The organism is Virgibacillus sp. 7505 (assembly GCF_002272135.1).
In the GTDB taxonomy this organism is placed as follows: domain Bacteria; phylum Bacillota; class Bacilli; order Bacillales; family Amphibacillaceae; genus Terribacillus.
Window position 1 is genome coordinate 1 of record NZ_NPBF01000035.1, and the last position, 56,462, is coordinate 56,462.

The following is a 56,462-nucleotide window of genomic DNA, read 5'->3' on the forward strand; positions in this document are numbered from 1 at the left end:
TTCTGACACTCATTCTACTACTAACATTTTTATAATGGAATCATTTTGCTCAAAAAATATAATTAAATTTTTTCCATGATATCAAGGTTTTTAAGTATATAACATATAAGATTAGTATGTCATTTTTGTTATCCAATTCTCTCCTACCGCAAAAACCAATCTATAAATTTTAGCTAAATCCGCACCTTTTTTTAACTAAAAAAAGAGGAGTATCAATTACTCCCCTTTCTCTTCCCGGCACAAATCATCTACATATTCAGTTAGGAGTTCTGCGGCATATTCACCAGAAAAATGCTCAGGATCAATAAAACGGTGGAAAGCCAATCCATCAATTAACGCATATAACTTTTCCGTTTCCTTTTGCAGATCTCTCCCCTCTTTCATATATCCACTTTCTGAAAGGAATACCAACACACGCAGCACAGTTTCCCGGATACCATCTGTCTGACGAAAAGCATCTCCTTGCTTGTATTTGAAATGCAGCGTGAACATAAACCATACTTGCATTTCCGCCATTGTTTCCTTATCAATTGGGATAAGCTCCAACAATACCTTTGTCACAAGCTGTTTTGGCTGCAATACTTGTTGAATCACTTGCATGATCCGAGCTTCACAACGGGATTTCACAAGCTCCATCGCATAATGAAGCAGTTCTTCCTGTGTCGTGAAATAATGACGCAAAGCACCTAGTGACAGATTGGCTTCTTTGGCAATGTTCCGGACAGAGGCTGCCTCCATCCCGCCATCCATGATGACCTTCCAAGTTGCTTTGGCTATATCTTGCTTTCTTGCTTCATGATCTATTTTTTTTGGCATAGCTTAACTTTAGCAAAAAACATATATGAAATCAATTTATTTAATACACTTGTATCACAAAGATTCCCGTGTTAGCATAATAATACAACTGTATTATAAAAAGGAGATGGAAAATGAACAGTATTATTGTTTTAATCATTCTGTGTGAAGTCGGTTTTTGGGTTTTTATTGCTGCTGGACTAATTGCCCGCTATGTGTTCAAGCTTCCAAAATTCGGTATGATCCTGCTCGGTGCGACCCCTCTGATTGACTTGATATTGTTACTAGCTACCGGCTTTGATCTTGCACGCGGTGCAACAGCTACTGTTGCCCATGCCATTGCTGCCATCTATATCGGCGTCAGCCTGGCATATGGAAAATCGATGATACGCTGGGCCGATCAGCGCTTTGCCTATTACATTACAAAACAAGGTGAGAAACCGAAAAAACTTTACGGCAAAGAACATGCTAAGAAAGAAGTGAAGGGTTGGCTGCAGCACTTGCTTGCATATATCATCGGCGCTGGTCTCCTGCTTGCTGTGATTTATTGGATCAACGACGCGGAGCGAACAGAGGCACTCGGCGGCGTCCTCAGGATCTGGTCGATTATTCTTGGTATTGATTTTCTCATCAGCTTCAGCTATACCCTGTTTCCGAAAAAAGAGAAGCATGCCAGCTCATGAAGCAGCATGCTCCTCTCTTTTAGAAGTCTTCTTTCTTTGATCTTTCATTCGCTCTATTCATGATGAAATAACAAATAACAAGCAAAAGAATCGCACCACAGAAAAACAATGTATTAAGCGCACTGTCATGGTAGACGACGATCAAACGAATCAATGCTGTGATACCGATATAAAGGAAATACCGGATCGGGAAATGATAATCCTCTTGAAAATACTTTACGATCATGGCAATAAACTCAAAATACAGGAAAAACACGAGAATCTTATTTAAGAATTCCAGTCGGGAAGTATTGCCTTCATTGAATAAGGAATTGGTGATAATATCAATCAATTCCTTCACTAGCAATATGGAAATGGCGATAGCCAAAAGAATCAAGGCTACATTCAAAACGTACTGCAGGACGGTTGCAATCGTTGCCTTCGTCCGTTTTTTCTTTGTATGTGTTTCTATCCGCATAACTTCACCTCTAAAATTCCTATTTCTCTATCTTTTTACTAGATAAGCTGCATCAATTTCCTTCGTGCATGATATACCTGACAGAGCATAGGTCAATTGAAGCTCCGTACGCATATCCTCGATTACACGGCTCACCCCAGCTTGTCCACCTGCAGCGAGTCCGTATACATAAGGGCGGCCGATCAGGACGCTATCCGCTCCCAAGGCAATTGCCTTAAATACATCTGATCCGCTCCGCACACCGCCATCCATCAATATCGGCACTGCTCCATTTACTATTTCCGCGATTGCAGGCAGTGCCCGTAAAGAAGCAATGGCACTATCAAGCTGCCTTCCCCCATGGTTGGACACAACGATAGCATCCATTCCTAATTCAATTGCCTGCTTGGCATCTGCTGGGTGCAAGATGCCTTTCACCACAATCGGCAAGTTTGTCTGTTCCCGCAAGAATAGTAAATCATCCCATGTAAGATTCGGGTGATGGATATTCTCCAGTATAGCCTCTCTTATATGTTCCTCTGTAAGCTGTGGCACCAATTCCTGAAAAACAGGATCATTTATGTAATTTGCTGTTCCTTTTAACAGCTTCAACGGCGAATAGCCATTCCGGTAATCTCGTTTTCGCCACCCAAGCAGACCTGTATCGACCGTCACTACAATTGCCTTATAGCCCGCTATTTCAGCCCGTTTTGCCATACTGGCAGTTAAAGCACGATTCCTAGACCAATACAATTGGAACCATTTCACTGCTTTCGGTGCTGCTGCTGCAATCTCTTCCAAGGAAGCCGATGTAACCGTACTTGCAACAAACGGAATACCGGCAGCTGCTGCAGCTTTCACACTGCCAAGCTCCTTCTCCGGATGGAAGATCCCTTGGAAACCTACCGGCGCCAGCATCACAGGCATACTTTGCGCCTGCCCGAACAGCTGGACGGAAGTATCTACATTGGAGACATCCCGCAGTACTCGCGGCAGGATGTCGTACTCGCTGAATGCTTCTCTATTCTGCCCGAGCGTCTCTTCATCTCCGGCCCCGCTTTGCAAAAATCCAAAAGGACCGGCCGGCAGAATTTCCCGAGCCCGCTCTTCCCACTCCGCTGCAAATAACGGATAATCACTTATCTTTTCTCCAATTCTCGTAAAAACATTTCTCATTGACTTAACCCCCATTCCTTTCTTTGTAATATTAATAGAATAATTCGAACACGTTAGGAATTCCACTCTTTTCGTGTTAAGATAATCATTGAAAAATAAGCAACGGAGGCGGCAACCATGGCTAATTATCAAGATCTTTCGAATGAAGCGTTACAACAGAAATACAATACGCTGCAGGATGCATATGAGGCAATCGCCAGTCAGCAGCTGCAGCTGGATATGTCGCGCGGGAAACCATGCACTGAGCAGCTTGATCTCTCCCAGCCGATGCTCGATATCATTACGTCTAGCAGCACTGTTAAAACGGAAAATGGAACAGATGCACGGAATTACGGTGTATTGGACGGTATTCCAGAAGCAAAGGCATTTTTTGCTTCCATCCTAGATGTTGAACCGAAGCAAGTAATCGTTGGAGGAAACAGCAGTCTGACATTGATGCATGATTCCATCGTTCAATTTTTGCTGCATGGTGTATCAGAAGACGCGACACCATGGATCAAGCAGGATAACGTGAAATTCCTCTGCCCTAGCCCTGGCTATGACCGTCATTTCACAATTTGCGAAGCATTGGGAATCGAGATGATCCCTGTTGCGATGACTCCAGAAGGTCCTGACATGGATGAAGTAGAAAAGCTCGTCGCAGCTGATCCACAAATCAAAGGAATCTGGTGTGTACCTAAATACAGCAATCCGGATGGTTTTACATACACCGATGCTGTTGTTGATCGTCTTGCTGGAATGAAAACAGCTGCAGATGATTTCCGGATTTTCTGGGACAATGCTTATATCGTCCATCATCTTACAGAAGAACCAGATGAACTTAAAAATATCATGACGGCAGTTGCGGTTGCGGGGAATCCGGATCGTGTCATGGAATTCACTTCTACTTCTAAAGTAACTTTCCCTGGCTCTGGTGTTGCTGCTCTGGCTTCCAGCGAAAAGAATATTACTTTCTATAAAAAGCATCTATCCGTTCAATCCATTGGGTCGGATAAGCTGAATCAAATGCGTCACGTAGCATTTTTAAAAGATAAAGACACCCTTGCTGTCCATATGAAAAAGCACGCCGCAATCATTGCGCCAAAATTCAAGACCGTCCTGACAATCCTGGAGGAGAAATTGGGTGGTAAAGGAATCGCCGATTGGACGAATCCGAACGGCGGCTACTTCATCAGCTTGAACACGATGGAAGGCTGCGCGAAGGATGTCGTGGAGCTTGCCAAAAAAGCTGGTGTAACCTTGACTGGCGCTGGTGCAACCTACCCTTACGGTAAGGATCCATATGACAGGAACATCCGTATCGCACCAACACTTCCGCCAACTGAAGAACTGAAAAAAGCCATCGAGGTACTATGCTTGTGCGTCGAGATGGTAAGCATCAATCGTTTATTACAGAAATAAAGTAAGGCCGCCTTTAAGGCGGCCTATTTATATGGAATAAAGATAATAATCCTGCTGGCTTTCTTTCTTGAATCCGGTCGACGTATATAAAGACAGCGCCTTTTCATTCTCTGGCTGGACATCCAGATAAACCGTTTGTCCCCGCTGTGCCTCCATCCGCACAGCTTTCTGCAAAGCCCTTCTCCCATATCCCTTTCCTTGGAATTCGGGAAGGATTGCAAAACCATATATCTCACTTCGTTCTTTCTCACGATGAATACGAATCTTCCCGACTATCTTATCTTCTGCCTCAATCATGAAAAACTCCTGTTGAAATCCATCCCTCTCCAATCTATCATTGTAAACCTTCGCTTCATCCGGCTTAAACTCAAAACAGACGATATCCAATTTCATCTTCATTTCGATATCTTCTTTACGTGAAGGTCGCAAACGAATGGATTCATCCAATTCCCAAAGTAAGTTTCCATCCCATCTCATCATGTACTCTGATTCTTCATATGTACAAGCTATTGAGTCCAACCATTGTTTTCCTGATTGACTATCCGCCGGAACGTTTAATAAGATTTTCCGAGCTTTTTCCAGGGCAGGCTGGCTGTTATGAAATAGTCTGCTAAAGATGCCTTTCCTTCGGTAATCTGGATGCACCATACCGCATACTTCTATTTTGCTCCCGAAACTATATAAGCCAAGAAAACCGACAAGCCGGCCCGAATCATATGACAAAAAATCAGTCTGATCCTCATCACTTCTATTCTCGAGCATATCCCAATTCAGCTTCAGATCTATACTGTCATATTGCTCCACAGCTTGCTGAAGTTTTTTTATTTCTTTTAATTGTTCTATTGTAAGCAAACATATCCCCCCAATCTCTGTTTACTCACTTATCATACCTTAATTTTCCACACAAAAAAATCCTGCCGATTATACGGCAGGATTTTAATTAATTTGCTTGATGATCCACTTTCACTCGCCGGATGAAGAAACTGATGACCACACCAATAATAGCAACAATGATACCAAAGATAAACGAACCTTGGACACCTTCTGTGAATGCTTGAATCATTGTAGCTGGATCTTGCGGATTGGCCGCATCTTCCATGAAGCTCTTCTGTCCAGCAGTCATAATAGAGATTGCTACAGCAGTACCAATTGCACCAGCAACCTGCTGTAATGTGTTCATGATAGCTGTTCCATCTGGGTACAGACTAGGAGGCAGCTGGTTCAAGCCATTTGTCTGTGCCGGCATCATAATCATGGAGATACCAATCATCAAAGCGATATGCAATCCAATGATGAAGCCAGTGGACGTGTCCAGGGAAATGGTAGAGAACCCGAACATAACCAAAGTGACAATGATAAGACCAGGAGTAACAAGGAATCTTGGTCCGAATTTATCAAATAGTCCTCCCATGACAGGAGAAAGCAAACCATTGATAACACCGCCAGGAAGCATTGTAAGACCGGCAACAAGCGGAGTAAGCGCTAAGGATGTTTGCAGGTACAATGGCAGCAAGATCATAGAGGAAAGCATAACCATCATGCTTACTAAGATCAGCACCAATCCTAATACGAACATCGGGTACTTGAACGCGTTCAAGTTCATCATCGGCTGTTCCATCTTAACCTGACGAACAGAGAATAAAATAAGGCTCAAAACGCCGACTGCAATGGTAACGATAACGATTGGATCGCCCCAACCGCCGCCTTCACCAGCATGGCTGAATCCGTAAACCACACCACCAAAACCGATAGTCGATAAGACGATAGATAGAATATCGATTTTAGGCTTTGTCAATTGTGTAACATTTTGCATGAAGAATGAACCGAATACAAGTGCCACTACTAGTAATGGCAAGGAGAACCAGAAAATCCAATGCCAAGTAAGTTTATCGATGATCAGACCTGAGACCGTCGGACCTACTGCAGGTGCGAACATAATAACTAGACCGATTAATCCCATCGCTTTACCGCGTCGATGCGGCGGGATGATGTTAAGAATGGTATTGAACATTAACGGAAGCAATAGAGCAGTACCTATCGCCTGCACAACACGCGCTATTAACAGCACACTGAATGACGGTGCAACAGCAGCTATGATAGTACCGATGATTGAGAACACCAAAGATGTCAAAAATAGCTGACGTGTCGTGAACCACTGCATGATTAAACCGGATACCGGCACAAGCACACCAAGTGTCAAAAGGTAACCTGTAGTCAGCCATTGAGCTGAGGAGGCTGAAATACCGAATCCATTAATGATATTCTGCAGCGCAATATTCAGCGCTGTCTCACTGAAAAGACCAACAAAACCAGCAATCAAAAATGAGATGATGATTGGCATAGCTTTGATATTACTGTTGTTCACAGCTGTTGTAGCTGTATTATTACTATCCATTTGCAAAGCTTTCTCCTCCAATATGGAATTATTGTTTAAGTAATGACGGAAGCTGTCTTGCCACACTATACAACGGGCTTCCCGATGCACTTGTCAGAGCCAGGGTCACTGCACCTTCTATCAAGGCATTTATCGTAACGGCCAGATCCTTCGCCATTTCCTTTTCATAGCCAAAAGCAATCAATCGATTTGCGTATAATGCCTGCCAGTCCGCATAGGCATGCTGGCAGCTGTTTCGCAGCACTTCATGAGTTGACGCAGTTTCTGACGCAATCAGTCCGATTTGAACACCTTCCATTTGATGTTTTTTTTCAAAATCTTGGGCAATTTTACGGATGTGATATTGAAAAGCCTCTGATGCAGTGTCCTTCTCGTTTAAATCCTGTGCTGCTCCTTCTAATACATGCTTCTTCATGAGCGTAATTGCTTCTACTGCAATCTCTTCCTTCCCATTCGGGAAATGATAGTACAGCGAACCTTTAGGAGCACCGCTTTCCTCTATAATCTGATTCAAGCCTGTGCCATGATAGCCTTGTCGCTGGAACAGCTCTGAAGCGGTACGTAAGATGAGTTCTTTTGTGCTTTCCTTCTTTTTCACTGTCCCATACAACCTTACACTCCTTAAATTATAACGATTGGTCTAGATAATAATAATTTTTTTCGTTTAACCTGTCAAGAATGTGATCTGCAATTTAGTTTGTAAAGTTAATGTAAATGCTTGTGTGTAAAAGGTAAAGAAATGTTATAGTACAAATGAATTTTAATAGCACGTTTCCCCCTGTTCCAACGATTAATATATGGAAAGGAGATTTTAATATGACGAATGACAAAAAAAAAATATCAGCTCTTCTTGAAATTTTTATTGTTTCCCTTCGCCTAGGCTGCACATCATTCGGTGGTCCGATTGCCCATCTTGGTTACTTTCAAGAGACTTATGTACGTAATAAAAGGTGGCTAGATGAACAGGCTTATGCGAATCTAGTTGCTCTTAGCCAATTCCTCCCGGGCCCAGCCAGCAGTCAAGTCGGCATTGGTATTGGCATAATAAGAGGCGGCATGATTGGCGGAATCATCTCATTTATCGGTTTTACCCTGCCTTCCGTCCTGATACTTATCTTATTTGCCCTATTTATTGGACAAACGAATCTTTCAGACGCAGGCTGGATTCAGGGCTTGAAGCTCGTCGCTGTTGCTGTCGTTGCTCATGCCATACTTGGAATGAGCCAAAAACTCACAGCAAATCGAATGACAAAGGGAATTGCCTTAGGGGCACTTGTTCTAACCCTCTTATGGCCTCATCAATTTTCGCAGCTGCTGGCATTATTGCTTGCAGCTGGTACTGGGTACTTCCTGCTTCATCCGAATCAAAACGATAAGGCATCCAGTCAGATAAACTTTTATATCAGCAAGAAAACTGGAGCAATCTGCCTTGGTTTGTTTTTCCTTTTATTAGCTGGTCTGCCAGTGTTGCGCGCTTTAACAGATGCTCCACTTCTTGCTATGGCTGACAGCTTCTATCGTGCAGGTTCCCTCGTATTCGGAGGCGGTCATGTAGTCCTTCCGCTTTTAGAGCGGGAATTCGTTCCAACTGGCTGGATCAGCCAGCAAGACTTTTTGGCAGGGTATGGAGCTGCTCAAGCAGTCCCCGGACCTCTCTTTACATTTGCGGCTTATCTTGGGACTGTGCTTTATGGCTGGCAAGGCGGACTGCTAGCTACCGCAGCTATTTTCCTGCCAGCATTCCTGCTATTAATCGGAGCTCTGCCATTCTGGACAAGTCTCCAGAAAAACAGCAGCTTCCGCAAGGCCTTCACTGGAGTAAACGCTGCAGTTGTAGGGATATTGATCAGCGCGTTTTTCATCCCGATATGGTCAACTACTATCCACAACGCTGCTGATATTGCACTTGCTGCCACCTTCTACAGCCTGCTGACTTTCTGGAAAGTTCCGGCTTGGGTTATTGTCCTGTTAGGCGCTGGGTGCGGGTTGATTCTATAGTATTATCAGATACTTCAAAAACAATCAGTTTTATTGCTGGCTGTCAGTGCAGACTAGCTGCCATAATGAAAAAGCCTGGTATCCGGAAGGATATCAGGCTTTTCCACTCACTAATGCTCTTTTGCTGATTATGAATAATAGTACTGTCAGTGACAACATGATCAGGCAGCCTATTTGTACCGCGGCAGCTACACCTGTAAGCCGGTTGATACCAGCCAAAATTGATGTCATCCCGATAATCAGAATGGCTTCTACCGTTTGATACATACTCATCATACGGCCCATTTGCTCGACTGGAATATGTTCTTGCATATAAGTGACATATCCAGCATTCGCAAAAGCCAGTGCACCGGATAGAAGGAATACACCCACACTTGCTGGGAGAAAGCTTTGAGAAAAAGCAAACAGCACATACCCCAATGCTCCTCCCGCCGCTCCATAAGTGAGCAGCTGAATGGAACAGAAATGGCGACTTACGATAGTCAACAATACAGAACCCGAAATAAAACCGATTCCAGCAATACTTACAAGCAGTCCATAAGCAGATTCTGATAATCCGATCGCTTCTGCAGAAAAAGCAACTTCCATAGAATCAACAGCTGCAGTCATGACAGTGATGCAGCTGAACACCAGAAGCAGAAGAGTCAGCATGACAAACTTTTTACTGAAAGCTGTAACAAGACGCCAGTCTTCTCTCCAGATTTTCAGCCATTTTGCCTCCGAACCTTCTTCCAAGACAACTTTTACAGATGGCAAAGCTATGCATATACTAACTGCTGCCAGTAACAATATTATATTAGTGCCTAATGCAGCCTCAACTGATCCTGCGCCAACTAAAATCCCTGCAGCTGCCGGACCTAATACAAAGCCGCTGCCATCTGCAATAGCACGATAGGAATTGAATTTCTGCCAGTGCCGCTTATGGATTAACCCAGTGATATACGGCAAACTTGCAGGTTCAAAGATGGTCCCTGCAGCTGCTACGAAGAAAACAAGCACATAAATTTGCCATAGGGAAGTGGCGATGATCATCCCGGCTATACCGAAAATCCTTATAGCGTACAACAGAATCATCAGCTTCCGATTATCCAGCCGATCTATGATACTGCCCGCCCAGCTGTTCATCAGCAATCCAGCTGCTGGCTTGATCATATAGAGGATTGCAACAGCTGCTGCAGCCTGATCTGCTTGCTCGTATACCATTAAATTCAAAGCAATCAAATAAAGCCAATCACCGCAGGATGCACATGTAATTGCTGTAAGCATTGCGATAGCGCGTAAACGGTAGTTCTTCATCTTCATTTCCCTCTCTCTGTTTGAAGTGAAGCCAATAAAAAAATCCCACCCCCAAGATTGTCATCTTAGGGGCGAGATACCGTCGCGGTGCCACCCTAGTTTCCCCGGCAGGTCACCCAGCCAGGCTCAGAAAGTACACGCATTGCTGCGTAGACCCTTGTGCGTTAACGGGCACTTCCCGGACTGCCATCATCTTCATCCGGCAGACAGCTCCACGGTTTGTTCCAGCTGAACTCCTTCACCCTTTTCAGCATTACAGGGATTCTCTGTAAAAGGAGCGTCATGCAGTACTATTCCGCATCATCACTTGTAAATTTTTTCTATAATATCATGTAACGAGCTACTGTACAACACGTTGTGAGAACTTTTCATAAGTTTCATCGCTCGCCAGGATATACAGCCTGTCTTCAGATTGAAGGGAGGTTTCTCTTTTATTTAGGTAGTTCATATCCTGATTGATACATAGCAGGACCATCCCTTCTCTCGTCAGCGCTTCCTGCGCATCTTGATATGTTTTCCAAACAGAGGCAGGGTGTATCTCAAAAATATTCGTCCCGTACTGTTTGCTCAATAGCTGACGGAAGAGATTTGATGTTCCCGGCGCCATCACAGCCTTGGCCATCAAAAGGGAAACGGAGTCATTGGATAGAATAAAATCGTCAATGGATATATGCTCAAACTTAGGAATATGTGTTTCATTATTGATTTCTACAACAGTATGTATATTCGTATTTTCTTTTTTGGAAAGCCCTTCGACCGCTGAAGCTATCAGAAGTGTTTTAGCATCTGCTAATAGTGTAGATTCCAGTTCGGGATCTGAGAACACAGCAACGCGTGCAGCTTCCAGGAGATTTGCTTGTATCAAAGTCGTTTCATCAGATGGATCTCCCTGTACAAAAGCAACTTGTTCATGATCGAATGGATGCTCTTTCCTATCATCAACAACAACAATAAAGGCATTTTCTTCACTTGCCAGCACTTCCTCAATTGATCTCTTCACCTTTTTTGACCAACCGATATAAATATAATGCCCTTTCCTTTTGATCATCAATTTCCCCTCCCTTTGCATGCGATTATAAGCTGAGGCACCGTCTACAATCTTTCCGATCAATACACCAATTACGCCGATTCCGAATAAGAACAAAAAGATTCCAAGCAGTCTTCCGGGTACCGTCTCTGGATAAAAATCTCCATATCCGACTGTGGTTACAGTTGTCATCGTCCACCAGAATCCATCGAACAAAGATGGGAAATTATCTTTTTCGATTACATGAATACCGACGGTTCCTATCAGCACGACAAGGACAGACGCCAAAGCTATTGCCAGAAAATTGAACCCAGTGATGCTCTTCCATAAACGAATGAAAATTAGCATAGTCTCTCCTCCTAGACTTCCATTATAACTGGAAAAATAAGAAAAATGACCGATATCTTACATTTCGCAACATACAAAAAAGCACCTCCGATGGAGGTGCTTTCGATATGTTTATGTTTAGTAAGCTAGGCTGAATAGTCCTTTTACGTGAGTCAAGTAGCGGATGTTACTTGCTTCTTTCATCATTGTAGCAGGAAGACCCTTCAATGGTGTTTGGTTCGCACCGATGAATGCTACAGCGTCCCTGCGGCCAAGGCTCGCAAGTGTACCGGAGTTGATCGGGCTGAAGTTTTCCATTGTTTTGCCTTCAAGGTAAGCAAATAGGTTATATCCTACTAGCTCGCCCATTTGCCAAGCGATCTGTGCTGTTGGAGGCCAAGGGCGACCGTCTTCACCGAAGTATACAGCACTGTCACCGACAACGAATACATCTTGGTGGCTCTTAGACTGAAGGAAGTTGTTCACAGTCGCACGGCCGCGATCTGTTTCCAATCCAGATTCAGCTACCATTGGAAGCGCTTGTACGCCGCCTGTCCATACAAATGTATTTGTTTCGATTTTCTGACCATCTTTCAATTCCACGACATTGCCTACTACGTTCGTTACAGGCAAGCCAAGCAAGAATTCTACGCCGCGTTTTTCCAAGCTGGACTGCGCACGATCGATTAGATGCTGTGGAAGCATTGGAAGGATCTTCGGACCGGCTTCAACAAGCTGAAGCTTGATTTCTTTAGGATCCACACCGTGAGGCAAGCAGAAAGAAGCTAGCTTGTCCGCGATTTCGCCGACTAGCTCAACACCAGTCAGACCGCCGCCACCGATAAGGATAGTCGCGTCTGCAGGATTTTTAGATGCTGCATATGCTTTAATTTTATCTTGGATTTGGTTATACACTTTGTTTGCATCATCTGCTGATTTCAAAACAAGGCTGTTTTCTTCCAATCCAGGGATACCGAAGTAAGCAGTCTTACTTCCAAGACCTACTACCAAAGCATCGTAAGAAAGTGTATTTCCGCCAGCAAGAACTACTTCCTTCTTGTCGACATTGAAGCTTTCCACTGTTGCTACTTTGAAGTCTACATCCAAACCTTTCAAAAGCTTCTCAACTGGCATTGCCACTGCTTGCTCGGAGATGCTGCCCGCTGCAAGACGGTGAAGCTCAGTGATGATTTGGTGTGTAGGTGTTTTATTGATAAGCGTTACATTTGCTTGCGCTTTGCTGTAATACTTACGTACGGTTTGAGCGGCTAAGACTCCGCCGTAACCGGCGCCTAAAATAACGATATTCTTTGCCATACTTAATCCTCCGTCCTTACCTTATAAGCTCTTATTTTTGTTTTTGTCTTTCTTTTTCGTTCGCTACTTCAAGATAGCTCTGAACAAAACGGAACATCTTTTGTGCTTGTGGATCCTTCATCAGACGAAGCAGACCAAAAAGGCCGATTGTTTCGTTGCTTGTTTCTGCACGGTCTTTAGCTTCAATCGCAGTTTGGGCAACTGTTTTCACAGAATCTGTCACTGGATGAAGTACTTCTGTAATTGCATTAACTGTATCGGATTTCAACACATCATCTGTTGCTACAGCTTGTGCGAAGTCGTAAGAAGCAGTCAAAGCGTTCACAAGTTCATTGATTTTTGGAAGCTGTTCAATCAAAGAAGTCAATGATTCTTGCACTTCAGGTTTTAGCAATTGCGCAGCTAGGTCCTGTTGGCTCTGGCTAACACTTTCGTTTGTTTCTGACATAACGTATTCTCCTTTGCTATGGTAATGCATTATATTTATACGTAAACATTATACTTTGTTGTGAATTTGTTCACAACTGTACGTTCACAAATTGCTCAAAATATCCACCTACAACTTTACTCCTACTTGGAGATCTTGTCAAAAGTTATTTCACACACGTTAATGATTTTTTTCATTTCCTATTATATATTCGAAAAAAAGACATAATAAAAGCCCTTACACTCTTTTGCTTACGTAGCTTTCCCCTATTCCAGAAAAATATTAAAATTATTATGCATTCTTCCCGAAGCTCATGCTCTCATACCGGCCTCGAATGATACTATACACCCCGAACAAAATGAACCCAACTGATACAATCGCAAGGAGCCAGCGTCCGTATGGCTGCTGTGAAACTTCCGCCAGCGCTCCATCCAGTCCTTTCGCTTCATCTGGATCAGACTGAATAGCTGTAAGGACGAAGAAGAATCCAACTACGCCGAAAACAATGCCTCTGCTTACCAAACCGATGCGGCCTGCTTGGCGGGCAGCACGTTTTTCGTGCTTATTCATTTCAGCTGTCTTGAATCGATTCATAAAGCTTCCAGACACGCCACTGAAAAATTCATAGACGCCGTATCCGATGATAATAAGTCCGACTGCTGCAACCAGCCACTGTCCGAAGGGATATGAAAGTAGCTTTGCTGTCAGGGATTGCTCGCTCCCTCCGCCGCTCCCTTGATTCGTGGCAGCAAAACGAAGCGCATTAAATGCAATACTGGCATATATGACCGTGCTGACGCCATAGCCTATGCGAATAATGATCCCTTTTGTACGGTTTCCGTTTCCTTCTTTGTTCGGATCCTTGATGGCTAGTATCGCATCCCAGCATACATACCCGATTAATCCTATTCCAATCAGCCATAACAAAACATTTCCAAAGGGCATACCCGCCAGTTTTTGCAGCATACCACCTGTGTCAGTCGTATCTCCTCCCACGTGAAGCGCAGCTAAGAGTGCAAGAACACCGATGAGGGCATAGACTATCCCCTGAGACATATAACCGATTCGTCCAAACCTCCGAATCCATGGCTTTGTTTCTTCCTTTGTATCCTTTGCCTTCTGTTTAGCTTCTTGTTTATCGGCCATAGTCGTCTTCCTCCCCTGTTTTAAAAAGCTATACCCATGCCGCGCAGAAGAGAAACCGGTAAAAATAGGTTAGGCAAGCTACCCTTGCACAGGTGCCTACATACGATGAAGAAGAAGCAAGAAGGGAGAATGATGATGTATTACGAAAATGATGACAAACAAGAGCAGCAACGACAAATACAATTTCCAGGCGGACCTGGTTTTGGCGGTCCCGGCGGCCCTGGATCAGGCGGATCTGGATTCGGTGGTCCTGGGTTCGGCGGCGGGCAAGGCGGATTTCCATTCGTCCCCCCTCCGGGAGCTGGCGGGCAAGGCGGAGGACAGCAGGGGCAGTTTGGACCTCCTGGACCTCCTCCATCTCAAATTCCGCAGCTGCAGCCAGTAGGCGGAAGTGGTGGTCCTTCTGCCTTTGCTATAGATCCGGGCGGAATCCGTTTCTGTCTCTTCCGTTACACGTATATGCAGCTTGAGAACGGCCAGCGCTTCTGGTACTACCCAGTATTTGTCGGCCGTACTTCGATTGCTGGCTTCCGCTGGCGTCCGCAGCAGTTCCGTTGGCAGTACTTTGGCATTGACCTCAGACGAGTTGCAGCATTTAGTTGCTTTTAAGCAAAAGAACAGGCCTTCCTGCGAGAAGGCCTGTTCTTATTTATTGAGTACACCCATAAGCTCAGGCAGCCATAGACTCAGTGCCGGAATATAGGCTACTGCAAGGAAAGCAACGAACACAGGAATGTAGAACAGCAGTAATGGTTTTGTCATTTGTTCCACTGTAACATTGCCAACCTTGGATCCAATAAAGAGTACCGTTCCAACCGGTGGTGTAATCGTACCGATAGCAAGTCCCATCGACATAATTGTCCCAAAATGGACTGGATCCACACCGAATTCCAGAGCAACAGGCAGCAGGATTGGTGTAAAAATCAGCAATGCAGGAGCGATATCCATGAAAGTGCCGACAAGCAATAGAATCAGAACAATAATCAGCATCAGCACGGCTGCATTACCACTGAAATCAAGTATCCCAGATGAAAGCATCTGCGGCAGCTTGGAATATGACAGAATCCAAGACATAGCCCCTGATGCTCCAATTAACAGAAGGATGACGCCGGAGAACATGACTGTATCACGAAGAATCACCGGGATATCCTTCCATTTCAAGCTGCGATAGATCATGCTAAGCACCAGAGCGTACAGGATTGCTACAGCCGCTCCCTCTGTTGCCGTAAAGACCCCAAAAGAAATTCCTCCGATGACGACCACAATCAGCATCAAACTCGGAATAGCATCCAGGATAACTTTGGCAGCCTGAGAAAAGCGGATTGGTTCAGATACCGTATATCCCTGTCTTTTTGCAACTATGTAAGCCGTCATCATAATCAAGACAGACATCAAAATACCAGGCAAATAACCCGCAATGAACAATGCGCCAATCGACGTACCGCCACTTAGAACAGAGTATAAAATCGGCGTACCGCTTGGCGGTATGATCAAACCAGCCGGTGCAGAAGCTACGTTGACTGCTGCAGAATAAGATGGATCATAGCCTTCTTTCTTCTGCATAGGCGCCATGATTTTCCCCATCGTTGCAGCTGATGCAATAGCAGAACCAGATAAGGCTCCGAAAAGAGTGTTTCCGATGACGTTTGTGTGAGCCAAGGAACCTGGAAGGCGCCCCGCCAAAAGCTTGGCCAAATTGATCAAACGCAAAGCGATTCCGCCCGTATTCATGATACTTCCAGCCAATGTAAAGAAGACAAGGGATAACAGGACAAAGCTATCGATGCCAGCGACAAACTGCTGTGAAACGACCATTAAAATCTCATCAAATGGCAGCAGCATAGCTCCAGCTGCCAACGACGACAAGCCAATGCTGATTGCAATCGGAACACCGAAGAAAATCAAGAGAAAAAACAACCCGAATAAGACGATACCTGCAAGAACGACACTCGTCATGCTGCGTCCCTCCCTCTAGCGGCTTCCCTGCGTGCCATTAATCGATTCGTGACTATATAATAAACACTCAGCAAGCCAGACAGCGGCAGTGCGGCATATACGTAGCCCATAGGGAGCCCAAGGACTGGTGAAGTCTGTGTCATCGAGGCAAGCATCAGCTGTGTCCCGCCGATAATAAAGACAACTACCATAAACACCAGCACCGTCACTTCTATGATCAACTCGGCAGCTTTTTTGTCCTTTGCATGTTTCCATTTGGACATTAGGAACGTCAGCGCGATATGTTCTTTTACTCCGAAAGCATAACTGGCTCCAAGCAATCCGACCCAGATGAAGGAAAACCGAAGCACCTCTTCTGTGAACACGCTCGGATTTTGCAGGACAAATCGAGTGAATACCTGCCATATTGCACCCGCGACTAAGAAGACAGTCAGCGTACACGTCACGAGCAAAATACATCTATCAACCCAATTCCGTACTTTTTCCACCTCGTTCAGCTCCTTTTCGTTTACTGTAACGCCGCGATGTCATCCAGCACTTTCGCTATTTCCGGATTTTCCCGCCTTTCTTCGATCAGCGGCTGCACCAGTTCCTTGAATGGCTCCTGATCAAGCTCATTGAAGGTAACACCCATCTCATCCTCTGCTTTCTTGATGCTTTCTTCGATCAGCTGGTCCCAGCGCGCATTATGATTTTCCGAAGAAATCGCTGCTGATTCCTCGACAGCCTGCTGCTGCTCCGGGCTCAGACTATTCCACGTCTTCTCACTCATAATGAGGAAATCAGGAATTCGCGTATGTTCGTCGTAAGAAAAGTATTTGGCTACCTCGCCATGGTTCGCATCCGTAAGGGCAATCGGACTGCTCTCCGCTCCGTCTATGACACCTTGCTGCAGCCCTGTATAGACTTCCGGCGCAGGAAGCGGTGTAGGGGACGCTCCCAGCAGCTCCATCGTCCGGATTGATGTTGTATTCGTCATCGTACGTATTTTCAGTCCATGCAGGTCTTCCGGCTTCTGAATTGGCGTGTCTGCTGTATAGAAACTCCTTGCCCCTGCATCGTAATAAGCGATACCATGCAGACCAATGGATTCCAGTTCTTCATAAAGGTCTTTTACAATATCGGATGCCATAACTCGTTTAAAATGCTCTTCATCCTCAAATACATATGGCAAACTGAATACGGAGAAATCGGAATAGAAGCTCTCCAGTACACCGCCATTTACTTTAGCCATGTCGACTACTCCATTCTGGACAAGCTCCAGCATTACCCTCTCGTCACCAAGACCGCCTTCGGTATAAATATCCGTTGTCAGCACACCGTCAGTGCGCTTCTCCAGCTCCCCGCTGAATTCCTCCAGACTCGCATAAACCGGACTATTCGGGTTATGGATGTGCCCCATCGTCAGCTTCCTCGTCTCCTGGCCCGCAGCATCTGTAGCAGGAGCGACAACCATCAGCACACCTATTCCAAGCAGCAAAACAGCAAGAATTAGCCACGTCGTTTTCGCTCGATTCATGTTTCACCCTCCACAAGGTATTATAAAGCGCTTACAAATATCAGCATTCGACTGGGTGTGATCAGACGCTCCCTTTCTGGAGTGTCAGGATCACATCAGCCTTTTTAGCCGGCTTGCTCCAAGGTATCTGTAATTCATAAGGCAGTTTACCACTCATAAAACATGCATTCATCGTCTGCTCTAAATCGATAACGGTTTTAAGATTTCCGGCTGTCTGTTTGATTGTTTCTTTAGGGAAAGGCTGCCCAGCCGCAATATTCTGGTGCAGTGCCTCAATAATCGATGCGTGGCCAAGCGCTGTTTCATATGTGCATGGAATATCCCGTCCATCTGTAAGTGCAGCGATGCAATAATCCAATTTATCCAGATGATTGGTCTGCGGATTTCCATAGATTCTTTCCTGACCATCCTCTGTATACGCTGTGATGATGCCTTGATTGAGATTGCAATCATATACGATATAGCCTTTTTCAAAAGTGTACAAGAATTGGGGTCCTTGCTCTGTTGCTGTTGCATGCGATCCATAAAAGAGCAGCTCACACCCAGATTCCGTATGCATGCGAATTGCACATGTATCAAAGGTTTCGATATCATTGGCTCGATACAACTCAGCTTCCAGACGTTTGATATGCACCGTTTCCTGGAGCTCATGCCCGAGCATGTAAAGCATATTATGGATGAAGTGAGCAGCGGCATTATTGGCTACACTATCCCGAATTTGCCGTCCATCCGGCGCCATCAGTTTGCCCGACCAAGCCGAACGGGAAAAATATGCTTCATTCCGCGGCCACAGCACCAATGTTTTCAGCTGCTTCGGCTTTCCATAGAGTCCCTTCCGGATATCTTCCTTAAGCTCCAAGATTGGAGCAGTGAACGACCAGTTGAAGCCAATAGCAGCCCACTTTCCGGATTCAGAGATTGCATACTCCCATTTCACTTGATCCCGCATATCGGCAAAAATCGGCTTTTCACAAAGCACATTTGAGCCATGTCGAAGCGCGGATAGTGCTTGCTCTGTGTGCAGATGAATAGGGGTGGCAATGATGGCTAAATCCGCTCGGTTGTATTGATAGAAAGCGTCCACCGCAGAAAATATCGGAATCCCGCGCTGCTTTACTTTTTCCAGCAGACTGCTTCTTTCTGGATGGATTTCCACGATTCCGGCGAATGTGATGTCCTCCCGCTCCAGCAATGCATCCAAGTAATGCTCCCCATATCCATTCATTCCGATTAAAACGACTGCTTGCTTCATTGCTTTTCCCCCACCTTTGTCAGGCTGATTGCCTGCTCCTGTGCTTGGATAGCCAGAGCCGCTGCCTGGAAAGTATGCTCCTGACTCATCGCTGTTTCCGTTCCCTGCTGACAATCAGTAATCAATTGTCTGAAATACGGAACTCCTACCCTTCCCTTAGCCGAGAAATACACTTCCTCCCGATCCGTCACCACATACAGATGTTCTCCTTCTGCCGAGCGAGCCACATCCGTGTATTTTCGCAGTTCCACATACCCGTTTGTGCCGTGCAGCACCGTTCTTCCGTCTCCCCAGACCCGAAGTCCATCGGGCGTGAACCAATCGACACGGAAATATTGGCTGACTCCTGTATTGGTAACAAGTGTTGCGTCACCGAAATCCTGCCAGGAACCATATTGCGGATGAGCATAATTCGCCACCTTGCTATGCAGTACCTCTGCTTCTTTACTTCTCGTATAATGAAGCAGCTGCTCAATTTGATGGCTGCCGATATCACATAAAATACCGCCATTTTTCTGCGGATCGAAAAACCAATCCGGCCTTGTGTCTGCCTGGAGTCGGTGAGGCCCCGAACCAGTAAGCTGGAATAAATCTCCGATCAGCCCCTCTTGTATAATGTTATCTGCCAGCAGGGCTGCCTCCACAGCCAATCGCTCACTATAAAACACCGCCCATTTTTTTCCTGTACGGCGCACCGCTTCCTCTGCCGCATGCAATTGAGCCATTGTCGTAAAAGGCGCCTTTGCGGAAAGGAAATGCTTGTTGTGCTCCAATACTTGAATGCCTAAAGCCCCGCGCTCGGATGGCACAATGCTGGTTACAATCAAATCAACCTCGCTATGCAGGATTTGGGACAGCTCTGAGACAACTTCTCCTGTTTGAAATCTATGTTGAAGGGCATTTGCCTGATTTGGATTTCGATCATAGATGTGCATAAGCTTTGCCCCTGCATCCAAGAGACCTTGCACCATACTGTAAATATGCGGATGATCCAGACCCGCAGCAGAAAAAATGAAAGGTGCTGTTATCTGAGTGTCAGCAACTGTTGCAGCTTCTTGAGCTAGCTCCTCCAATTGATTCAGCAGTGCCATTTATCAGCTCTCCTTTTATACATGTTCCTGGTAGCAGCGCTTCATTTGATGAAGCACCTCATCGCCTGGCTGATCCCAAATCTCCTGATTGATGATTTCTACTTCGATCGGGCCCTGATAGCCTGCTTCCTCCACCATGCTGCGCATCTCGCGCAAATTGATGACGCCTTCGCCCATCATGGCTCGCCCTTTGAACATATCCTTCATCGGCACCTTCCAATCTGATACATGGAAGCCGAGTATCTTACCCTTAGCCCGATCAATCTGGGGACGGAGCTCTGGATCCCACCATACGTGGAAGGCATCTACCACAACTCCAAGATGCTCGGATTGCAGCTTCTCTGCCAGAGTGTTGGCCTGCCCCAATGTATTGATGACAGAACGATCTGCTGCATACATCGGGTGAAGCGGCTCAATGCCAAGCTTTACACCTAGATCCTCCGCATATGGAAGGATAGCTTCTATCCCTGCCTCCACCCAATGACGAGCCTTGGCGATATCTTTATCCGAAGCCGGACCACATACAAGCACCAGCACATCTGTCCCCAATGCCTTCGCATCTTCTATTGCCCGTTTGTTATCATCTATTCGCAGCTGCCTCTCCCGCTCTGTAGCTGCCGGAAACATTCCGCCGCGGCAAAGACTTGACACTCGAAGGCCGTATTCCGTTAACAATTTTTTCGCTTCTTTTACACCTATTTCTTCCAGCTTATGCCTCCATATGGATATCCAATGAATATCATGACGGGCACAGCCTTGGATTGCTTCGGTCAGCGACCAGTTTTCTGTCGTAATCTGATTGAGACTGAGAAACTGCAGATCCGCTTTTGTCATGACATCACCTTCTGTTCGATACCAGCCAGCTTCAATACGAGCTGCATCCGTTCTGCTGCAAGTTCCGGGTCCACGAGGACTCCCGCTTGATCAGCCAGTCTGAATAGCTCACTCAAATGAAGAACCGACCTTGCTCCTTCTGCACCGCCAATCATCCGGAAATGTGATTGATACCCATTCAAATATGCCAGGAAAACAACGCCTGTTTTGTAGGCGTACGTTGGTGTCTCAAAGATGTGCCTGGAAAGCGGCACTGTCTTATCGAAGATTTCCCGGTATCGGTCAAGATCTTCTGCATCAAGTGCCCGCAGCGCCTCGGAAGCAGCTGGTGCAATTGCATCAAAGATACCGAGCAACGCATGGCTATACCGCTCTCCATCACCTTGGATCAGCTCTGGGTAATTAAAATCATCTCCTGTATACATCCGAACCGAAGCAGGAAGCTTCGCTCTCATTTCGATTTCCTTGTCCTTATCGAGTAAAGAGATTTTAATTCCGTCAATCTTCCCTTCATACTGATGGATCAGTTCCAGACAGTCGTCCATCGCACGGCTGATCGTTTCCGATCCCCAGTAACCTGTCAATTTCGGGTCAAACATTGGCCCGAGCCAATGGAGGATCACCGGCTTTTTCACTCCGCTAAGCACATGCCCGTAAACATCCTTGTAATCCGCTGCCGATCGTGCACTGGCAGCCAGCGCGCGGCTTGCCATCAGGATGATCCGGCTTCCGGTACCCTCGACGAATGCGCACTGCTCTTCGTAAGCCTGCTTAATCTCTGACGTCGTAAACGAACTGTCAGCCGGCAAATGATCCGTCCCTGCACCAGAAGCGAGCAACACATTCTCTTTTTTCGCTTCCTCTGCACTTATGGAAATCAGTTCCTTCGCCATCTCATATGTGAGTCCCATGCCTCGCTGTGCCGTATCCATAGCCTCTGCCACACCGAAACCAAGCTTCCACAATGCTTTCCGATAATTCAATGTTGCTTCCCAATCAATTGCCCCTCCTAAGATAGGATGTGCTTCAGATTGTGCATCCGCAACAACGTGAGCAGCAGAATAGGCTGTCCTTGTCCGGAAAGTTCCTTCTATCGGATAGGTTGAAGCTGAATGGACTAGTGTGTACGCCTCCAATGAACGACCTTGCGTTGGTAAAAGAATCGTTGTCATACTGCTTCCCCCTTTATACTTCCAGACTCGGAACAGAGACCCACTTTTTCTCACGCCATGCTTCCAGTCCCAGATCTGACAGCTGGGTCCCTTTCGCGCCCTCCAGCAAGTCCCACGGAAACGCAGCATCTTCTTCCACATGCTTCAAAAATAGTTCCCATTGAATTTTGAATCCATTGTCATACGAACGATTCTCCGGCAATGTCTCCCACTGGGAACGGAAATCAATTGCATTAGGGATATCCGGATTCCACACAGGCTTCGGTGTGGTGACACGATGCTGTACCTTGCAATCCCTAAGACCAGCCACCGCGCTTCCCAACGTCCCATCCACTTGGAAGGTAACCAGATCATCCCGGTCGACTCTAGTCGTCCAAGAGGAGTTTGCCTGTACCACTATCCCGTTTTTAAGGGCAAAAATGGCATATGCCGCATCATCAGCTGTCGCTTTGTAGCGATTGCCTGCTTCATCCACCCGGTACGGGATATGAGTTGCTCCAAGACAAGTCAGGCTGTCAATTTCCCCAAAAAGATGATCGATGACATAACGCCAGTGTGCAAACATATCAACAATGATGCCGCCACCGTCTTCAGCTCGGTAATTCCAGCTCGGGCGCTGCGCTTCCTGCCAATCGCCTTCGAATACCCAATAGCCAAAATCCAGTTTTACGGATAGAATTTCCCCGAAGAAATCGCTGTCGATCAAATGCTTCAGCTTCAGCAATCCCGGCAAGAAAAGCTTATCTTGCACGACCCCGTTTTTCACACCAGCCTCCCGTGCCAATCTAGCCAGTTCCAAGGAACCCTCTAAGCTTGTAGCAGTCGGCTTCTCGCAATAAATATGCTTACCTGCTTCAATTGCCTGATTGATACTTGCTTCCCTTCGATTCGTCGTTTGCGAATCAAAATAAATCAGGTTATAATCATCGGCCAAAGCCGCTTCCAAATCAGTACTGTATCGCTCTACACTATTTTCCCGGGCAAGCTTCGCAAGCTTTTCTTCATTCCGTCCAACAAGAATCGGATCCGGCAGCAGACGGTCTCCATTCGAAAGCAGCACACCGCCTTCTGCGCGGATTGCCGCAATGGACCGGATTAGATGCTGATTTGTTCCCATTCTGCCTGTTACACCGTTCATGATTATCCCAATTTTCTTCGTCGCCATACTTACGCCTCCCATTATCCATATTAAGGATAGTATAAGTAAAGCGTTTACATTTTTCTTATCATTCTTTTCTGATATTCTCAATTTCAGAAATCATCCGTTGTGCGCCGATAGACATTCGGCGTTACACCGACATATTTTTTAAAGACACGATAAAATGTCGAGACAGCTTCAAACCCAACTTCAAAGCAGATGGAAACAATTTCCCTATCGGACTCACGCAGCATTTTCTTCACCTTAAGCAGCCTTACCTCCGTCAGGAACTGATAAGGAGTCGTATCATACATTTCTTTGAATATCTGATTCATATAACGGCTGCTTACACCAGCTTTGGCTGCAACTTCTTCCATACTGGCAATCTCAAAATATCGTGTTTCCAGGTGATGCTTGAGCCACCTTGCACGTCTCGTATTTGTATCCTGTGTCGTATCTTCCTGCTGCATGATTGCAAGCTGATAAAGTACTTGAGCAAGCAAGAGCTTCAGCCCCATCGCATGAATCGGATGGTTCTGTGATTGTTCGAATAGCATCTTCCGCAGCAGCTGACGGATCTCACTGCTTTCGAACAGAGATAGGTTCAAGGTGCGCGATACTGCGAATACTGGTTCAACGAGATAAGAAACGACATCGTCCGTTAATTGACGGATATCGAATTCCAATACGAGCACCGTCATCTTCGAATGAGCTTGGATCGCATGCTCTGTATGAGGAGAGATTAGCACGATGCTGTCACGATGCAGTTTCTGGCTCCTGGTATCCAATTCACATTTCCCTTCGCCATCCAGGAAATAAAGCAGCTGATGGGTGTCATGCTGATGCCTGGCAACCTCATTCTTTTCCTGATGCTTATTTTCATAAAGTCTGATCATCTTGATTTGTTTACCTCCAATAAAAAAAGACCGGGATGCATAAGAGGCATCCCGGCCTTTCTTTTTTTATTCACGATTCTTAAGCTTCCAGCCTCGGAAGCTGTTCTTGTTCCAGGATGCGCAGTTCAATCTTAAGGATCTGATGGTTATCCATTTCGATAACCTCCCACTCATTTCCTGCTACATCCACAACAGTGGTTTGAGAATCTACGTCGTCATTTTTGACGAAAATCCAGCCGCCGATCGTATCAACGTCTTCTCGATTGTCAAACACAGAGCCGAATTGATCCTCTAAATCATCCAGCAGTACACGACCATTGATATGATACGTACGATCAGACACTTCCTGGATATCCGGCACTTCATCTTCATCGAATTCGTCATGGATCTCCCCGACGATCTCTTCCAGAATGTCCTCCATCGTCAGAATACCTGCGGTTCCACCGTATTCATCCACTACGAGTGCAATATGCACGCGTTCTGTCTGCATCTTCAAAAGAGCATCCTGCAGGGAGGTTCCTTCATGGATAAGCGGCAGCTCATGGATGAAGTTAGGCAGGCTTTGTCTTCTGCCCGCTGCAAAATCCGTAAGCATTTCCTTCACATTGACGAAACCGATGATATGGTCTTTATCTCCATCCTCTGTCACAAGGTAACGTGTGAACTGATGTTCATCGATGATCTCGATCACTTCTGCAGCTGTCATGGATTTCTCCAAGGTGACCACTTGTGTCCGCGGCACCATGATATCCTTCGCCACACGTTCGTCGAATGTAAAAATATTTTCCATATAACTAAGTTCTGTTTTGTTGATTTCACCACTTTGATAACTTTGCGTCATGATGATGCGCAATTCCTCTTCCGAGTGTGCTGATTCATGCGCAGCCGGCTTCACGCCGAACAACTTCAGAAATACACGCGCAGAACCATTCAGTAAATAAATGAACGGAGCCATCAGCTTACCAAACCAATACAGAGGCGGACCTAGAATTAAAGTCAATTGCTCTGTGTACTGGATTGCCAGTGTTTTTGGCGCCAATTCCCCAATCACAACATGCAAGAAAGTGACCGACGCAAAAGCAATGGCGTAGGAAAGCAAGGTGGAAACAGATTCAGACAATCCTAAATCATTGAACAGCGGGTGTAGTATTTTCTCTACTGTAGGCTCACCTAACGCACCTAATACAAGCGCCGTTACAGTGATACCCAGCTGACAGGCTGACAAGTAATAATCAAGATTATTCACTAGCTTACTGACAATGATTGCCCGTTTATTCCCTTCCGCAACAAGCTGGTCGATCCGGGACATACGTACCTTCACGACTGAAAACTCTGCACCTACGAAAAAGGCCGTAAAAATGATGAATAACACTACTAAACTTAAATTAATGACTATTGATGGGTCCAATTAATTCCCTTCTTTGAATGAAGGGACTCACCTCGCTTATTTGTTTGATAGTTTACAAGCAGATTAATAAAATAGCTGCGACACCTCGACGAGGAGCAGCGTCAGCAAAACTTCTGTTATATAAAGTTGTTATTTTCAGCAAAGCCTTCCCAATGCAATCTCCTCCTTCTCTTAGCGCCTACGCTATTATCTGTACTTGCCTATCATCCTTCGCGCATTTTTCATTGGCGAACACAAGCTTCGTCTGCAGTTCATAGACCAATGTTCCAGAGCTTGGTTCCAGTTCCTCCGGCAAACGGAATGTGAACGGCTTCTTCATTTGCTCATTCGATTTCAATTGCTTGGACATAAAAATGCTTAATACATTCTTTATATTCACTATTTTATCGTTTGCGCTGTTTTTTATAACTAAATCACAATCTAATCTGTTCAAATTTTGGTCCTTCCAGCCTCCAAGAAGCTGAAAATGTCCCTCGATTTTTTCTCCTGCATGATAGCTTGCCTGATTAAGTTCGAGCCTTATCGATGGTGCCCGCAGCTGCATCAGTTCTAAGCATTTCTTCAACACGGAAATTATTCCTCCATTTGTGTGTACTAAACGAAAAGGACCCCCACAGAGTGAAGGTCCCGTCTGTAATCAGCCTTCACCAAATTGGCAAAGGTCTGGCAAACAACTTGACGTTGTCAGTTAAACCGGCGATAGCAAGCTATCACGTATTGTCGACTTAACTGGAAGCTACTCCCCTTTGGAGCAATCACAATCCTATTCTATTAATCTGCAATATAGCATACACGAGTTAAGTAATTCTGTCAATATACCCCAACTCACATACGGTTCAGCGGATACGTAGCAGAAGCAAAGTAACGATCATGAAGGATATTGTGGTGATGACGTTCATGGCCAAGCATTATATACGCTAGCGCCCGAACCGACGTTACATGACCGTTTGCCATTCCCTGCCTGATCCAATCCTGATCATTCAGTGACTCCAGCAAAGCGATCGTGGAGGAACGCACTGCCTTATATTGCGCCAGAAGGCTCGCTACAGTCATCTCCGTGAACTTCGCTTGCAGCACATAGGAATCTTCATGGAATCCTGGCAGCGGTGTCACATCCCCTCGCGCAATGGTAAGCAAGCGATAAGACATAATTCTTTCTGTGTCTGTCAGGTGGCCAATCACTTCCTTGATCGTCCATTTCTCCGTATCGTAAGCGAAGCAGGCTTGTTCATCCGTCAGTCCTTGCAGTAAATTGGATGTTTGTCTTTCCTGTTCCTTGAACAAAGCTACTATGTTTCCCTCAGGCACAAGTTTCATGTAATCTTGGAAATAAGCAGGATATTCCGTTGTACTAGGTCTCTCTTGCATGTAATCACCTTTTTTCTTTATATGATTTCGATTTGGTCGAAAAAAAGAGGAGCTTTATAGATTGACGATATAGTTATTTTCCCGAAAGGTAAAGAAAACAGTCCCTGTAACGATGAAAATAGCCAGAAAGCAGGAAAATCCAAGATTCGGAACACGGAGGATGGACTAGCTTTTTTACTATTTTTATGCACCTACTCCCGAGTTCGTGCGTATGATAACTGTACAAGCCCTTGTTCCAAAGAAAAGGAGTGCTGGAAATGGCTGATTTTGAACAGATTGCTGAGCAGATCCACATGTCTGGTTCTGATACGATGCCCCATTTAACAGCGTACCCTTCCTCTCTCGTACTAATCGGGACTGGCAGAAGCGCATTCGCATTCCGCCTTACGGAATCTTCTAAAGTGATGAAGGTATTTTTCCCTGCCTTCCGTCACATTGCAGCGGAAGAAGCGGAAATCTATAAAACACTTGAGAGCAACCATTTCTTTCCTGCTCTTCACGCAGCCGGTAACGGTTATTTAGTAATGGATTACATTCCCGGCCATACATTGTACGATTGCCTACGTGAGGGAATCCCCATAACAGATCATCATATAGCCGATATTGACAAGGCCCTGGCCGCAGCAGCAGCAGAAGGATTGAATCCATCCGACATTCATCTGCGTAACATCCTGATCACACCTGATGGGAACATCCGCTTAATCGATCCTGCCCGATTCCGCCAGCAAAAGCATTGCACGCAATGGGAGGACCTTCACCGGGCTTATGAAAGATTCTACAAGAAAAAATTATTTCCGAAAAAGGTGCCCGGCTTTTTGCTGGAGCTGATTGCCTATTTGTACAAAAGACGGAAATCCTACACCATCCAAGCACCATCGAATAAAGCCATTCACTAAAGGAGGCATAAACATGACAATCACAATATCTCAAGCAGAAGCCTATCAAATCGAACGTATCGCCCATAGCGGCCTGGGAAGAGAGCAAACCGCTAAACTAATTGAAGCAGGCGAATGGCGTGCAATTCAGGACAGCTATCCAAAAGCCGATCCAGAAATGCTCCGGTCACAGCAAAACAAGCTAACATCTGCTTTAAAAGAGGGCTACAGCATTTCCTTCCCTACCTTTAACGGCGTACGGAATCTTCTGCATCTGCGTTTCGGTTTAGAGGAAGGTAAAGATTATACGGTAGAGGACAAGACGGTCCAAGGTCTAAAGACAGATGAAGATACAGCCGCCACCTTACGTACAATGTTCGAACCGTTATGGAAAATCGAAGCAAACAACGGACAACTGTCGATCATCCATATTAGCAAGCTATAAAAAAATACCGACGCACTAGTGCGTCGGCATTTTTTATTTCCATAAAGGAATCCTTCTTATTTTACAGCTTCTTTGAAATCTTTACCCGCTTTGAAAGCTGGAGCTTTAGATGCAGGGATTGTGATTTCTTCGCCTGTCTGCGGATTACGGCCAGTACGTGCTGCACGCTCTCTCACTTCGAAAGTACCGAAGCCTACAAGCTGTACTTTTTCTTCTTTTGCAAGTGTTTCAGAGATTGTTTCAAGTAGTGCATCAACTGCTTTGCTTGCATCTTTTTTAGATAGTTCTGCTTGTTGCGCTACTGCTTCTACTAATTCTGCTTTGTTCATGAAAAACACCTCATTTGATAAATTTATACATAACCTTCACCTGATGTAAAAGCTGTATGTTTTAGATTGATATGCAGGAACATGGCTGTTCCCGTATTTCCTTATTATAGCATGCATCCCGGTGTTCATGGCTATTAATCTGCATTCTTAACATTGCTGCAACAGCATTTTCACAGGATTTCCATTTAGAAGATAAGAACTGGATGATACAGTTATTCCCAATAAAATGAATTGTAACCCTATCAAGTTGTTGTGTGCAAAGATTTTACATGCTCTTTCACTTTTTGGATATTCGCCATCTTATTATCCCAGCACTTCTGACTGAGGTCGACAGGATATTCCTCCGGCGCTTTTGGACGTTTATATTCATCCCATAGCAGAGAAAGATTGTCTTTCGCATAAGCCTTGATATCCTCAATAGCAGGCAGCTCGTAGACAAGCTTGCCGTCTTTGAATATCGTCTGATGCAGATCAACTGCATCGTAATTTGTCACGAACTTGCTCACATACGTATGGACTGGGTGGAACATCTTCAGATGATCCTCTTCCTGTGGATTTTCATCCTCCATCGCGATGTAGTCGCCTTCGGATTTTTTACTGATTCGATTGACGATGCGGTAAACCTTCTTCAAGCCTGGCGTCGATACCTTCTCCGGATTGGCACTGATCTTGATTGTATCCTGCATCGCGCCTTCATCCTCGATGCTTACCATCTTGTACACCGCACCTAAAGCCGGCTGATCATAAGCAGTAATCAGCTTTGTACCTATACCCCAGATATCGATTTTCGCTCCTTGGGATTTCAAGCTCTGAATCGTTTCTTCGTCCAAATCATTCGATGCGGAAATCTTCGTCTCCGTAAATCCAGCCTCGTCCAATGCTTTCCGAGCCTTCTTGGATAAGTAAGCCAAGTCCCCGCTATCAAGTCTGATTGCAGTGAACTTGATTTTATCACCCTGTTCCTTCGCAACACGGATAGCGTTCGGTACACCAGAACGAAGCGTATCATATGTGTCGACAAGGAATGTACAATTCGTATGCCGCTCCGCATACTTCGTGAATGCAGTGTATTCGTCGCGGTAAGCCTGAATCATCGAGTGTGCCAATGTCCCAGCTACCGGAATGCCGAATTTCTTGCCTGCACGGACATTCGAAGTTGCCTCGAACCCGCCGATATAAGCTGCTCTCGTCCCCCAAACTGCTGCATCCAGCTCATGCGCGCGACGGCTGCCCATCTCCAGTGCAATCTCATCGCCAAGCAGGAGCTTGATTCTGGATGCCTTTGTCGCAATCAGCGTCTGGTAATTTACGATATTCAAAATTGCCGTCTCTACCAGCTGCGCCTCAGCCAGCGGTGCTTCGATCCGCATAAGCGGTTCATTGCTGAAGACAAGCTCTCCTTCAACAACCGAGTAAACAGTCCCTGTAAAACGCAAATCCTTCAGATAAGCAAGGAAGTCTTCCCCATAACCAAGCTCATCCTTTAAGTACGCCAGATCACTCTCTGTGAAACGAAATTGCTGTAAATATTCTATAACACGTTCCAATCCTGCAAATATGGCAAAGCCATTACCGAACGGCAGCTTGCGGAACGAAACCTCGAACACTGCCTTCCTTTCGTGGACCCCATCACTCCAATACGTCTCCGCCATATTGATTTGATAAAGATCTGTATGTAAAGTCAGTCCATCATCTGGATATTGCGAACTCATGCTTGAAACCTCCACTAATCAGCCCGTTCTTCTGACAGCTGTTTTCCCGTATCCGTTTACATAAGGAAACGGGTATCTTATTTGTTCCATCTATTGTACCGCAAAAATGGTAAAAAACATAAAAAAAACGCCGAAAAACATCAAGAGATGCTTTCGGCTGTTTGTTAATGTATATGCTGAATACCCGCGATATGGATTATCATTCGTTTCTTTTCGTCATTTTCCAGGCAAAGCGTTTGGTCCAAGAGATTCAGATTATGATATCTTCCGGTAAAGGTATGCAGCATGCCGTTCTCATAATAAGAGATCGTCATATCACCCGTTTCCTTAAGCGCTTTCAAGATCATTCTCAGCCTCTCCTTTCTGTATACCCTCCACTTTATACTGTTAGTATACGCTATAAAGTAACCGCTTACACATATCAGTGTGACCAATTTGTGAAGTTTTATACATAAAGAAAGGTATCTTTCATATCTCGTTTTCCAAGGAAAGATTTCTTTTAGAATGACCGGGAAATTTGCATCGTTTTACAGATATTGTAGACAGTCTGCTCAATATTTGTTTCCCCGTTGGAAAGTGCATCTGACAAGTTCATTACACCTGGCATGATACTGAACACAGCATCTATACCATGTGCATAGACTGCTTCGCTTCCTTCCCCTACATTTCCGGCGATGGCGATGACTGGCACTCCGAATTGTTTCGCTGATTTGGCTACCCCGATCGGTGTCTTTCCGTAAATCGTCTGGCCATCGATTTTCCCTTCGCCAGTAATGACCAAATCTGCACCCTTGATATGATCTGCCAGCCCTGCTGCTTCCTTCACAATAGTGATACCACTTTTCAGTTCTGCTGGCAGAAAAGCCACTAATCCTGCTCCTAATCCACCTGCAGCTCCTGCACCTGGCAGCTGGTCAATCCTCTTACCGACAGTCTGTTCCACTTTTGCAGCGTAATGTGTGAGTATGTCATCCAGTTGAATGACCATTTCGTCGTTTGCACCTTTTTGTGGTCCGAACACAAAGGATGCGCCATTTACACCTGTCAGCGGGTTTTCCACATCACAGGCTACTTCCACTTGAACATGCTGCCAGCGTGGATCTAGTCCTTCTGCTTTCACTTCGGAGAGCTCTCTCAACGCAAGTGCACCATCTTCCAGCTGCTGACCCTCTTCATCAAGGAATTTCACTCCTAGAGCAGCAGCCATCCCTGCGCCGCCATCATTCGTTGCACTGCCGCCAAGACCGATAATCAAATGCTCTGCTCCTGCATCCAATGCTTTCATCATCAATTCGCCTGTTCCGCGCGTTGTAGCACGAAGCGGATCCCGCTTGTCACGCGGGACAAGATGGAGACCCGATGCCTCAGCCATTTCGATAACAGCCGTTTTTCCATCACCAAGCATACCAAATACCGCACTTACCTTATTTCCAAGCGGTCCTGTGACTTCACAGGTATGCAGCCTCCCGCCCGTCGCATCCACCAATGATTGCACAGTCCCTTCACCGCCGTCAGCCATCGGAACCTTTACGACTTCTGCATCCGGAATTGCCCGGCGGATTCCCCGCTCGCAAGCAGACGCTGCTTCCAATGCTGTCATGCTCTCCTTAAAGGAGTCAGGAGCTACGACAATCTTCATAGCGCAGCTCCTGCCTTCTCCTCCAGCACGAGGGAATATTCGCCTACCTGTTCTTTCTCATACAGATTCGTGATACTTGTGCTGTACTGTTTGATTGCTGCTTCGAAAGCAATGTTTTCTTCCGGAACTTCCACTTGGAAATCATCTTTATACAGCATAACAGCCACATCATGGTAAGCCTTACTTGTCACTGGGAACTTGAAGCTGATTTCGTTCAATTCCTTCCCGTTTTTCGTGACATAACTATGTTCATAATCATAAGCAGCCAATTCCATACCGTTCACTACAATTTTTCTGTTCATGTCATCTCTCCTTTTCCAATTAGTGTATCACCTCTTCGCTTTGGAATACAAAAGCTGCGCATGACGTCAAAGCTTTGTATAATAACGGATGCTATCCCGTAGAAATTGAGCTGCTCCTTCCATGATATTATTTTCGTAATAAGCCGCGAACCGCTCATCCTGGACATACATCTCTGCTAAACCTGCATGTGCTTCTTTGGAATAAGCATGCCAAGTGAATTCCAGCCATTCCCTATGCAGCTCAGCTGCGTGCAATGCTTCTGATGCTGTTGGATCTCCTGCCTGCATTGCAGTCTTCAGCTTTTCGAATAAACGCTGCTCTACTTCATTCATTTTCTTGTACTGTTCCTCTGTCAAACCACGGAATTTTTGATTGGAAGCTTCCACTGCTTCTTTGCCATATGCTTCTCTGATTTCTTCTCCATAATTGGCTTCATTTTCAGCAATTTTCTGTTCCTTGAAGCCTTTAAATTTCTCACTATCGGACATCGTTACCTTCCTTTCCATTGCTTCAATGCTTTTCCCCACGTTTCCAAGAAGCATCTGGATATGCTCCTGCTTTTCCAGTAAACGGTCGCGGTGCTCTTCTAAAGCTTTCTTCCTATCGAAATCCGGAGAATAAATAATGGATTTGATTGTATCCAGATCCACATCCAACTCCCTAAAAAAAAGAATTTGCTGCAGCAGATCCACCTCTTTTTCCGTATAAATCCGATAGCCGCTCACATTGATTTCAGCCGGATGCAGCAAACCGATTTGATCGTAATAGCGCAATGTACGCTTGCTCACCCCAGCAAGCTCTGCCAGCTTTTGAACAGTGTATGTCATCATGCTTCCCTCCTTATGCTTATAACGATAAACGCTGACGCAACGTCAACCGCAAGTATTTTTTAAAGAAAAAAGACAAACCGATAAAATCAGTTTGTCTCCAATGTGCTCCGCCACACAGACGGAGGAAGCTGGCCTTCTCGCAACGCATTGATAAGTGGATAAGGCTGCAGATCCAGCTCTTCGAATTCTTCTGGGGTTGCCCAGAAGAACCGCAAATGCGGCTCCTGGCTCTCGATCTGCTCCTCATCAATCACCGTCTCAAACACATGTGTCAATTCGAAATGTACTATATCTTCATACTGCCAGCTGTGCTCGAAGTCTCCGAGAAAGCTATTAATCTTTCCCTTTACGCCAAGCTCCTCCTGCAGTTCACGCAGCAAGGCAGCTTCAGCACCTTCTCCAATTTCCACATGACCGCCTGGCAGGAAGCTGTTTTGCCATCCTTCCGCCTTAGCCAGCAGGATGCTGTCTCCTTTACGGATCACAGCACGGGCAAGCCGGTGGAACTCTTTCGTTTTCATATAATGGTAATCTCCTTAGAAGAAATCATAGATGTACGGTTCACGCCTCGGGATACTTTGCTCGAATTTCCGAATCATTTCCTCTGGTCCGTCTATCAACCCTGCCTGCCAAAGGACAAGCGGTCGCTTGTAACCAAACGCAATGGCAGAAAGCATGTTGATAGATAGCTTGATGCCTTTCGTCTCTGATGAAATCACTGTGTTTGCATCCTTGAAAGTAAACGTATCATTATTTTCCTGAATGATTGTATCCTCTACGTGCAGCACAACACCCGCAGGACTTCCTTGCCAATCATATTTCTCAAAGAAGGCAGGCACATCTAAAATACGCGCCATAAAGTACGGATAATGCTTCACCTCAAGCTGCGGATCTGGCAGCATGAAGCTGAGCGGATCATGCTGCGGAAGATCAAGTGTTACTTCCTCAAACATGGAGTCATGCTGCGCAAGGAAATTCCACAACCCGATACGAGAATCAGCCGTAAGGGCAACGAATTCCGACACATCCAGCTTATCACGTGAAGAAATCTCATAAATGATATACCCTTGCGCCTTACCTTCAGCGTCACGATAAAGGGCAATAAAATCATGGTCGCGGTATACGCGATGCTTCCACCAAAAACCCTCCCGTGCAAGCATGCCGCTGTATGTAGAGGAGTAAGCATTGTAGATATCTTCAATTTCCTGCGTATGTTCCTCTTTCTTTATACGCTCAATTGTGCCGTCCACCGGTGTCAGGCGTACGAGATCTTTCTTCTTCAATGTGTAAACCGTGCGGTCCGTAAACAACTCATATCCGAAACGGCGATAGAAATCGACATAGAATGGATGCAGCATGGAAACAGGCATCCCTTGTTCGCGCATGTGATAAAGCGTATCAGTTAATAGTCGCTTTATATATCCATTCCGGCGATATTCCGGATAAGTAGCCACCCCGGCAATCCCGCCCATCAGCATTGTCTGCTCACCAAGTTTGATCGAAAGCGGCAGCAGCTGCAGCTTGGCAGCCAGCTTCCCATTTTCCTTGATACCAAAAAGCTGCTGGTGCTGATCCATCTGCTCCAGTCTTGTGTCACGCTTATCTTCCGGTATGCGATACCGGAAAGCATACTCTGACATCTGCATTGCCGCTTCCAAATCCTGCTTCTGTAACCGTTCTGTCTGCATCCTGATCCCTCCTGTCATTTTCCCTTTTACTATAGCATAGACATGCGCAGACCTTACCATCAACCCGCACTCTTTTTAGATGAATGATATTTTTTCTTTTTATTCGAGGTAAGAAGAAAAATCGAAAGCAGCATCACACTCGCTCCTGCGATTTTTTGCCAAGTTACCTCAACCGGAAAGAACGGAAAAGAGATAACAGCGAGAAGTATTGGGCTAAATGCGCGTATCGTGTTGGCAATTGAAAATCTCAAATATTTTAACGCTTCATATAGGAACAACGTGCCAATGAAGCCCGTCAGTAAAGAAGATAATGCAATCAATCCTACACCCACAAACGATAAATTCCTTTCCCAAAGCTGTCCAGTAACAACTGCGTAAAGCGTCACAAAAACGAGCGCAATACAGTTATTGGTGAACAAGATTGTATTGGAGTCCTTATCGGTCGCCATAGTCCTTTTAATATAGATATTGGAAAGAGCAAAGAAGAATGTCTGGAAGAGTGCACATATGCTGCCTATCAAGCTGGCACCATATACGTTCGTCGTATCAATGAATAGAAAAATCCCTAACAGGGCCGCCAGGATAAAGAATGTCTCTTTTATTTTCAGTCTCTCTTTCAGAATGAGAAGAGACAATAAGATGGCGAATACCGTATAGAAGCGGCCAATAAATCCTATCTCAACGGGAGATAACAAACTGGTGCTTATGTACAGGAGAATGACACCGAATGAATTCAGCACCCCTAGTAGAATCATCTCTTTGTCTGCATAGAAGGTTACTTTTTTACCCTTCATCCATCCGAAAAGGTAGCTTGCCAGTAAAATAACCAGCACATTGATGATTGCAGCTTGTGCCGGACTTATCTCCTGCACACCGAACTTCGCTAACAGAGGCCCAATCGCCATCATTAGAATAGATATAAGGTTGTAGATATGTCCTTTTTTCTCCATATACATCTCCTTTCCTTCATCATCTTCTCTTATGCAGATAGATTCTTTCATTTCCTCTTTGATTACTACAATTAAACTCCTAAAATGTAATTTAAACTATATTTTTCCACCTAAATCCACAAATATAGTATATAATCCTCATGAAAAGCAAAATTCTCCTCTATACATACTCTTGTTTTTCAAAATATAAATAAGGAGTGTTTTGTTTAATGTTAGCACTTGCACTAATCTTTCTGGTTTTATTTTTAGCAGCTCTTATATTTCTTATTTTAGGATTGATTAACCCGAGGCATGCTTTCTTCCAAAGACGGCGTCATATTCTGTATATCTATCCTGGTGCCATTATTCTCTTCTTTATCTTCACGATTACTTTCATGTCCATGACAAGTGAAACTAATGCAACTTTAGCAACGCAAAACACCACTGACTTACAACAGAAACTAGACACTCTAACAGAAGAGAAGGATGAACTTCAGAAAAAATTAGACGCATCAGCTCAGGAAGTGAAAGACCTGACAGCTACAGTATCGGATCTTACGAAGAAAAACGATCAATTGACTGCGGATGCCGAGGAAAGCGGCTCAAATAAAGAATCATTAGAAGCTAAGATTGAAACATTAGAAAAAGAGAAAGACGGATTGCAAAGTGATTTAGACTCTGAGAAAGAAAAAAACAGCACGTTAACGACTCAGCTCTCAAATGCTGAAGACGAAATAGATAACCTAGAATCCAAGTCAACAGCATCAGTACAAACAGCTTCTAGTAGTAGTGACAAAACTACTGAAGAGGCGTCGAGTAACACAGCGACAACCAGTGTTTATTTCGACAACTGTACTGCTGCCAAAGAAGCTGGAGCTGCACCGGTTCGCGATGGAGATCCTGGATATGGCAGACATCTTGATCGTGATGGAGATGGAGTAGGCTGCGAATGGTAAGATGAAGACTGTCTGATGTTCAGACAGTCTTCTTTTTATTCCACGCCCATACACTCCCCCAATATCTATAAACGACAAAAAAAGAGCACCATATGGCGCTCTTTCTCTCTTATCGTTTATTCATTTCATTCGGATGTGCACCTTTACGGCGGCCTGAATCCAATTTATTGATTGCATCCATATCCTCTGCAGAAAGCTCGAAGTCGAATACTTGGAAGTTCTCTTCGATACGGGATGGTGTCACAGATTTCGGAATGACGATTGTGTCATTCTGAAGGTGCCAGCGAAGTACGACTTGTGCAGCTGTTTTACCAAGCTTTTCAGCAATTGCTGTCACAACTTCATCCTTCAGAACATCGCCGCCCTGATCAAGCGGGCTCCATGCTTCTACAAAGATATCATGCTTTTTACAGAAGTCTTTTAGTTCGTTTTGCGCCAAGTACGGGTGGCACTCCACTTGGTTCAAGACTGGCACGATCTCTGTTTCTTTCAATAGGCGCTCCAAATGCTCGATTTCGAAGTTACATACGCCGATTGCTTTTACGCGGCCGTCTTTGTAAAGTTTTTCTAATGCTTTGAATGTATCCACGTACTCATCGTACTGCGGTGTCGGCCAGTGGATAAGATAAAGATCCACGTATTCAAGACCAAGACGTTCAAGACTCGCTTCAAAAGCTGCAATTGTGTTGTCGAAACCTTGATCGGAGTTCCAGACTTTTGTTGTGATGAACAAATCTTCTCTGTTCACGTTTGCTTCTTTGATTGCTTTGCCGACGCCGGCTTCATTTTTGTAAATCATTGCTGTGTCGATGCTTGTATAACCAACTTCAAGTGCTTTCGCTACTGCTGCAGTTGCTTCTTCATCTCCAACCTGCCAAACTCCAAAGCCAAGCTGTGGCATTTTCACGCCATTGTTCAGTGTTACATAGTTCATTTAAAAGCACTCCTTTAGCGGTTTTTCTCGTTTAGTATAGCGTTGTCTGAATAAACTGTCATGCAAAATGCCTATGCATTCACACGATCTCCAACGGTACTTTCGACGTTGGTGGCGGGAATTCCTTGTCTATTTTTGCAAGATCTTCTTTATTTAATACAAGATTTGCAGCTTCCGCATTTTCCATCACATGAGGAGCCTGTCCCGCCTTTGGAATACTGATCACATGCCCTGACTGAATCGTCCACGCTAAAGCAATTTGGGAAACAGACACATCATATGTTTTTGCCAGTTCACGAACTGCAGCATTGTGCAGAATCTCCTTACGATCACCTTGCGCTAACGGGCAATACGCCATAATTGGAATACCTTTTTCCTTCTGCCATGGAATCAGGTCATATTCAATTCCTCGAGCAGTAAGATTATAGAGCACTTGATTGATGGCACAATTCTGTCCGTCTTCTACATTCCACAGCTCTTCCATATCATCTGTATCGAAATTCGATACACCCCAACGCTTAATCTTTCCTTCTCCCTTCAACTGTTCAAAAGCCGCCACTGTTTCTGCCAGCGGCACTCTTCCTCGCCAATGAAGCAGATACAAGTCCAGATAGTCAGTTCCTAACCGCTCCAAGGAACGGTCGCAGGCTGCTAGCACATCATCGTACGATGCATTGGATGGCAGCACCTTCGAAACAAGGAGTACATTCCTCCGGCGGTTAGCTATCGCCTCCCGTACCAGGCGTTCCGAACGGCCGTTTCCATACATTTCTGCTGTATCTATTACCTGCAATTCCTGATCAATGCCTGTTCGCAAAGCCTGAATTTCATCATGACGCCTTGACTCGTCATCCCCCATATTCCAAGTTCCTTGTCCGATTGCGGCGAGTTCCGTTCCATCCGGAAGGGTAACAGTTTTCATTGTATTCTCCTCCTTCATCATTTACTTTTTCCCGGTCAGCGATCTTTATCAAACGTTTGATCAATACATAGATGGCAGCTTAACTGCTCTTATTGGCAGGATACACCATCTGGTATTGTTTTTCCTCTGCTGACCGTTACACTGGAAATACGAATAAATAAAGAACAGGAGGCGCTCAATGAAAATCACAATTCAAGAGGACGATAATTGCCTCGAACCCGAAGTGCAAATCACTTGCCGTCAAACTGACTCTCGCATTTTGGAGCTCGTCAAAATCTTATCCGCCTCCAGTAAGGAAAGATTGTGTGGAGAGAGGAATGGAGAAGTGCATCTTCTGCAGCCTGACTCTATCTACTATATCGAGTCAGTGGATAATTCTGTATTTCTTTATGATAAGAACGCTGTATATCAATCCTCATTAAAGCTGTATCAAATTGAGGAGTCCCATTTCAGTCCCGATCTTATACGTATATCCAAATCTGTTATCGTCAATCTCTCCAAAGTGGAAAAACTAAAGCCCGCACTAGGCCGGAAACTTACAGCCACCCTCACGAACGGGGAAAAAGTAATGATTTCCAGACAGTACGTACCGCAGCTCAAACATAAACTCGGAATTGGCAAGGAGGAATGAACGTTGAAGACTTTTGTAAGTTTCATCCAATCATGGGGCATCATGTTTATGTTCTCTATCTTAGCGACAAGCATATACATTTATCTCTTTATCGGAAATAGCACAATGGATATTGCACTTGTACCTCAAAACCTGCTTATTACCTTTGTGCTTACGTGGATACAGATTTTGATTCTGGGTCGAGCAAATGAGTCTAACATCTTTACACGCTCACTTCTGTTCCTCTTTGTTGTGTTAGGTACTTTCACAGGTTCCGCTGCCCTCTTCGGCTGGTTTGATACAAGTAACTGGAAGCTGCTCGCGTTATTATTTGCTCTTGTTATCTTCATTTATATTGTCCTGTGGGTCATCTACCGCCTTATTCATAGTGTTGAAGCGAAGCAACTGAATGAAGAACTGGCTAATTATAAAAGGAAGAAGGCTGGAGCGAATGAAAATAATTGAAATTAAAAATCTAACGAAGAACTATGGCAAGTTTAAAGCGGTGGAGGACATATCCTTTAATGTGGAGAAAGGGCATCTTTTCGCATTTCTAGGCGTAAATGGTGCGGGAAAATCGACGACCATCCATATGATCGCCACCCGCCTCCAGCAGTCAAAGGGATCTATCTTCGTCGATGGCTTCCAAGCAGGCAAGAATGATGCAGAAATTCGCAAGCGGATCGGCTTGGTTTTTCAAGATAACGTACTGGATGATGTTTTGACCGTAAAGGAGAATCTCGACATGTGGGGGAGGTTCTATGGGTTGTCAAAAAACGAGACTCAGAAGAGTATCTCCTGGGTAACCGAAACCCTGCAGCTGGAACCGATCCTTATAAAGCAATTCCGGCAGCTGTCAGGCGGACAGAAACGGCGTGCTGAAATCGCCCGGGCTCTCCTTCACCGGCCAGCAATTCTATTTTTAGATGAACCGACAACGGGTCTGGATCCACAAACCAGAGTCGATGTATGGAAGACCATTGCAAGTCTGCAGCAGCAACTCCAGATGACTGTCTTTCTGACAACGCATTACATGGAAGAAGCAGCAGAAGCCGATCAAATTGTGGTCATCGATAAAGGCAGAATCAAAGCACAAGGGACACCTGCAGAGTTAAAACGGCTTTACGCTTCAGATACATTGCGCTTACAAGTGAACGATAACGAATTAACAGTAAGGTATATAGATGAACATCGTTACAGCTATAGCCTAAAGAACGAAATTTTCCAGATTCTAGTTTCAAATAGCTTGCAAGCATACCATATCCTCCGAGATTTAGAAGGTATTGTCACAGATTTTGAATTAATCAAAGGCAGTCTGGACGATGTATTCATTAACTTAGTAAAGGAGAATATACATGCACACAATCTGGCAGCTGACTAAGCGCTCTAACCGACTATATTTTCGTGACAAAACTGCTGTCTTCATGTCTTTACTCACGACTGGTATCATCATCGTTCTTTATCTGCTTTTTCTCGCTGATGTGACAACTGATAGTGCCCAGCAAGCAGCGCAGGGAGCCGTCGGCATGAAAGAACTCATGCAAAGCTGGCTTCTAGCCGGGATCATCGTTGTTATTTCACTGACAGTCACACTTTCCGTATTGGGCACAATGATCGAGGATGCTGCGAGCAATCAGCTGCACGCACTGCTGATTACACCTATCACCCGGACCCAATTGGTTATCGGATATTTATTATCCGCTTGGCTTATAGCTGTTCTATTTTCTGTAGGCGCATTATTGCTGGCCCAAAGCTACTTTTGGCTGACTGACAAACCTACCGTCAGTTGGAATAGCTTGCTATTGGCAATCGGTTTAATCATGCTAATTACTTTTTCTTCAGCCGCCTTCCTATTTGCCATTACAGTTTTAATCCGATCACGGAAATCATTCTCCTCCATGGGTACTCTGGTTGGCACCCTATCCGGATTCCTGCTTGGAATCTATATTCCTATCGGTCAGCTGCCAGTATTCGTACAGGAAATAACCAAGTTCTTTCCCCCGACTTATGGAGTTGCAGCACTGCGTGACGTTCTGATGCAGCCTGCTATAGACATTACTTTCGCAGATGCTCCGGCCTTCATTTTAGATGAGTTTAAAGAAACATTCGGTCTGCAGATTAATTTATTTGATGCTGCTGCCCAGTTTCCCGTCATACTCGGTATTCTTCTTTTGACGGGGGTTATATTTTTAAGTCTTGGTGTATGGTTGCGATCTGTACGGATGTAGATTGACAAGAGTAATGGATACTAAAATAAGCACCTTCTTCGAAATTCGATGAAGGTGCTTTTATTAGCTAAACAAACGATTGATCATAAAACAAATTCCAACAAATTTCTATTCTTGAAGATACCGATACAACGTTGTCTTACTGATACCTGTTTCAATTGTTATATCCGCTATCGAGTACTTCTTGCTACGATACATATCGATAGCTTTTTGGACATTTCTATCTGGCTTGCGCGGTCTCCCGCCCGCTCGGTTCTTTGCTTTTGCTTCAGAAAGTCCTGCTTTGGTCCTTTCTCCTACTACTTCTTTCCGGAATACAGCAATCTGCTCCAAATGCTGAAAGAATGAATCCTCTCTTGTATCAATATTATCTTCAATCGATACGAGGGATGTCTGCTTCTCCTGCAGATTACGGCAAATTTCTATTAGATGCTTTGTCGAATTTGCCAGGCTGTAAAGCTTACGTACAACAAGTACATCACCCGGCTGCAGGTTCTCCAGGAGCTCCTCTAATAAAGGTTGCCCCTGGACGTCTTCTTTCTCCTCTATCACTGTTTCGCAGTTTATTATTTCTGCTGGCCGATGGTCCCATTTTCCCTGGACGAATTCCCGTATATATCCAATCATCATGTTATCTCACTCCAAATAAAGTACCAAAAACGGTAGTTTTGGTTCAAAAACTAACTGATTCGTGTTACAGTAAGCTTATCAAAATTCGGACACGACTTCTATGAGACTTAGAAGTCAACAAAATTATATAAAATGAGGTGTGTGTAAATTGGCAGCAGTACTATTAAATAAGCAATGGTTCGGTAACATCCGCGGAGACATTCTTTCTGGTATCGTTGTTGCTTTGGCTCTGATTCCTGAAGCGATAGCATTCTCCATCATCGCAGGCGTGGACCCGATGGTCGGATTGTATGCTTCCTTCTCGATGGCAGTCGTCATTGCCATTGTCGGCGGGAGACCGGCAATGATTTCTGCAGCAACAGGAGCAATGGCGTTATTGATGGTAACCTTGGTGAAGGAGTACGGGTTGCAATATTTATTTGCCACTACGATCCTGACTGGGGTATTACAGCTTTTATTCGGCGTATTAGGTATTGCCCGTTTTATGAAATTCATCCCGCGTTCTGTCATGATCGGATTCGTGAACGCACTCGCCATTCTGATTTTCATAGCGCAGGTTCCGCATTTTATAGGAATCAATACAACTACCTATGTTGTAGTGGGAATCACGCTCGCCATCATCTATTTGTTCCCGCTCATCACCAAAGCCGTTCCTGCTCCGCTTGTAGCCATTTTGGCAGTGACGATATTGTCGTTGTTCCTGCATATTGATGTTCGGACTGTCGGGGACTTGGGGGAAATTAAACAAGCACTGCCTTCTTTCCTTATTCCAGACATCCCTCTCAACTTGGAGACCTTGCAAATTATCTTTCCGACTGCACTTGCTTTGTCGATCGTCGGATTGCTGGAATCCTTGCTGACTGCGTCCATCGTCGACGACATGACGGATACAGGCAGTAACAAGAACAAAGAAGCTCGCGGACAAGGTATTGCCAACATAGTAACTGGCTTTTTCGGTGGAATGGCAGGCTGCGCAATGATCGGACAGTCCGTCATCAATGTTAAATCCGGCGGCCGCGGACGCCTTTCTACGCTTGTTGCAGGTATATTCCTGATGTTCCTCATTCTCGTATTAGGAGACTGGGTAGTAAGAATTCCAATGCCCGCGCTTGTAGGAGTCATGATTATGGTCTCCATTGGTACATTTGATTGGTCTTCCATCCGAAGCCTTACACGTGTTCCATTATCAGATTCATTTGTCATGGTCATGACTGTCATCGCTGTAGTGGCAACGCATAACTTATCCATCGGTGTATTCATTGGTATCCTGTTAAGTGCTATTTTCTTTGTCGCAAAAATATCGAAAGTGAAAGTCGAAAAAAGAACTGGCGCATCAGCAGACCATATTCGATACACTATTAGCGGGCAGCTGTTCTTTGCTTCCGTGACCGATTTCACGGATAGCTTTTCCTATGAAGATACAGCCAAACACATAACACTTGATTTCACCAACACGCATGTTTGGGATGACTCCGCAGTGGCAGCCATTGACAAAGTCGTGCTAAAATTCAGGGAGAAGGGCTCCTCCGTTACCTTAGAGGGGTTGAACAAGGATAGCCAAGCACTCATGCACAGATTGACAACTAGCGATTCAACACATGTGAACGTATCAAACCATTAAAAGGCGGTGCATCCATGTATAAGAAAATCGTAGTGGCAATTGACGGATCCGACCACTCCTTCCTTGCAGCAGAGCATGCCATACAGTTGGCAAAGCTGCAGCCGGGAACCCACGTTGAAGGAATTCAAGTACTTGATTATGAAAAGACAAAAGCAGATGTTCTGCACAGCACGGATCCAATTCAACTGCAAAGCAAACGTGACGAAAAGCTCCAGCGTTTCCGCGATGCGTTCGAAGCAGCATCCATCCATTACAAACTGATTATGAAACACGGCGAACCTGCATCGATGATCTTAGAGCATGCACGTGATACTCGAGCTGATCTCATTATCATGGGCAGCCGCGGACTGAATCCACTCCAGGAAATCGTCCTCGGAAGTGTCAGCAGCCGTGTAGCGAAACGCGCGAAATGTTCTGTCATGATCGTCAAATACCTGCCGTAATAAAAGGCTGCTGAATGATTTCGGCAGCCTTTTTAATAACTACTATAGTACCTAAGAGGAGTGATGTAATGAAGATACGAAAGCTCCACCCAACTGAAACCCCGCCCATGGACCTTTTGCTCGAAGCAGACCCTTCTAAAACAAAGATAGAGGCATACCTTCGTTCCGGAAGCAGTTTTATTGCAGAAATAGGCAATCAAATCTCCGGCATCTATGTTCTATTGCAGACTAAATCAGACACCGCGGAAGTAGTTAATATTTCAGTAAGAGAAGCCGATCAAGGAAAGGGTGTCGGTAAAAAACTCATCCACCACGCCATTGGGCAAGCCCGCATACAAGGCTATACTAAATTGGAAGTAGGGACAGGAAATTCAAGTATAGATCAAATCGCCTTCTACCAAAAATGCGGTTTCCGAATGAAAACAATAGAGCATGATTTCTTTCTTCGCCACTATGAAGAACCTATTTTTGAAAACGGTATTCAGTGCCGGGATATGGTCCGTTTTGACTATAACCTGTAAACGGCTTTAATTCTTGTCTAATTTATATTATCTATTTCTATGGTCACCAAGGTCCTTTTGACTGGATTTCTTTATTAAAACTTCCATTTTTCCAATTTAATTCCCTTAACCATCTAGATATTTAGTAGGATAAGATTATAATAATAATGCTGTCTTTATTATTTTTATACTATTATCCTGATGAGACAGGGAAAGGAGAACTTATGAAGTTCTGTAAAGAATGCGGTAAAGAACTGAAGCCTGGCGCCCAGTTCTGTAATAACTGCGGCACAAGCGCAAGCGGAACACCCACTCCCCAGCGCCAGCAGCAAGCCGCGCCCAAGAAGAAAATGAGTAAGAAGAACAAGATTATCCTAGCGAGTGTCATCGCAGTACTGATTATCTTGTTTGCCGGCTACAAGACTGGTGAAGCAATGACCAGTAAAGATAAGGTGATCGACAAGTTTGAAACGGCTTTAGCAGAGAAAGATGCAAAGAAACTTGCGAAGGTCCTTACTACAGATGATAAAGAGCTCAAGATTGATGAGGATTCCGTACAGGGACTCATAGCTTACTACAATGAAAATCCGGAGGAATTGGACATTTTAGTAGCGGATATGAGAAGCCAAACAGAGGAAACAGTTGCGTATGCCACTGGTCCTATCCACCTTTCTAAGGATGGGAAAAAACTTCTTCTGTATGATAATTACGAAATTAACGTTCAGCCTTATTACATAACTCTAGCTACTGCTTATAAAGATACGGTGCTTAAAGTAGATGGGAAAGAAGTTGGACAAGCAGACGCAGATGATTTCGAAAAGACATATGGCCCATTTGTACCAGGTACTCACGAAGTATCAGCTGAACTGACACACGATATGATAGAAATGGCTGCAACAGAAAGTATGGACCTCTACAGCGAGGATACGAACCCATACAGTGACCTGCAGGTGGAAGGTTCTATAACAGAAGATACGAGGAAACAAATCATGGATCAGATCAATGCGGTCGGTGATCAGCTGGCAAATGCCAAAGCTGCCAAAGACACAAGTCTGCTAAAAGATGCCGGAAAACCATTTAAGCAGATGGTCCAAGACGAAATCGACAGTTTGGATTCTTGGGATTATTCCTACGAGGGTTCCTACCTATCATCGGAATTCGACCTGGATACGTTTAATGTAACCAAATTGGATACCGGGTGGGCGGTAACAGCTGATGTCAGCCAAACGTTCAATGAAGCGGAGATTTATGATGGAGCATCAACTGATCTAGAAGAGCAGTCCCATGAACTCAATTACGTCATGATCTATGATGAAAAAGCAAAGAAATGGCAAGCATATGATGCAGATTATAACTATTTCAGCTCCATCGGTGAAAACACCGAGATAGTGGAGAACAAGAAGCCTACGTTATATGAAGCGGATGGATCCAGTAAATCCGATGAAACAAAAACGGCTGACAGCAGTGCTGAAGGAGATATTCCTGACACAGCAGCCACATTGATGGACAACTACCTGCATGGCTTAATAGACGCAATTAATGATGATAGCTTCAGCAGCGTTTCTCCATATATGGCAGAAGGATCAGCGTTATACGAATCCCAACAGACACTTGTTGATAATTTGACATCCAAAAGCATCACAGAATCCCTGGACGATTACGAGATCACAAGCTATGAAGAAGACGGTGATTCGGCGACTATCACAACAAAAGAAACAATTACAATCTCATACAGCGACGGCACCTCCGAACAACAGGATTATGATTGGACATACACAGCTGAGAAATCGGGAGACGATTGGAAGCTGACGAATATTGAGTAAAACAAAAGAGACAGGATTTCCTGTCTCTTTTCCTAATTAAAAGATTGAAAATTGATTCATGAGTTCTTCCATTTGTTCTATTAGTTCTTCCAGATACATTCTTTGAGCAATATACAAAACAATCATTGTACAGATAGTCACAAATAAAGAGCTGTATACAATATCCAAGCCACTTCTGCTATCACGATATAGGCTTACCAACACAAGCACTGGAACAATGAAAAAGGTGCCAACGAAACCAATAGTAGTAAACCACAAAAAAAGATTAATATTTACTAGTGCAAGCAGGAAACCTAATGCTACTAATCCTAGGAAAGGAATTAAATAGCTCCCGTACCTAACTATTATAGATTTGAAGCTTGTTTCAATCTTTGAGAGTTTGCTCGCAGCAAATACCAAAACTGCCACCACGAAAACAAAAAACGCAAAGAAGATAAACGGCTTGATAGCAAACTCGACAAATGATAACTCAATGTCTAGTTCATCCGCACTTAGCATGTCTCCAAAAAGAGGTACAGTGCTTATTTCCTTTAATAAATTCTTCATCCCGATATAAACTGTCAATCCTAAAAACACAGCGAAGAGAATCATCGTGATGATACTATTCGTCAGATTGCTAACACCGTAGCGCTTACCTGAGCTAAATGGGTGTTTAATCACATCAGCAAAATAATGGAAAAATGATAATGATGCCTGTTTTGTGACCTCAAGGTACTCATTCGCCTTGGCACTTTCGCCCGATGAAACTGCTTCTTGCTGTGTGTGACCTGCTGCAGTTTGCCCTTGCAAAGCTGCACCGCAATTCTCGCAAAACTTACTCCCCTCTGTATTGTTGTGTCCACATGACGGACATGCTACCATAAAATCTACCCCTTACCTAAAATATTGCACATTTCTCTATGTACTTCCTCATTATACAAAAAATAGGCCAAAAGAGGCAGTACTTATTAGAATAAGCATGTAAAAAGGCATACATAAGTCATCATATGTACACCTTCTTTTTGTCCATCTTATCGACTTCCTACATTAAGCCTCTGCCTTAGCCTGTGCTCTTGCGGCAAGTCGATAATAGCGACCATCAGATGCAACGACGTTTTCTCCGTGAAGAAGAACTGTCTCACCAGACGGCAAGTGAACATAAGGAACTGCCTCCCGTTTCTCCGTGAATTTGATTTCGCGTTTAACACTGATTTCTTTCCGCTGATGGACGAGGTTCGCCAAGTCCTCGACGATGGCACTGGCCGTCGGCAGGGCGCCGGCACCTGGCCCTTGAAGCTTCAGCTTGCCAACCAGATCACCTTCCACACATACAGCATTATCTACTCCATCCACACTGTACAGCGGGTGTCCAGCTGTTAGGATGACTGGTTCTACAGATGCCGTCACTTCTCCACCCGCATTTTCAAGCGTGGCAACATGTTTAATTTTCCACCCTTGTTCTGCGGCTGCACGGATATCCTGTGAGGAAACCGAACGGATTCCCCTGCGCGTGACCTTCTCCCAATCCGGCTGTGCTTCAAATAACAAATCACTCAACACCATTAGTTTATAAAACGCATCCCAGCCATCAACATCATTGGCGGGATCTGCTTCTGCAAAACCAGCTTCCTGCGCAAGCCGCAGCGCCTCTCCAAATGGAAGGCCCTTATCGGACATTTCCGTCAGAATGAAATTGGATGTGCCATTTAAAATCGCCTCTACTTTGACGACATGATTAATATGCAGAAGCTGCTTCAGCGTCCCAATCACCGGTACACCACCCGCGACTGCTGCTTCATATTCCAGCCGAACACCTTTATCCTTTGCCAATTGCTTCAGCTCCGCGCCCCGGGAAGCAATCAATTCTTTATTCGCCGTGATGATATGACAGCCGTGCTGGATTGCTTCCGTTAAATAACTGAAAGCAGGCTCAATTCCGACACTCGCTTCGATGATCACATCAAGATCTGATATAGAGAACAACTCCGCTGCATCGTCTGTCAGCAATGCGTCCGTCACTTGCTGCGCATACTTCTGCTTTTCCCGCACCAAGACACCTGCCACATGTACCTCCTTCCCGAAAATCGTCTGCAGGTTCTCCTGATGGGAGCGGATCGTCCTCCCCACAGCGCTTCCTACAGTGCCGTATCCTATCAATCCAATCTTCACTGCTGTCATCTGTTTTGCCTCCTCGAATGGTTTTCTGCATAAAAAAAGCCTCCCTGAGAGGACAGGGAGACGAATGTACCGTGCTGTGTCTTCTCTCATCTACAGGAATTAGCACCTATACAAGTCAAAGTTACACTTGCAGGTTGCCGGGCATCATCGGGCCAGTCCCTCCGCCGCTCTTGATAAGAGTTTTGTATATTCATTTGTTATGAAGGAGTTTAGCATGAATAAGATACAGAGTCAACTGAAAATTCTAACAACATCATCCGACAAGACTGTCATAAAGGGAACGCGCCCGGCTTATGTCAGCCACACCATGAATGATTGCCCTGCCATCAGCAAATAGGACAAATCTATGACCCTTGTATTGAAAAGCCAGCAGGTATTCATTAACAGTGATCTGGTCGACTGCACAAACCCACTCTTCAGATAAAGCTTGCAGGTTCAATGATTTTTTCGCGCTAGGCCTTATATGGACAGCCTCCCTTCCGCAAAGGACATCCAGTCTCGTCCGGGAGGAGCCATTCAAAAAAGGCAATACTGCATGTGAGCCGCAGCTGGAACAACTTGAATCGCGAAGGTTTTTCACATCCACTCTCGTATAATCCCCTGTCCAAATATCAAATGCACATAGTTCTGCCTTTACTTCCTGACCGCATAAGATTCGCAATGCTTGTGTCACTTGCATCGCCGCCACCCATTGGACAATCGGGCTGATGATTCCTGCCGTATCACATGTTTCACTTTGCTGCGGAAGCTGTTCCAGGAGACAGTGAAGACATGGAGTATCTTTACCCGCAAGCACTGGGTAGGTTATCCCGTAGCTGCCCACACATGCACCATATAAGTACGGAATACCGTGCTTCAATGCAGCATCATTGACGATTAAACGTGTCTCGAAATTATCGGTAGCATCCAGAATTACATCAGCACCTTCAATCAAGCGCTCGACATTATGGTAATCAACATTTTCAATCACGGTATGCAGCGTCACTTGTTGATTGATTGCCTGTAGTCGCTCCTTTGCTGCAGAAGCTTTCGGCAAATAAGAGGCAGCATCTTGCTCTGTATACAGCTGCTGGCGCTGGAGATTATGGAATTCAACATAATCCCGATCAATAAGCATCAGTTCTCCAATACCAGCACGTACAAGCATCTCTGCAGAAGCAGAGCCTAATGCCCCCATCCCAATTAAGACAATTTTACCGTTTTCAACCTGTGCCTGCCCATCCTTGCCAAGGAACAGCTCCTGTTTCCGATAACGATCCTTCATCAGGTAAACAAACCTTCATTCGGGCTGCTAGCTACTGCGTAATTTTTTTCGGGAATTCTTCCTGCTTCAAAACCTAAACGACCTGCTTCAATAGCCAGCTTCATCGCATATGCCATTCGAACAGGGTCTGCAGCTCCGGAAACAGCTGTATTCAACAAGACACCATCAGCCCCGAGCTCCATTGCATACGCAGCATCTTTTGGCGAACCAATACCAGCATCAACAATGACCGGTACACTGCTCTGTTCAATGATCATACGCAGGTTGAAAGGATTGATGATACCTTTTCCCGAACCAATTGGCGATGCACCTGGCATAATCGCATGTACTCCCAGATCCACGAGCCGCTTGGCCAAGACAACATCATCCGACGTGTAAGGCAGGACAATGAAGCCCTCTTCCAACAGCATTTCAGATGCCCGCAGTGTCTCAACTGGATCAGGAAGCAATGTCCGGTCACAGCCAATCACTTCCACCTTCACCATGTCGCATAACCCCGAAGCTTTAGCCAGTTTGGCAATTCGAACAGCCTCTTCTGCCGTCTTTGCACCTGCTGTATTCGGCAGTAAAGAGTACTTTTCCAGATCAAGCTGTTCCAGGAGATTTGGCTGGGATGGCTCAAAGATATCCATCCGTCTCACAGCAAATGTCAGTATCTCTGCCTTCGAAATATCGACTGCCTTTTCCTGCACCTCAAATGACGGGTATTTGCCTGTTCCCAATAATAAGCGGGAAGCAAAAGTCTTCTCTGCAATCTGTAACATTCTTCATCCTCCTCCTACAAAATGAATCAGCTCGACTTTATCGCCATTTCTAATCGGCTGCTCTGCATACGAAGCTTTATTAATGATCTCTTTGTTCAGTTCGACAATCACAATCCTTTTCTCCAGGGAAAGTGATGCTAACAGCTGAGCTATAGTCTTGATATCAGGGGATAATTCCTGCTGCCTGCCATTCAGCTGAATATTCACATCAATACCTCCTCGCCAGTGTTCAATCTATCGACACGAAATGCTTCCTTCCATTCTTCCAGAACTTCATTGCTGCTTATCAAATCACAAATCATCTTGCCCGTAGCTGGGGCAAGCAGAATGCCATTGCGCTGATGGCCAGCAGCGATATACAAGCCCTTCATTTCTGGATGCTCACCAATCAGCGGCTTCCCATCGTATGTCTGAGGTCTGAGACCTGCCCAGCTTCTGAGGAATGGCATTTTATCAACCACTGGCAGCATCTTTCTAGCTTTCTCCATGATAGTCTGTAATCCGCCAAGCGTGGGCTCGGTGCTCCAATCATCCTTGACCTTTGTTGCACCTATGATCAGCTCATTGTTGTTACGCGGAACAATATAATGCTGATCATGGAATAAATTGCATGTAAGAGGAGTTTGCGTATTCGTAACAGCAATGCACTCACCCTTCACTGGAAAAATCGGCGTCCCCAAACCTGAACGCTGGAGCAGAGCATTACTCCAAACTCCGCTGGCAATCACCACACGATCTGCTTGCCATTCTCCTTTGGAAGTCCGTAACCGATAATGAGCAGATTCCTTCACAATCTCATCGACCCGGGTATAAGCGTTAATCCGGGCACCTAGCATACGGGCAGCTGTATGGAATCCTCTGCAGGCAATTGCAGGTGTGACATGCACATCTTCTGCCATATGAAGAGCGCCAGAAACTGCTTCTGACAGACCAGGTACTTTCTTTGACACAGTTGCACGATCCAGCCATGTTACTCCTTCCAACGAAGAGAACGGAGAGTTCAATGTTTCTTCTCCTGTAAAAACAAGCTGTAATAAACCACCTGGGCGACGTTCCATGTCTATCCCTGTCAGAGAGCGAATATCCTCTTCTGCCTGTTCATAGAGCCTTTGACTAGTACGGGCAAAGGGATAAAGGGAAGCACCGAATTCCTTATATTCTGAATGGGCACCTAGCATACCAGCTGCTGCTTGCGTCGAGCCTGATCCGACTTGGCCCGCTTCCAGCAAATCGACTTGATGGCCTGCTTTCGCTAAATAATAAGCGATTGCACTGCCGATGATACCTCCTCCAACAATTGCTACTTCAGTGGATCTCTTCAAGACGCAGACACTCCTCCCTTAATTTCTTCACGGCATCCAGCGGGTTTGCAGCAGAAAAGATACCACTCATAACAGCAACCCCATCTAACTCAAACGCTTTCAAAGAAGCCAACCGCTCCACATCAATTCCTCCTATTGCGTATAACGGAATGCGGGTATTCTGACGGATATACCCTAAATTGGCTAAAGGCTGCGGTGATTTCCCCTTCTTACTGGCTGTCGGAAAACAATGCCCATACAGCGCGTATGCCGCCCCGACAGCCTCCGCCTGTACTGCTTCTTCAAACGAATGGACAGGCGCACCAATCAGCAATTCAGGATACAGCTTTTTCAATTCTTCCAGTGGAAGGCCATGACCTGGTATATGCACTTGCTTCAAGCCAAGCAGCAAAGCTATATCCATTCGGTCATTAAGCCAAAGCTTATGTGCTGGCAGCCCTTCGTCCAATAGCTCTTTACAAAGCTGATATACTGTACCAGCAGGCTTATGTTTCTCCCTGATCTGCACATGATCGACATAAGGGTGTATCTCCATCAAGATACGCCTTAAATCTGCTGGCTCATATGCATCATCGGTTACTGCCATCAATTTGATTGCCATCACCTCCTGGAAATACGAACAGGCCGGACATACAAAAAACACCACTCCCCAAAGGAAAGTGGTGTGAAACTTGCGAATGAATACATACAAAAGAGCATGTAAACCCGAGTGTCTACACTTTCCTACGCAGGTCCGAACCTGTTCAGGTTTTGAGGGTTTAAAGAGTCACTACTCTTCATCTCAGCCCTTATGAAGGGATCCCCTAGTGTGAAAATCTATATGAACTTACCCACATCGTAACATAAATAGCATTTTATGCAAGATTCTGATTACCAAAAAAGAAAAGACCATCTGATTATATCCAGATGGTCTTTTCTGCCTGACTCAGTACTTATAAGATTGTCCGCCATCAATCGGTACAACAGTAGCATTGATGAAGTTTGCCTGATCGGAAAGAAGGAATGCAACGAGATAACCGACTTCTTCCGGCTTACCAAAACGTTTCATCGGGTTGACGCTGACGAATTCCTTGCCCGCTTCTTCCCAGTTATCTCCGCCAAGCTGACGAAGGGATCCTTCAACCATTGGCGTCATGATGGCACCTGGAGCAATGGCTTTGATGCTCACACCGAATTGTCCGTATTCGATACCGGAGTTTTTCGTAAGACCTACTACACCATGCTTACTTGCTGCATAGCCGGACTGGTTGCCGATTCCGCGGATACCACCTACAGAAGCTGTATTTACTACAGAACCATAGCCCTGCTCCTTCATTACTTTGAGTACGTGGCGCATGCCGTAGAATACGCCATTCAAGTTGATGTTCACAACGCGGTCGAATTCGTCTACAGGATACTCTTCTGTCAGATTTTGCGTTCCTTCCACACCAGCGTTGTTAAAGAAACTATCGATCTTACCAAATTGATCAATTGTTTGTTTTACATACGCCTCAACTTCCGGCTCATTTGCACAGTTTGCCACAATCGTAAGAACCTCTGCCTCTGGTGCTGCAGCCAATATTTCCTGCTTCGTTTCTTCCATGCCTTTTTCACTTAAATCAACAAGAGAAAGCTTTGCGCCTTCTTTTGCTACTTGCAAAGCTGCTGCGCGTCCTAACCCAGAACCCCCACCTGTAATCAATACTACTTTATCTTCAAAACGTTTCATCGAAATCTCTCCTTTTCTGATTCTGTTAAATTGCAGTAAATCCGCCATCAATCGGCACTACTACACCATTTATATAAGGTGCTTTACCAGTCAATAGGAACGTGACAAGCTCTGCTACTTCCTCTGGCTGGCCAAGGCGCTTCTGCGGAATCGGTTCTGTCGCATTTTTGAATGCATCAGGATTCTTTTCCTTATACTCTCGAACCATTGGCGTTTCTGTCGTACCTGGAGCAATTGCATTTACGACAATGCCTTGCTCGGCATACTCAGCAGCCAACGTCTTTGTGATCCCAACCATTGCATGCTTCGTAGCAGAATATGTACCAACTGTGGCTTGTCCTACAACACCTGCTGTGGATGACGTGTTGACAATTCGCCCGCCGCCATTAGCTAGCATAACTTCCAATACATATTTCAACCCGTAAAGGGCGCCGTTTAGATTAATTCCTAATACCATATCGATCTGCTCAATCGTATTATCCACGAATTTTACGCCAGGACCAGAAATACCGGCATTATTATAGAACATGTCGATAGTACCAAATGCCTCGACCGTTTTATCTACATAATGTTTCACTTCTTCTGCCTTGCTTACATCCGCTTTGATGAAAATAGCTTTTGACCCTTTTTCTTCTATTAAGCGAACCGTCTCTTTACCGGCTGCCTCAGAAACGTCAACGACGCTGATTGCGATACCTTCTTCTGCTAGTCGCAATGCTGCAGCTTGTCCAAGACCACTGCCGCCTCCTGTGATGACTGCTACTTTCTGCTCATTCATAAGCAAAGCTCCCTTCAATATGTATAAATAGGTTAATTTACCTACTCCATATGTAAGAGCTTACACCTTTGAAGAAGATACAGCAAGCTATTTGCAACTGTGCTAAAACTTTTTTTGAACATATACAATTAGTATGTTCAAAAAAGTTTAAAGGTTTTTGACAGAGGCGAAAATGGTGCTGCTCATTTATTTAGCTGCTTTAGCAGCAAATAAAGATGGTAATATGTTTCTCCGATAGACCATTTGTCTGGTTGAGGCCTCATCCATTCTCTATTGCTGTATTCACGGATATTTTCCTAAACCTTCCTCCTTTGCAGATAGATAGTCTCAACATGTTCCTGCATATAGCTGCTTTTCATTTTGCTTCCACAGATATGTTCTCTTTATGAATCAGATGCACTGGTGCAGATGGCAAGTTGACCAGCTTCTCACCTAGGAAATCAGGTTTAATCGAAAGCTTCCCGATTTTTTCTAAGGGAATCCATTCATAATGGAACTCTCCTCCTTCTGGTGATATGACTTCTCCTATTCCGCACAGCCTGTCTTCAACATCCTGGATTAGATAAATAAAACTATATTCATGATAGGGCCGACCTTTGTAGGTGAAGAAATTCTCCACTGAACATAACAGCCGCTCTGCCCTTACAGGTATGCCAAGTTCCTCTTCGAATTCCCTTTCCACAGCCTGTCCTGAATCTTCTCCTAACTGAATACGTCCGCCAATTAGTGTCCAGAACGGATCTTTCTTGTTCTTGTGCAGCAGCACATGACTATCTTTTACAATAATGCCTGCCGTCCGGCAATTCAGCATCTGTTCACCTAAATCGATGGTCAAGTCCTGTGTCATTTGCTTCTTTCCCCCGATTCTTCGATTGCTTGAACAATGTAATACGGGCCAGCTCCGTGGTTTGAAGGTACCACTATCTTTCTTCCCGTCTCTGGATAATAAGCAGAATGGAAACTCACGCCCGGATCAAAGCCGACAACATAATACTTATTGATTTTTTCCTCCTCTTTTTTTATCCATATTCCATATCCGTATGACGTTTCCTCCTCGACTTGGACATACGGCTTCAGCAGCGCCCCGGTAAGTTCTGCGTTCAGGAGTTTATACTGAGTCAGTGCATCCCAGAAACGCGCCATATCGGTAACACTCACATACACCCCGCCATCCGCGCCGCCCCTTACTGGTAACGCATAAATATTGGAACGATACTCATCATCTTCCTTGATATAACCAATTGCTGTATTCTCTGGCAGCTTATCAAATGTAAAATATCCAGCCTCTGTCATTCCAGCGGGTTCAAAGATATGCTTTTGGACAAAAACAGTAAATGGTTCTTTAGCAATTTCTTCCACCACTAATCCCAACACGATAAAAGCAGCATTGTTATAATGGAACCGTTCACCAGGTAAAAACATCATCTTCTTATCTTCGAACAATGGCAGAAAATCCGCACCCGATCTTACTCGGTACATCGGCAACGTTTGCCACAGCTCCTCAAAGTCATCCATTTCTTCTTCATCGAAATAATCCGGTATGCCAGACGTATGCGTCAGCAGCTGGTGAATTGTAACGTCCTTATGAAAATGCGGAAATGCTACCGGGAGACAATCTATTAACTTGGTCTGGAAATCCAGTCGCCCTTGCTCCACTAGCTTGGCAATCGCCACGGCTGTGAAGATCTTTGCTCCAGAAGCTATTCCAAACCTTGTTTGCTTATCAAATGCTAGCTCATCTTGCTTATTGGCATAGCCATTTTGGAAGAAAAAGCTTTCTTGATTCTCTTCTACAACATATGCCACACCTGAGAAATCTACTTCCTCTGCTACCTTTTCTAACTTATTCTCTAAACCGCTCATACTCAAATATCCCCCTCTTTTGAATCTTCAAAATACTTACAGCAGTCTACTAGTAAAAGAATCAGCCATCGGCCGACCGGTGCCGCCAATGGCAGCAACAGAAACCCGTAGATGAAACCCCACACAATAAT

At 44.9% G+C, this 56,462-nt stretch carries 62 protein-coding genes and 2 riboswitches (1 of these 64 running past the window's edge); of the genes, 15 read left to right on the forward strand and 47 right to left on the reverse strand.

Features of this window, described 5'->3' with window-relative positions:
• Positions 1-216: 216 nt before the first annotated feature.
• Positions 217-816, reverse strand: a complete 600-nt coding sequence (locus CHH91_RS16055) for a TetR/AcrR family transcriptional regulator (RefSeq protein WP_095224460.1) — start codon at positions 814-816, stop codon at positions 217-219.
• 113 nt (positions 817-929) lie between these two features.
• On the opposite strand from CHH91_RS16055, the gene CHH91_RS16060 reads away from it, so the two are divergent.
• Positions 930-1,478 carry a hypothetical protein gene (locus CHH91_RS16060; RefSeq protein WP_095224461.1) on the forward strand — a complete coding sequence of 183 codons (549 nt, stop codon included), beginning with the start codon at positions 930-932 and terminating at the stop codon, positions 1,476-1,478.
• A gap of 19 nt (positions 1,479-1,497) precedes the next feature.
• On the opposite strand, the gene psiE is transcribed toward CHH91_RS16060, so the two are convergent.
• Both psiE and CHH91_RS16070 read right to left on the reverse strand, forming a co-directional pair.
• A complete protein-coding gene (gene psiE / locus CHH91_RS16065) occupies positions 1,498-1,935 on the reverse strand; it encodes a phosphate-starvation-inducible protein PsiE (protein ID WP_095224462.1) in 438 nt (145 codons plus the stop codon).
• A 27-nt stretch (positions 1,936-1,962) separates the two neighbouring features.
• The gene (locus CHH91_RS16070) at positions 1,963-3,090 is read right to left on the reverse strand and encodes an alpha-hydroxy acid oxidase (protein ID WP_095224463.1); all 1,128 of its coding nucleotides are present in this window, start codon (positions 3,088-3,090) and stop codon (positions 1,963-1,965) included.
• Positions 3,091-3,207: 117 nt separating this feature from the next.
• Here CHH91_RS16070 and CHH91_RS16075 point away from each other — a divergent pair, with 117 nt between their 5' ends.
• A complete protein-coding gene (locus CHH91_RS16075; RefSeq protein WP_095224464.1) occupies positions 3,208-4,491 on the forward strand; it encodes an aspartate aminotransferase type Ic in 1,284 nt (427 codons plus the stop codon).
• A 27-nt stretch (positions 4,492-4,518) separates the two neighbouring features.
• On the opposite strand, the gene CHH91_RS16080 is transcribed toward CHH91_RS16075, so the two are convergent.
• From CHH91_RS16080 to CHH91_RS16090, 3 genes are all read right to left on the reverse strand, one after another.
• A complete protein-coding gene (locus tag CHH91_RS16080) occupies positions 4,519-5,343 on the reverse strand; it encodes a GNAT family N-acetyltransferase (RefSeq protein ID WP_095224465.1) in 825 nt (274 codons plus the stop codon).
• An 88-nt stretch (positions 5,344-5,431) separates the two neighbouring features.
• Positions 5,432-6,886, reverse strand: a complete 1,455-nt coding sequence (locus tag CHH91_RS16085) for a DHA2 family efflux MFS transporter permease subunit (RefSeq protein ID WP_095224466.1) — start codon at positions 6,884-6,886, stop codon at positions 5,432-5,434.
• A 28-nt stretch (positions 6,887-6,914) separates the two neighbouring features.
• A complete protein-coding gene (locus tag CHH91_RS16090; RefSeq protein WP_286160818.1) occupies positions 6,915-7,496 on the reverse strand; it encodes a TetR/AcrR family transcriptional regulator in 582 nt (193 codons plus the stop codon).
• 206 nt (positions 7,497-7,702) lie between these two features.
• Here CHH91_RS16090 and chrA point away from each other — a divergent pair, with 206 nt between their 5' ends.
• A complete protein-coding gene (gene chrA, locus CHH91_RS16095; protein ID WP_095224467.1) occupies positions 7,703-8,884 on the forward strand; it encodes a chromate efflux transporter in 1,182 nt (393 codons plus the stop codon).
• A 93-nt stretch (positions 8,885-8,977) separates the two neighbouring features.
• Here chrA and CHH91_RS16100 read toward each other — a convergent pair whose 3' ends face one another.
• The 5 genes from CHH91_RS16100 to CHH91_RS16120 form a co-directional block, all read right to left on the reverse strand.
• Complete coding sequence (locus CHH91_RS16100) at positions 8,978-10,180, reverse strand: MFS transporter (RefSeq protein WP_176465823.1); 1,203 nt, start codon at positions 10,178-10,180, stop codon at positions 8,978-8,980.
• A 340-nt stretch (positions 10,181-10,520) separates the two neighbouring features.
• Positions 10,521-11,555: an ion channel gene (locus CHH91_RS16105; RefSeq protein WP_095224469.1), complete on the reverse strand. Its 1,035-nt coding sequence runs from the start codon at positions 11,553-11,555 to the stop codon at positions 10,521-10,523.
• Between the two features lie 117 nt (positions 11,556-11,672).
• Positions 11,673-12,851 (reverse strand): NAD(P)/FAD-dependent oxidoreductase, encoded by a 1,179-nt coding sequence (locus CHH91_RS16110; protein WP_095224470.1) that lies wholly within the window; start codon positions 12,849-12,851, stop codon positions 11,673-11,675.
• 31 nt (positions 12,852-12,882) lie between these two features.
• Positions 12,883-13,299, reverse strand: coding sequence for a helical membrane plugin domain-containing protein (locus CHH91_RS16115; RefSeq protein WP_095224471.1), 417 nt, complete (start codon positions 13,297-13,299; stop codon positions 12,883-12,885).
• 270 nt (positions 13,300-13,569) lie between these two features.
• Positions 13,570-14,424, reverse strand: coding sequence for a DUF1206 domain-containing protein (locus tag CHH91_RS16120; protein ID WP_095224472.1), 855 nt, complete (start codon positions 14,422-14,424; stop codon positions 13,570-13,572).
• 132 nt (positions 14,425-14,556) lie between these two features.
• Between CHH91_RS16120 and CHH91_RS16125 the strand changes: the two genes are divergently transcribed.
• Positions 14,557-15,033 (forward strand): transporter, encoded by a 477-nt coding sequence (locus CHH91_RS16125; RefSeq protein WP_353615334.1) that lies wholly within the window; start codon positions 14,557-14,559, stop codon positions 15,031-15,033.
• Between the two features lie 36 nt (positions 15,034-15,069).
• Here the strand turns inward: CHH91_RS16125 and CHH91_RS16130 are convergent, their stop codons facing one another.
• The 12 genes from CHH91_RS16130 to CHH91_RS16185 all read right to left on the reverse strand — a co-directional run bounded on the left by CHH91_RS16130 (position 15,070) and on the right by CHH91_RS16185 (position 27,058).
• A complete protein-coding gene (locus CHH91_RS16130; RefSeq protein WP_095224473.1) occupies positions 15,070-16,380 on the reverse strand; it encodes a TRAP transporter large permease in 1,311 nt (436 codons plus the stop codon).
• The gene (locus CHH91_RS16135) at positions 16,377-16,868 is read right to left on the reverse strand and encodes a TRAP transporter small permease (RefSeq protein WP_176465824.1); all 492 of its coding nucleotides are present in this window, start codon (positions 16,866-16,868) and stop codon (positions 16,377-16,379) included. Before CHH91_RS16135 ends, CHH91_RS16130 begins: the two co-directional genes overlap by 4 nt.
• A gap of 20 nt (positions 16,869-16,888) precedes the next feature.
• Entirely contained in the window at positions 16,889-17,899 is a 1,011-nt protein-coding gene (locus CHH91_RS16140; protein WP_095224475.1) for a TRAP transporter substrate-binding protein, read from the reverse strand.
• A gap of 61 nt (positions 17,900-17,960) precedes the next feature.
• On the reverse strand, positions 17,961-19,151 hold the full coding sequence (locus CHH91_RS16145; RefSeq protein WP_095224476.1) for a Gfo/Idh/MocA family protein: 1,191 nt from the start codon (positions 19,149-19,151) through the stop codon (positions 17,961-17,963).
• Positions 19,148-20,242, reverse strand: coding sequence for a Gfo/Idh/MocA family protein (locus CHH91_RS16150; RefSeq protein WP_095224477.1), 1,095 nt, complete (start codon positions 20,240-20,242; stop codon positions 19,148-19,150). Before CHH91_RS16150 ends, CHH91_RS16145 begins: the two co-directional genes overlap by 4 nt.
• 15 nt (positions 20,243-20,257) lie before the next feature.
• On the reverse strand, positions 20,258-21,076 hold the full coding sequence (locus tag CHH91_RS16155; protein WP_095224478.1) for a sugar phosphate isomerase/epimerase family protein: 819 nt from the start codon (positions 21,074-21,076) through the stop codon (positions 20,258-20,260).
• Entirely contained in the window at positions 21,073-22,248 is a 1,176-nt protein-coding gene (locus tag CHH91_RS16160) for a dihydrodipicolinate synthase family protein (RefSeq protein WP_095224479.1), read from the reverse strand. Before CHH91_RS16160 ends, CHH91_RS16155 begins: the two co-directional genes overlap by 4 nt.
• Before the next feature lie 13 nt (positions 22,249-22,261).
• On the reverse strand, positions 22,262-23,413 hold the full coding sequence (locus CHH91_RS16165) for a Gfo/Idh/MocA family protein (protein ID WP_095224480.1): 1,152 nt from the start codon (positions 23,411-23,413) through the stop codon (positions 22,262-22,264).
• 86 nt (positions 23,414-23,499) lie between these two features.
• Positions 23,500-24,282 (reverse strand): helix-turn-helix domain-containing protein, encoded by a 783-nt coding sequence (locus CHH91_RS16170; RefSeq protein ID WP_095224481.1) that lies wholly within the window; start codon positions 24,280-24,282, stop codon positions 23,500-23,502.
• A gap of 79 nt (positions 24,283-24,361) precedes the next feature.
• Positions 24,362-25,690: a hemolysin family protein gene (locus CHH91_RS16175; protein WP_095224482.1), complete on the reverse strand. Its 1,329-nt coding sequence runs from the start codon at positions 25,688-25,690 to the stop codon at positions 24,362-24,364.
• A gap of 178 nt (positions 25,691-25,868) precedes the next feature.
• Complete coding sequence (locus CHH91_RS16180) at positions 25,869-26,255, reverse strand: sporulation protein (protein ID WP_141234179.1); 387 nt, start codon at positions 26,253-26,255, stop codon at positions 25,869-25,871.
• A gap of 260 nt (positions 26,256-26,515) precedes the next feature.
• A complete protein-coding gene (locus tag CHH91_RS16185; RefSeq protein ID WP_095224484.1) occupies positions 26,516-27,058 on the reverse strand; it encodes a DinB family protein in 543 nt (180 codons plus the stop codon).
• Positions 27,059-27,315: 257 nt separating this feature from the next.
• Between CHH91_RS16185 and CHH91_RS16190 the strand changes: the two genes are divergently transcribed.
• Both CHH91_RS16190 and CHH91_RS16195 read left to right on the forward strand, forming a co-directional pair.
• Positions 27,316-27,954 carry a serine/threonine protein kinase gene (locus CHH91_RS16190; protein ID WP_095224485.1) on the forward strand — a complete coding sequence of 213 codons (639 nt, stop codon included), beginning with the start codon at positions 27,316-27,318 and terminating at the stop codon, positions 27,952-27,954.
• A 13-nt stretch (positions 27,955-27,967) separates the two neighbouring features.
• Positions 27,968-28,378 (forward strand): hypothetical protein, encoded by a 411-nt coding sequence (locus tag CHH91_RS16195; protein WP_095224486.1) that lies wholly within the window; start codon positions 27,968-27,970, stop codon positions 28,376-28,378.
• A gap of 56 nt (positions 28,379-28,434) precedes the next feature.
• Here the strand turns inward: CHH91_RS16195 and CHH91_RS16200 are convergent, their stop codons facing one another.
• The 9 genes from CHH91_RS16200 to CHH91_RS16240 all read right to left on the reverse strand — a co-directional run bounded on the left by CHH91_RS16200 (position 28,435) and on the right by CHH91_RS16240 (position 35,829).
• Positions 28,435-28,707: an HU family DNA-binding protein gene (locus CHH91_RS16200; protein ID WP_038557662.1), complete on the reverse strand. Its 273-nt coding sequence runs from the start codon at positions 28,705-28,707 to the stop codon at positions 28,435-28,437.
• Positions 28,708-28,949: 242 nt separating this feature from the next.
• Entirely contained in the window at positions 28,950-30,419 is a 1,470-nt protein-coding gene (locus CHH91_RS16205; RefSeq protein ID WP_095224487.1) for a nicotinate phosphoribosyltransferase, read from the reverse strand.
• Between the two features lie 164 nt (positions 30,420-30,583).
• The gene (locus CHH91_RS16210; protein WP_095224488.1) at positions 30,584-30,766 is read right to left on the reverse strand and encodes a YolD-like family protein; all 183 of its coding nucleotides are present in this window, start codon (positions 30,764-30,766) and stop codon (positions 30,584-30,586) included.
• Positions 30,767-30,918: 152 nt separating this feature from the next.
• Positions 30,919-32,058, reverse strand: a complete 1,140-nt coding sequence (locus CHH91_RS16215; RefSeq protein WP_095224489.1) for a glycerate kinase — start codon at positions 32,056-32,058, stop codon at positions 30,919-30,921.
• Entirely contained in the window at positions 32,055-32,360 is a 306-nt protein-coding gene (locus CHH91_RS16220) for a DUF3219 family protein (RefSeq protein WP_095224490.1), read from the reverse strand. The genes CHH91_RS16215 and CHH91_RS16220 overlap by 4 nt, the downstream gene beginning before the upstream one ends.
• 66 nt (positions 32,361-32,426) lie before the next feature.
• On the reverse strand, positions 32,427-33,191 hold the full coding sequence (locus CHH91_RS16225; RefSeq protein ID WP_353615333.1) for a MerR family transcriptional regulator: 765 nt from the start codon (positions 33,189-33,191) through the stop codon (positions 32,427-32,429).
• Between the two features lie 86 nt (positions 33,192-33,277).
• Positions 33,278-33,712 carry an NUDIX domain-containing protein gene (locus CHH91_RS16230; protein WP_095224492.1) on the reverse strand — a complete coding sequence of 145 codons (435 nt, stop codon included), beginning with the start codon at positions 33,710-33,712 and terminating at the stop codon, positions 33,278-33,280.
• Positions 33,713-33,727: 15 nt separating this feature from the next.
• The gene (locus CHH91_RS16235; RefSeq protein ID WP_176465825.1) at positions 33,728-34,879 is read right to left on the reverse strand and encodes a GNAT family N-acetyltransferase; all 1,152 of its coding nucleotides are present in this window, start codon (positions 34,877-34,879) and stop codon (positions 33,728-33,730) included.
• A gap of 59 nt (positions 34,880-34,938) precedes the next feature.
• Complete coding sequence (locus CHH91_RS16240) at positions 34,939-35,829, reverse strand: DMT family transporter (RefSeq protein WP_286160820.1); 891 nt, start codon at positions 35,827-35,829, stop codon at positions 34,939-34,941.
• A gap of 209 nt (positions 35,830-36,038) precedes the next feature.
• Here CHH91_RS16240 and CHH91_RS16245 point away from each other — a divergent pair, with 209 nt between their 5' ends.
• Positions 36,039-36,764: an excalibur calcium-binding domain-containing protein gene (locus CHH91_RS16245; protein ID WP_095224494.1), complete on the forward strand. Its 726-nt coding sequence runs from the start codon at positions 36,039-36,041 to the stop codon at positions 36,762-36,764.
• A 109-nt stretch (positions 36,765-36,873) separates the two neighbouring features.
• Here CHH91_RS16245 and CHH91_RS16250 read toward each other — a convergent pair whose 3' ends face one another.
• Complete coding sequence (locus tag CHH91_RS16250) at positions 36,874-37,698, reverse strand: aldo/keto reductase (protein ID WP_095224495.1); 825 nt, start codon at positions 37,696-37,698, stop codon at positions 36,874-36,876.
• A 79-nt stretch (positions 37,699-37,777) separates the two neighbouring features.
• Positions 37,778-38,620, reverse strand: coding sequence for an aldo/keto reductase (locus CHH91_RS16255; RefSeq protein WP_176465826.1), 843 nt, complete (start codon positions 38,618-38,620; stop codon positions 37,778-37,780).
• Between the two features lie 178 nt (positions 38,621-38,798).
• On the opposite strand from CHH91_RS16255, the gene CHH91_RS16260 reads away from it, so the two are divergent.
• Genes CHH91_RS16260 through CHH91_RS16275 form a run of 4 tightly spaced genes read left to right on the forward strand, consistent with a single transcriptional unit; the run spans position 38,799 to position 41,458 of the window.
• A complete protein-coding gene (locus CHH91_RS16260) occupies positions 38,799-39,251 on the forward strand; it encodes a LytTR family DNA-binding domain-containing protein (RefSeq protein ID WP_095224497.1) in 453 nt (150 codons plus the stop codon).
• A 3-nt stretch (positions 39,252-39,254) separates the two neighbouring features.
• Complete coding sequence (locus CHH91_RS16265; RefSeq protein WP_095224498.1) at positions 39,255-39,695, forward strand: DUF3021 family protein; 441 nt, start codon at positions 39,255-39,257, stop codon at positions 39,693-39,695.
• On the forward strand, positions 39,682-40,611 hold the full coding sequence (locus CHH91_RS16270) for an ABC transporter ATP-binding protein (RefSeq protein ID WP_095224499.1): 930 nt from the start codon (positions 39,682-39,684) through the stop codon (positions 40,609-40,611). Before CHH91_RS16265 ends, CHH91_RS16270 begins: the two co-directional genes overlap by 14 nt.
• The gene (locus tag CHH91_RS16275; protein WP_095224500.1) at positions 40,586-41,458 is read left to right on the forward strand and encodes an ABC transporter permease; all 873 of its coding nucleotides are present in this window, start codon (positions 40,586-40,588) and stop codon (positions 41,456-41,458) included. Before CHH91_RS16270 ends, CHH91_RS16275 begins: the two co-directional genes overlap by 26 nt.
• Positions 41,459-41,566: 108 nt before the next feature.
• Here CHH91_RS16275 and CHH91_RS16280 read toward each other — a convergent pair whose 3' ends face one another.
• Complete coding sequence (locus CHH91_RS16280; protein ID WP_286160821.1) at positions 41,567-42,088, reverse strand: recombinase family protein; 522 nt, start codon at positions 42,086-42,088, stop codon at positions 41,567-41,569.
• A 139-nt stretch (positions 42,089-42,227) separates the two neighbouring features.
• Between CHH91_RS16280 and CHH91_RS16285 the strand changes: the two genes are divergently transcribed.
• The 4 genes from CHH91_RS16285 to CHH91_RS16300 all read left to right on the forward strand — a co-directional run bounded on the left by CHH91_RS16285 (position 42,228) and on the right by CHH91_RS16300 (position 46,475).
• Positions 42,228-43,709, forward strand: coding sequence for a SulP family inorganic anion transporter (locus tag CHH91_RS16285; RefSeq protein WP_483372409.1), 1,482 nt, complete (start codon positions 42,228-42,230; stop codon positions 43,707-43,709).
• A gap of 14 nt (positions 43,710-43,723) precedes the next feature.
• On the forward strand, positions 43,724-44,152 hold the full coding sequence (locus tag CHH91_RS16290; protein ID WP_095224502.1) for a universal stress protein: 429 nt from the start codon (positions 43,724-43,726) through the stop codon (positions 44,150-44,152).
• Positions 44,153-44,220: 68 nt separating this feature from the next.
• On the forward strand, positions 44,221-44,673 hold the full coding sequence (locus CHH91_RS16295) for a GNAT family N-acetyltransferase (RefSeq protein WP_095224503.1): 453 nt from the start codon (positions 44,221-44,223) through the stop codon (positions 44,671-44,673).
• A 203-nt stretch (positions 44,674-44,876) separates the two neighbouring features.
• Positions 44,877-46,475 carry a zinc ribbon domain-containing protein gene (locus CHH91_RS16300; RefSeq protein WP_176465827.1) on the forward strand — a complete coding sequence of 533 codons (1,599 nt, stop codon included), beginning with the start codon at positions 44,877-44,879 and terminating at the stop codon, positions 46,473-46,475.
• A 36-nt stretch (positions 46,476-46,511) separates the two neighbouring features.
• Here the strand turns inward: CHH91_RS16300 and CHH91_RS16305 are convergent, their stop codons facing one another.
• The 12 genes from CHH91_RS16305 to CHH91_RS16360 all read right to left on the reverse strand — a co-directional run.
• Entirely contained in the window at positions 46,512-47,336 is an 825-nt protein-coding gene (locus CHH91_RS16305) for a zinc ribbon domain-containing protein (protein WP_095224505.1), read from the reverse strand.
• A 165-nt stretch (positions 47,337-47,501) separates the two neighbouring features.
• Positions 47,502-48,632, reverse strand: a complete 1,131-nt coding sequence (locus CHH91_RS16310) for a homoserine dehydrogenase (RefSeq protein WP_095224506.1) — start codon at positions 48,630-48,632, stop codon at positions 47,502-47,504.
• 83 nt (positions 48,633-48,715) lie between these two features.
• Positions 48,716-48,812, reverse strand: a riboswitch (SAM riboswitch).
• 73 nt (positions 48,813-48,885) lie between these two features.
• A complete protein-coding gene (locus CHH91_RS16315) occupies positions 48,886-49,896 on the reverse strand; it encodes a ThiF family adenylyltransferase (RefSeq protein ID WP_095224507.1) in 1,011 nt (336 codons plus the stop codon).
• Positions 49,896-50,660 (reverse strand): thiazole synthase, encoded by a 765-nt coding sequence (locus CHH91_RS16320; RefSeq protein ID WP_095224508.1) that lies wholly within the window; start codon positions 50,658-50,660, stop codon positions 49,896-49,898. The genes CHH91_RS16315 and CHH91_RS16320 overlap by 1 nt, the downstream gene beginning before the upstream one ends.
• A gap of 3 nt (positions 50,661-50,663) precedes the next feature.
• Positions 50,664-50,867 carry a sulfur carrier protein ThiS gene (thiS, locus tag CHH91_RS16325; RefSeq protein WP_095224509.1) on the reverse strand — a complete coding sequence of 68 codons (204 nt, stop codon included), beginning with the start codon at positions 50,865-50,867 and terminating at the stop codon, positions 50,664-50,666.
• Complete coding sequence (gene thiO / locus CHH91_RS16330) at positions 50,864-51,982, reverse strand: glycine oxidase ThiO (RefSeq protein ID WP_095224510.1); 1,119 nt, start codon at positions 51,980-51,982, stop codon at positions 50,864-50,866. The genes thiS and thiO overlap by 4 nt, the downstream gene beginning before the upstream one ends.
• Entirely contained in the window at positions 51,966-52,583 is a 618-nt protein-coding gene (locus CHH91_RS16335; RefSeq protein ID WP_286160822.1) for a thiamine phosphate synthase, read from the reverse strand. The genes thiO and CHH91_RS16335 overlap by 17 nt, the downstream gene beginning before the upstream one ends.
• 102 nt (positions 52,584-52,685) lie before the next feature.
• Positions 52,686-52,797: riboswitch (TPP riboswitch) on the reverse strand.
• Positions 52,798-52,907: 110 nt separating this feature from the next.
• On the reverse strand, positions 52,908-53,690 hold the full coding sequence (locus tag CHH91_RS16340) for an SDR family oxidoreductase (RefSeq protein WP_095224511.1): 783 nt from the start codon (positions 53,688-53,690) through the stop codon (positions 52,908-52,910).
• A gap of 25 nt (positions 53,691-53,715) precedes the next feature.
• A complete protein-coding gene (locus tag CHH91_RS16345; RefSeq protein ID WP_095224512.1) occupies positions 53,716-54,468 on the reverse strand; it encodes an SDR family NAD(P)-dependent oxidoreductase in 753 nt (250 codons plus the stop codon).
• A gap of 355 nt (positions 54,469-54,823) precedes the next feature.
• On the reverse strand, positions 54,824-55,315 hold the full coding sequence (locus CHH91_RS16350) for an NUDIX hydrolase (protein ID WP_095224513.1): 492 nt from the start codon (positions 55,313-55,315) through the stop codon (positions 54,824-54,826).
• Positions 55,312-56,331 carry a serine hydrolase domain-containing protein gene (locus CHH91_RS16355; RefSeq protein ID WP_095224514.1) on the reverse strand — a complete coding sequence of 340 codons (1,020 nt, stop codon included), beginning with the start codon at positions 56,329-56,331 and terminating at the stop codon, positions 55,312-55,314. The genes CHH91_RS16350 and CHH91_RS16355 overlap by 4 nt, the downstream gene beginning before the upstream one ends.
• Before the next feature lie 2 nt (positions 56,332-56,333).
• Positions 56,334-56,462, reverse strand: partial view of a hypothetical protein gene (locus CHH91_RS16360; RefSeq protein WP_095224515.1) — the final stretch only. 342 nt of this gene lie beyond the right edge of the window; the window shows 129 of its 471 coding nt (coding positions 343-471); its start codon lies off the right edge, out of view; it ends in the stop codon at positions 56,334-56,336.

What these genes read in the sequence shown, in the direction of transcription:
- CHH91_RS16255 (WP_176465826.1), bottom strand. Translation starts at nt 38,620, where the DNA reads ATGAAAACTGTTACCCTTCCGGATGGAACGGAACTCGCCGCAATCGGA.
- CHH91_RS16075 (WP_095224464.1), top strand. Translation starts at nt 3,208, where the DNA reads ATGGCTAATTATCAAGATCTTTCGAATGAAGCGTTACAACAGAAATAC.
- psiE (WP_095224462.1), bottom strand. Translation starts at nt 1,935, where the DNA reads ATGCGGATAGAAACACATACAAAGAAAAAACGGACGAAGGCAACGATT.
- CHH91_RS16280 (WP_286160821.1), bottom strand. Translation starts at nt 42,088, where the DNA reads ATGATGATTGGATATATACGGGAATTCGTCCAGGGAAAATGGGACCAT.
- CHH91_RS16230 (WP_095224492.1), bottom strand. Translation starts at nt 33,712, where the DNA reads ATGAAAACGAAAGAGTTCCACCGGCTTGCCCGTGCTGTGATCCGTAAA.
- CHH91_RS16165 (WP_095224480.1), bottom strand. Translation starts at nt 23,413, where the DNA reads ATGGCGACGAAGAAAATTGGGATAATCATGAACGGTGTAACAGGCAGA.
- CHH91_RS16150 (WP_095224477.1), bottom strand. Translation starts at nt 20,242, where the DNA reads ATGGCACTGCTGAATCAATTGGAGGAGCTAGCTCAAGAAGCTGCAACA.
- CHH91_RS16055 (WP_095224460.1), bottom strand. Translation starts at nt 816, where the DNA reads ATGCCAAAAAAAATAGATCATGAAGCAAGAAAGCAAGATATAGCCAAA.
- CHH91_RS16120 (WP_095224472.1), bottom strand. Translation starts at nt 14,424, where the DNA reads ATGGCCGATAAACAAGAAGCTAAACAGAAGGCAAAGGATACAAAGGAA.
- CHH91_RS16260 (WP_095224497.1), top strand. Translation starts at nt 38,799, where the DNA reads ATGAAAATCACAATTCAAGAGGACGATAATTGCCTCGAACCCGAAGTG.
- CHH91_RS16290 (WP_095224502.1), top strand. Translation starts at nt 43,724, where the DNA reads ATGTATAAGAAAATCGTAGTGGCAATTGACGGATCCGACCACTCCTTC.
- CHH91_RS16315 (WP_095224507.1), bottom strand. Translation starts at nt 49,896, where the DNA reads ATGAAGGATCGTTATCGGAAACAGGAGCTGTTCCTTGGCAAGGATGGG.
- CHH91_RS16145 (WP_095224476.1), bottom strand. Translation starts at nt 19,151, where the DNA reads ATGAAGCAAGCAGTCGTTTTAATCGGAATGAATGGATATGGGGAGCAT.
- CHH91_RS16200 (WP_038557662.1), bottom strand. Translation starts at nt 28,707, where the DNA reads ATGAACAAAGCAGAATTAGTAGAAGCAGTAGCGCAACAAGCAGAACTA.
- CHH91_RS16205 (WP_095224487.1), bottom strand. Translation starts at nt 30,419, where the DNA reads ATGAGTTCGCAATATCCAGATGATGGACTGACTTTACATACAGATCTT.
- CHH91_RS16060 (WP_095224461.1), top strand. Translation starts at nt 930, where the DNA reads ATGAACAGTATTATTGTTTTAATCATTCTGTGTGAAGTCGGTTTTTGG.
- CHH91_RS16140 (WP_095224475.1), bottom strand. Translation starts at nt 17,899, where the DNA reads ATGAATCGAGCGAAAACGACGTGGCTAATTCTTGCTGTTTTGCTGCTT.
- CHH91_RS16105 (WP_095224469.1), bottom strand. Translation starts at nt 11,555, where the DNA reads ATGCTAATTTTCATTCGTTTATGGAAGAGCATCACTGGGTTCAATTTT.
- CHH91_RS16125 (WP_353615334.1), top strand. Translation starts at nt 14,557, where the DNA reads ATGATGTATTACGAAAATGATGACAAACAAGAGCAGCAACGACAAATA.
- CHH91_RS16085 (WP_095224466.1), bottom strand. Translation starts at nt 6,886, where the DNA reads ATGGATAGTAATAATACAGCTACAACAGCTGTGAACAACAGTAATATC.
- CHH91_RS16225 (WP_353615333.1), bottom strand. Translation starts at nt 33,191, where the DNA reads ATGATGACATACACTGTTCAAAAGCTGGCAGAGCTTGCTGGGGTGAGC.
- CHH91_RS16245 (WP_095224494.1), top strand. Translation starts at nt 36,039, where the DNA reads ATGTTAGCACTTGCACTAATCTTTCTGGTTTTATTTTTAGCAGCTCTT.
- CHH91_RS16275 (WP_095224500.1), top strand. Translation starts at nt 40,586, where the DNA reads ATGCACACAATCTGGCAGCTGACTAAGCGCTCTAACCGACTATATTTT.
- CHH91_RS16345 (WP_095224512.1), bottom strand. Translation starts at nt 54,468, where the DNA reads ATGAATGAGCAGAAAGTAGCAGTCATCACAGGAGGCGGCAGTGGTCTT.
- CHH91_RS16240 (WP_286160820.1), bottom strand. Translation starts at nt 35,829, where the DNA reads ATGGAGAAAAAAGGACATATCTACAACCTTATATCTATTCTAATGATG.
- CHH91_RS16170 (WP_095224481.1), bottom strand. Translation starts at nt 24,282, where the DNA reads ATGATCAGACTTTATGAAAATAAGCATCAGGAAAAGAATGAGGTTGCC.
- CHH91_RS16215 (WP_095224489.1), bottom strand. Translation starts at nt 32,058, where the DNA reads ATGAAGATTGTCGTAGCTCCTGACTCCTTTAAGGAGAGCATGACAGCA.
- CHH91_RS16340 (WP_095224511.1), bottom strand. Translation starts at nt 53,690, where the DNA reads ATGAAACGTTTTGAAGATAAAGTAGTATTGATTACAGGTGGGGGTTCT.
- CHH91_RS16335 (WP_286160822.1), bottom strand. Translation starts at nt 52,583, where the DNA reads ATGGCAATCAAATTGATGGCAGTAACCGATGATGCATATGAGCCAGCA.
- CHH91_RS16185 (WP_095224484.1), bottom strand. Translation starts at nt 27,058, where the DNA reads ATGCAAGAGAGACCTAGTACAACGGAATATCCTGCTTATTTCCAAGAT.
- CHH91_RS16190 (WP_095224485.1), top strand. Translation starts at nt 27,316, where the DNA reads ATGGCTGATTTTGAACAGATTGCTGAGCAGATCCACATGTCTGGTTCT.
- CHH91_RS16300 (WP_176465827.1), top strand. Translation starts at nt 44,877, where the DNA reads ATGAAGTTCTGTAAAGAATGCGGTAAAGAACTGAAGCCTGGCGCCCAG.
- CHH91_RS16295 (WP_095224503.1), top strand. Translation starts at nt 44,221, where the DNA reads ATGAAGATACGAAAGCTCCACCCAACTGAAACCCCGCCCATGGACCTT.
- CHH91_RS16310 (WP_095224506.1), bottom strand. Translation starts at nt 48,632, where the DNA reads ATGACAGCAGTGAAGATTGGATTGATAGGATACGGCACTGTAGGAAGC.
- CHH91_RS16220 (WP_095224490.1), bottom strand. Translation starts at nt 32,360, where the DNA reads ATGAACAGAAAAATTGTAGTGAACGGTATGGAATTGGCTGCTTATGAT.
- CHH91_RS16270 (WP_095224499.1), top strand. Translation starts at nt 39,682, where the DNA reads ATGAAAATAATTGAAATTAAAAATCTAACGAAGAACTATGGCAAGTTT.
- CHH91_RS16350 (WP_095224513.1), bottom strand. Translation starts at nt 55,315, where the DNA reads ATGACACAGGACTTGACCATCGATTTAGGTGAACAGATGCTGAATTGC.
- CHH91_RS16155 (WP_095224478.1), bottom strand. Translation starts at nt 21,076, where the DNA reads ATGACAAAAGCGGATCTGCAGTTTCTCAGTCTCAATCAGATTACGACA.
- CHH91_RS16070 (WP_095224463.1), bottom strand. Translation starts at nt 3,090, where the DNA reads ATGAGAAATGTTTTTACGAGAATTGGAGAAAAGATAAGTGATTATCCG.
- CHH91_RS16130 (WP_095224473.1), bottom strand. Translation starts at nt 16,380, where the DNA reads ATGACGAGTGTCGTTCTTGCAGGTATCGTCTTATTCGGGTTGTTTTTT.
- CHH91_RS16100 (WP_176465823.1), bottom strand. Translation starts at nt 10,180, where the DNA reads ATGAAGAACTACCGTTTACGCGCTATCGCAATGCTTACAGCAATTACA.
- CHH91_RS16115 (WP_095224471.1), bottom strand. Translation starts at nt 13,299, where the DNA reads ATGTCAGAAACAAACGAAAGTGTTAGCCAGAGCCAACAGGACCTAGCT.
- CHH91_RS16110 (WP_095224470.1), bottom strand. Translation starts at nt 12,851, where the DNA reads ATGGCAAAGAATATCGTTATTTTAGGCGCCGGTTACGGCGGAGTCTTA.
- chrA (WP_095224467.1), top strand. Translation starts at nt 7,703, where the DNA reads ATGACGAATGACAAAAAAAAAATATCAGCTCTTCTTGAAATTTTTATT.
- CHH91_RS16235 (WP_176465825.1), bottom strand. Translation starts at nt 34,879, where the DNA reads ATGCAGACAGAACGGTTACAGAAGCAGGATTTGGAAGCGGCAATGCAG.
- CHH91_RS16160 (WP_095224479.1), bottom strand. Translation starts at nt 22,248, where the DNA reads ATGACAACGATTCTTTTACCAACGCAAGGTCGTTCATTGGAGGCGTAC.
- CHH91_RS16195 (WP_095224486.1), top strand. Translation starts at nt 27,968, where the DNA reads ATGACAATCACAATATCTCAAGCAGAAGCCTATCAAATCGAACGTATC.
- CHH91_RS16250 (WP_095224495.1), bottom strand. Translation starts at nt 37,698, where the DNA reads ATGAACTATGTAACACTGAACAATGGCGTGAAAATGCCACAGCTTGGC.
- CHH91_RS16355 (WP_095224514.1), bottom strand. Translation starts at nt 56,331, where the DNA reads ATGAGCGGTTTAGAGAATAAGTTAGAAAAGGTAGCAGAGGAAGTAGAT.
- CHH91_RS16320 (WP_095224508.1), bottom strand. Translation starts at nt 50,660, where the DNA reads ATGTTACAGATTGCAGAGAAGACTTTTGCTTCCCGCTTATTATTGGGA.
- CHH91_RS16210 (WP_095224488.1), bottom strand. Translation starts at nt 30,766, where the DNA reads ATGATCTTGAAAGCGCTTAAGGAAACGGGTGATATGACGATCTCTTAT.
- CHH91_RS16305 (WP_095224505.1), bottom strand. Translation starts at nt 47,336, where the DNA reads ATGGTAGCATGTCCGTCATGTGGACACAACAATACAGAGGGGAGTAAG.